52 protein-coding genes and 2 pseudogenes (1 of these 54 only partly in view) are annotated in these 57,671 nt (G+C 57.7%); 21 read left to right on the plus strand and 33 right to left on the minus strand.

Going from position 1 to position 57,671, the window contains the following annotated elements:
• The 8 genes from N8E88_RS01155 to N8E88_RS01190 all read right to left on the minus strand — a co-directional run.
• Positions 1 to 115, minus strand: partial view of a dihydrodipicolinate synthase family protein gene (locus tag N8E88_RS01155; RefSeq protein ID WP_262290351.1) — the beginning only. 815 nt of this gene lie to the left of the window's left edge; only the first 115 of its 930 coding nucleotides appear in the window; it begins with the start codon at positions 113 to 115; the stop codon falls past the left edge of the window.
• 9 nt (positions 116 to 124) lie between these two features.
• Positions 125 to 1,075, minus strand: coding sequence for an ABC transporter ATP-binding protein (locus tag N8E88_RS01160; RefSeq protein WP_262290352.1), 951 nt, complete (start codon positions 1,073 to 1,075; stop codon positions 125 to 127).
• On the minus strand, positions 1,072 to 2,094 hold the full coding sequence (locus N8E88_RS01165) for an ABC transporter ATP-binding protein (RefSeq protein WP_262290353.1): 1,023 nt from the start codon (positions 2,092 to 2,094) through the stop codon (positions 1,072 to 1,074). The genes N8E88_RS01160 and N8E88_RS01165 overlap by 4 nt, the downstream gene beginning before the upstream one ends.
• 8 nt (positions 2,095 to 2,102) lie before the next feature.
• Positions 2,103 to 3,020, minus strand: a complete 918-nt coding sequence (locus tag N8E88_RS01170; RefSeq protein WP_262290354.1) for a dihydrodipicolinate synthase family protein — start codon at positions 3,018 to 3,020, stop codon at positions 2,103 to 2,105.
• Positions 3,021 to 3,038: 18 nt separating this feature from the next.
• Positions 3,039 to 3,914 (minus strand): ABC transporter permease, encoded by an 876-nt coding sequence (locus N8E88_RS01175; protein WP_262290355.1) that lies wholly within the window; start codon positions 3,912 to 3,914, stop codon positions 3,039 to 3,041.
• A 1-nt stretch (position 3,915) separates the two neighbouring features.
• Complete coding sequence (locus N8E88_RS01180) at positions 3,916 to 4,875, minus strand: ABC transporter permease (protein WP_262290626.1); 960 nt, start codon at positions 4,873 to 4,875, stop codon at positions 3,916 to 3,918.
• Between the two features lie 62 nt (positions 4,876 to 4,937).
• Positions 4,938 to 6,518 carry an ABC transporter substrate-binding protein gene (locus N8E88_RS01185; protein WP_262290356.1) on the minus strand — a complete coding sequence of 527 codons (1,581 nt, stop codon included), beginning with the start codon at positions 6,516 to 6,518 and terminating at the stop codon, positions 4,938 to 4,940.
• A complete protein-coding gene (locus N8E88_RS01190) occupies positions 6,515 to 7,246 on the minus strand; it encodes a FadR/GntR family transcriptional regulator (protein ID WP_114430496.1) in 732 nt (243 codons plus the stop codon). Before N8E88_RS01190 ends, N8E88_RS01185 begins: the two co-directional genes overlap by 4 nt.
• Positions 7,247 to 7,472: 226 nt before the next feature.
• On the opposite strand from N8E88_RS01190, the gene N8E88_RS01195 reads away from it, so the two are divergent.
• The 7 genes from N8E88_RS01195 (at position 7,473) to N8E88_RS01225 (ending at position 15,933) form a co-directional block, all read left to right on the plus strand.
• Positions 7,473 to 8,540, plus strand: coding sequence for an ABC transporter ATP-binding protein (locus N8E88_RS01195; protein ID WP_262290357.1), 1,068 nt, complete (start codon positions 7,473 to 7,475; stop codon positions 8,538 to 8,540).
• A 14-nt stretch (positions 8,541 to 8,554) separates the two neighbouring features.
• Entirely contained in the window at positions 8,555 to 9,601 is a 1,047-nt protein-coding gene (locus tag N8E88_RS01200) for an extracellular solute-binding protein (protein ID WP_262290358.1), read from the plus strand.
• 6 nt (positions 9,602 to 9,607) lie between these two features.
• Complete coding sequence (locus N8E88_RS01205; RefSeq protein ID WP_262290359.1) at positions 9,608 to 11,341, plus strand: ABC transporter permease; 1,734 nt, start codon at positions 9,608 to 9,610, stop codon at positions 11,339 to 11,341.
• A gap of 115 nt (positions 11,342 to 11,456) precedes the next feature.
• Positions 11,457 to 12,209: an FCD domain-containing protein gene (locus N8E88_RS01210; RefSeq protein ID WP_262290360.1), complete on the plus strand. Its 753-nt coding sequence runs from the start codon at positions 11,457 to 11,459 to the stop codon at positions 12,207 to 12,209.
• Between the two features lie 119 nt (positions 12,210 to 12,328).
• Positions 12,329 to 13,744 carry an MmgE/PrpD family protein gene (locus N8E88_RS01215; RefSeq protein ID WP_262290361.1) on the plus strand — a complete coding sequence of 472 codons (1,416 nt, stop codon included), beginning with the start codon at positions 12,329 to 12,331 and terminating at the stop codon, positions 13,742 to 13,744.
• 11 nt (positions 13,745 to 13,755) lie between these two features.
• On the plus strand, positions 13,756 to 14,850 hold the full coding sequence (locus N8E88_RS01220; RefSeq protein ID WP_262290362.1) for an AbrB family protein: 1,095 nt from the start codon (positions 13,756 to 13,758) through the stop codon (positions 14,848 to 14,850).
• 12 nt (positions 14,851 to 14,862) lie between these two features.
• Entirely contained in the window at positions 14,863 to 15,933 is a 1,071-nt protein-coding gene (locus N8E88_RS01225) for an isocitrate/isopropylmalate dehydrogenase family protein (protein WP_262290363.1), read from the plus strand.
• 53 nt (positions 15,934 to 15,986) lie between these two features.
• Here the strand turns inward: N8E88_RS01225 and N8E88_RS01230 are convergent, their stop codons facing one another.
• The gene (locus tag N8E88_RS01230) at positions 15,987 to 16,937 is read right to left on the minus strand and encodes an alpha/beta fold hydrolase (protein ID WP_262290364.1); all 951 of its coding nucleotides are present in this window, start codon (positions 16,935 to 16,937) and stop codon (positions 15,987 to 15,989) included.
• 167 nt (positions 16,938 to 17,104) lie between these two features.
• Here N8E88_RS01230 and N8E88_RS01235 point away from each other — a divergent pair, with 167 nt between their 5' ends.
• From N8E88_RS01235 to N8E88_RS01245, 3 genes are read left to right on the plus strand one after another with little or no spacing between them, the layout of a single operon-like run.
• Positions 17,105 to 18,181 carry a tartrate dehydrogenase gene (locus N8E88_RS01235; protein ID WP_262290365.1) on the plus strand — a complete coding sequence of 359 codons (1,077 nt, stop codon included), beginning with the start codon at positions 17,105 to 17,107 and terminating at the stop codon, positions 18,179 to 18,181.
• Between the two features lie 12 nt (positions 18,182 to 18,193).
• On the plus strand, positions 18,194 to 19,297 hold the full coding sequence (locus tag N8E88_RS01240; protein ID WP_262290366.1) for a tartrate dehydrogenase: 1,104 nt from the start codon (positions 18,194 to 18,196) through the stop codon (positions 19,295 to 19,297).
• Positions 19,294 to 20,316: a PdxA family dehydrogenase gene (locus tag N8E88_RS01245; protein WP_262290367.1), complete on the plus strand. Its 1,023-nt coding sequence runs from the start codon at positions 19,294 to 19,296 to the stop codon at positions 20,314 to 20,316. The genes N8E88_RS01240 and N8E88_RS01245 overlap by 4 nt, the downstream gene beginning before the upstream one ends.
• Here N8E88_RS01245 and N8E88_RS01250 read toward each other — a convergent pair.
• The 16 genes from N8E88_RS01250 to N8E88_RS01325 form a co-directional block, all read right to left on the minus strand.
• Positions 20,305 to 20,859: a chromate transporter gene (locus N8E88_RS01250; protein WP_262290368.1), complete on the minus strand. Its 555-nt coding sequence runs from the start codon at positions 20,857 to 20,859 to the stop codon at positions 20,305 to 20,307. The two genes, N8E88_RS01245 and N8E88_RS01250, sit on opposite strands and share 12 nt — an antisense overlap.
• Position 20,860: 1 nt before the next feature.
• Positions 20,861 to 21,340, minus strand: a complete 480-nt coding sequence (locus N8E88_RS01255; RefSeq protein WP_262290369.1) for a chromate transporter — start codon at positions 21,338 to 21,340, stop codon at positions 20,861 to 20,863.
• Between the two features lie 229 nt (positions 21,341 to 21,569).
• Positions 21,570 to 22,334, minus strand: a complete 765-nt coding sequence (locus N8E88_RS01260; protein ID WP_262290370.1) for an SDR family NAD(P)-dependent oxidoreductase — start codon at positions 22,332 to 22,334, stop codon at positions 21,570 to 21,572.
• A complete protein-coding gene (locus N8E88_RS01265; protein WP_262290371.1) occupies positions 22,331 to 23,701 on the minus strand; it encodes an MmgE/PrpD family protein in 1,371 nt (456 codons plus the stop codon). The genes N8E88_RS01260 and N8E88_RS01265 overlap by 4 nt, the downstream gene beginning before the upstream one ends.
• Entirely contained in the window at positions 23,698 to 25,194 is a 1,497-nt protein-coding gene (locus tag N8E88_RS01270) for a tripartite tricarboxylate transporter permease (RefSeq protein WP_262290372.1), read from the minus strand. The genes N8E88_RS01265 and N8E88_RS01270 overlap by 4 nt, the downstream gene beginning before the upstream one ends.
• Positions 25,194 to 25,670, minus strand: a complete 477-nt coding sequence (locus N8E88_RS01275; protein WP_262290373.1) for a tripartite tricarboxylate transporter TctB family protein — start codon at positions 25,668 to 25,670, stop codon at positions 25,194 to 25,196. The genes N8E88_RS01270 and N8E88_RS01275 overlap by 1 nt, the downstream gene beginning before the upstream one ends.
• Before the next feature lie 55 nt (positions 25,671 to 25,725).
• Positions 25,726 to 26,694 (minus strand): tripartite tricarboxylate transporter substrate binding protein, encoded by a 969-nt coding sequence (locus N8E88_RS01280; RefSeq protein WP_262290374.1) that lies wholly within the window; start codon positions 26,692 to 26,694, stop codon positions 25,726 to 25,728.
• 54 nt (positions 26,695 to 26,748) lie between these two features.
• Positions 26,749 to 28,170: an MmgE/PrpD family protein gene (locus N8E88_RS01285; protein WP_262290375.1), complete on the minus strand. Its 1,422-nt coding sequence runs from the start codon at positions 28,168 to 28,170 to the stop codon at positions 26,749 to 26,751.
• 127 nt (positions 28,171 to 28,297) lie between these two features.
• Complete coding sequence (locus N8E88_RS01290) at positions 28,298 to 29,620, minus strand: NAD(P)/FAD-dependent oxidoreductase (protein WP_262290376.1); 1,323 nt, start codon at positions 29,618 to 29,620, stop codon at positions 28,298 to 28,300.
• Positions 29,621 to 29,633: 13 nt separating this feature from the next.
• Positions 29,634 to 30,521 carry an ABC transporter permease gene (locus tag N8E88_RS01295; protein WP_262290377.1) on the minus strand — a complete coding sequence of 296 codons (888 nt, stop codon included), beginning with the start codon at positions 30,519 to 30,521 and terminating at the stop codon, positions 29,634 to 29,636.
• 10 nt (positions 30,522 to 30,531) lie between these two features.
• Positions 30,532 to 31,482, minus strand: a complete 951-nt coding sequence (locus N8E88_RS01300; protein WP_262290378.1) for an ABC transporter permease — start codon at positions 31,480 to 31,482, stop codon at positions 30,532 to 30,534.
• 69 nt (positions 31,483 to 31,551) lie between these two features.
• Positions 31,552 to 33,228, minus strand: coding sequence for a peptide ABC transporter substrate-binding protein (locus N8E88_RS01305; RefSeq protein ID WP_262290379.1), 1,677 nt, complete (start codon positions 33,226 to 33,228; stop codon positions 31,552 to 31,554).
• A 107-nt stretch (positions 33,229 to 33,335) separates the two neighbouring features.
• A complete protein-coding gene (locus tag N8E88_RS01310) occupies positions 33,336 to 34,667 on the minus strand; it encodes an NAD(P)/FAD-dependent oxidoreductase (protein ID WP_262290380.1) in 1,332 nt (443 codons plus the stop codon).
• Positions 34,668 to 35,366, minus strand: coding sequence for an SDR family NAD(P)-dependent oxidoreductase (locus N8E88_RS01315; protein WP_262290381.1), 699 nt, complete (start codon positions 35,364 to 35,366; stop codon positions 34,668 to 34,670).
• 1 nt (position 35,367) lies between these two features.
• Complete coding sequence (locus N8E88_RS01320) at positions 35,368 to 35,859, minus strand: MarR family winged helix-turn-helix transcriptional regulator (RefSeq protein ID WP_262290382.1); 492 nt, start codon at positions 35,857 to 35,859, stop codon at positions 35,368 to 35,370.
• Between the two features lie 221 nt (positions 35,860 to 36,080).
• Positions 36,081 to 37,730 carry an ABC transporter ATP-binding protein gene (locus tag N8E88_RS01325; protein ID WP_262290383.1) on the minus strand — a complete coding sequence of 550 codons (1,650 nt, stop codon included), beginning with the start codon at positions 37,728 to 37,730 and terminating at the stop codon, positions 36,081 to 36,083.
• 273 nt (positions 37,731 to 38,003) lie between these two features.
• On the opposite strand from N8E88_RS01325, the gene N8E88_RS01330 reads away from it, so the two are divergent.
• The 3 genes from N8E88_RS01330 (at position 38,004) to N8E88_RS01340 (ending at position 43,391) form a co-directional block, all read left to right on the plus strand.
• Positions 38,004 to 40,526 (plus strand): EAL domain-containing protein, encoded by a 2,523-nt coding sequence (locus N8E88_RS01330; protein ID WP_262290384.1) that lies wholly within the window; start codon positions 38,004 to 38,006, stop codon positions 40,524 to 40,526.
• Between the two features lie 199 nt (positions 40,527 to 40,725).
• Complete coding sequence (locus N8E88_RS01335; protein ID WP_262290385.1) at positions 40,726 to 42,375, plus strand: FAD-binding dehydrogenase; 1,650 nt, start codon at positions 40,726 to 40,728, stop codon at positions 42,373 to 42,375.
• Positions 42,376 to 42,470: 95 nt separating this feature from the next.
• Positions 42,471 to 43,391, plus strand: coding sequence for a bifunctional helix-turn-helix transcriptional regulator/GNAT family N-acetyltransferase (locus N8E88_RS01340; RefSeq protein WP_262290386.1), 921 nt, complete (start codon positions 42,471 to 42,473; stop codon positions 43,389 to 43,391).
• 36 nt (positions 43,392 to 43,427) lie between these two features.
• Here N8E88_RS01340 and N8E88_RS01345 read toward each other — a convergent pair.
• The 3 genes and pseudogenes from N8E88_RS01345 to N8E88_RS01355 all read right to left on the minus strand — a co-directional run bounded on the left by N8E88_RS01345 (position 43,428) and on the right by N8E88_RS01355 (position 45,845).
• Positions 43,428 to 44,995, minus strand: a pseudogene (locus N8E88_RS01345) (DUF1254 domain-containing protein).
• Entirely contained in the window at positions 44,956 to 45,231 is a 276-nt protein-coding gene (locus N8E88_RS01350; protein WP_262290387.1) for a helix-turn-helix transcriptional regulator, read from the minus strand. Before N8E88_RS01350 ends, N8E88_RS01345 begins: the two are co-directional and overlap by 40 nt.
• 116 nt (positions 45,232 to 45,347) lie before the next feature.
• Positions 45,348 to 45,845, minus strand: a complete 498-nt coding sequence (locus N8E88_RS01355) for an arsenate reductase ArsC (protein WP_262290388.1) — start codon at positions 45,843 to 45,845, stop codon at positions 45,348 to 45,350.
• A gap of 194 nt (positions 45,846 to 46,039) precedes the next feature.
• On the opposite strand from N8E88_RS01355, the gene N8E88_RS01360 reads away from it, so the two are divergent.
• The gene (locus N8E88_RS01360; RefSeq protein ID WP_262290389.1) at positions 46,040 to 46,480 is read left to right on the plus strand and encodes a hypothetical protein; all 441 of its coding nucleotides are present in this window, start codon (positions 46,040 to 46,042) and stop codon (positions 46,478 to 46,480) included.
• Positions 46,481 to 46,563: 83 nt separating this feature from the next.
• Here N8E88_RS01360 and N8E88_RS01365 read toward each other — a convergent pair whose 3' ends face one another.
• The 4 genes and pseudogenes from N8E88_RS01365 to N8E88_RS01380 all read right to left on the minus strand — a co-directional run bounded on the left by N8E88_RS01365 (position 46,564) and on the right by N8E88_RS01380 (position 50,790).
• Entirely contained in the window at positions 46,564 to 48,339 is a 1,776-nt protein-coding gene (locus N8E88_RS01365) for an ABC transporter ATP-binding protein (protein WP_262290627.1), read from the minus strand.
• Between the two features lie 233 nt (positions 48,340 to 48,572).
• The gene (locus tag N8E88_RS01370) at positions 48,573 to 48,935 is read right to left on the minus strand and encodes a DUF6481 family protein (protein WP_114430528.1); all 363 of its coding nucleotides are present in this window, start codon (positions 48,933 to 48,935) and stop codon (positions 48,573 to 48,575) included.
• Between the two features lie 149 nt (positions 48,936 to 49,084).
• Positions 49,085 to 49,294, minus strand: coding sequence for a cold-shock protein (locus N8E88_RS01375; RefSeq protein WP_112528883.1), 210 nt, complete (start codon positions 49,292 to 49,294; stop codon positions 49,085 to 49,087).
• A gap of 217 nt (positions 49,295 to 49,511) precedes the next feature.
• Positions 49,512 to 50,790 (minus strand): annotated as a pseudogene (locus N8E88_RS01380) (DUF763 domain-containing protein).
• Positions 50,791 to 50,905: 115 nt separating this feature from the next.
• On the opposite strand from N8E88_RS01380, the gene N8E88_RS01385 reads away from it, so the two are divergent.
• From N8E88_RS01385 to N8E88_RS01410, 6 genes are all read left to right on the plus strand, one after another.
• Entirely contained in the window at positions 50,906 to 52,072 is a 1,167-nt protein-coding gene (locus tag N8E88_RS01385; protein ID WP_262290390.1) for a diphosphate--fructose-6-phosphate 1-phosphotransferase, read from the plus strand.
• 97 nt (positions 52,073 to 52,169) lie between these two features.
• Positions 52,170 to 52,676 (plus strand): Lrp/AsnC family transcriptional regulator, encoded by a 507-nt coding sequence (locus N8E88_RS01390; RefSeq protein ID WP_114430529.1) that lies wholly within the window; start codon positions 52,170 to 52,172, stop codon positions 52,674 to 52,676.
• Between the two features lie 43 nt (positions 52,677 to 52,719).
• Positions 52,720 to 53,511, plus strand: a complete 792-nt coding sequence (locus N8E88_RS01395; protein ID WP_262290391.1) for an ABC transporter substrate-binding protein — start codon at positions 52,720 to 52,722, stop codon at positions 53,509 to 53,511.
• A 99-nt stretch (positions 53,512 to 53,610) separates the two neighbouring features.
• The gene (locus N8E88_RS01400; protein WP_262290392.1) at positions 53,611 to 54,288 is read left to right on the plus strand and encodes an amino acid ABC transporter permease; all 678 of its coding nucleotides are present in this window, start codon (positions 53,611 to 53,613) and stop codon (positions 54,286 to 54,288) included.
• Positions 54,285 to 54,959 carry an amino acid ABC transporter permease gene (locus N8E88_RS01405; RefSeq protein WP_262290393.1) on the plus strand — a complete coding sequence of 225 codons (675 nt, stop codon included), beginning with the start codon at positions 54,285 to 54,287 and terminating at the stop codon, positions 54,957 to 54,959. The genes N8E88_RS01400 and N8E88_RS01405 overlap by 4 nt, the downstream gene beginning before the upstream one ends.
• A 28-nt stretch (positions 54,960 to 54,987) precedes the next feature.
• Positions 54,988 to 55,716 carry an amino acid ABC transporter ATP-binding protein gene (locus tag N8E88_RS01410; RefSeq protein WP_262290394.1) on the plus strand — a complete coding sequence of 243 codons (729 nt, stop codon included), beginning with the start codon at positions 54,988 to 54,990 and terminating at the stop codon, positions 55,714 to 55,716.
• A 55-nt stretch (positions 55,717 to 55,771) separates the two neighbouring features.
• On the opposite strand, the gene N8E88_RS01415 is transcribed toward N8E88_RS01410, so the two are convergent.
• Positions 55,772 to 56,512, minus strand: coding sequence for an SDR family oxidoreductase (locus N8E88_RS01415; protein WP_262290395.1), 741 nt, complete (start codon positions 56,510 to 56,512; stop codon positions 55,772 to 55,774).
• 173 nt (positions 56,513 to 56,685) lie between these two features.
• Here N8E88_RS01415 and N8E88_RS01420 point away from each other — a divergent pair, with 173 nt between their 5' ends.
• The gene (locus N8E88_RS01420; protein ID WP_262290396.1) at positions 56,686 to 57,585 is read left to right on the plus strand and encodes a LysR family transcriptional regulator; all 900 of its coding nucleotides are present in this window, start codon (positions 56,686 to 56,688) and stop codon (positions 57,583 to 57,585) included.
• Positions 57,586 to 57,671: the final 86 nt, after the last annotated feature.

A 57,671-nucleotide genomic window follows, 5' to 3' on the forward strand; every position in this document is an offset into this window, starting at 1 on the left:
CGATCAGGATATCGATTTCAGCGCCGAGTTTGTTGAACTCGATGCTGTCGTCTGCCTCGATGGGCAGGAGCAAACTGGCCCAATTGCCCCTGATCGCGTGTTCTCCTGATTTCACATTGCGCTCCTAGTTCAAATCATCACGGATGCAGGCCTTGAATTGGCCGGGCGAAACTTCGCGCAATTCCGGTACCGTATGCGCGCAGGCCTCCAGCGCCACCGGGCAACGGGTCCGGAATACACAGCCGCTCGGCGGATTGGCGGGGCTTGGAATATCACCCTTCAGGATTTGCCGGTTGCGGGGCGCATCGGGATCCGGAGAAGGGATCGCGGAAAGCAAAGCGCGCGTATAGGGGTGTTGCGGTCGCGCATAAAGATCAGCGCTTGATGCAATCTCCATGATCCGGCCAAGATAGAGCACGATGACCCGGTCGCAGATATATTCGACGACCGCGAGATCATGCGAGATGAACAGCATGGTCAAGCCGAGCCGTTGCTGCAGATCGCGCAGGAGATTGATCACCTGCGCCTGGATCGACACATCCAGCGCAGAAACAGGCTCGTCGGCGACAATGAATTCCGGTGCAAGCGTCAACGCGCGCGCGATACCGATGCGCTGACGCTGCCCACCAGAAAACTCATGCGCATAGCGGTTGACGGCTTCGGCAGGAAGATCGACCTGCAGGAGGGCGTTTCGTGCCCGGTCCATGCGTTCCTTGCGGGTGCCTATGCCCTGGATCTTCAGGCCTTCGGTCAAAATCTCGCCAATAGTCATGCGCGGCGACAAGCTGGCAAACGGATCCTGGAATATATACTGCATACGGGGTCGCGTCCGCCGCATCTGCGCGGCCGAAAGTGTGGTCAGTTCGGTGCCATCGAATTCTACGCTGCCCGAAGAAGGCTCGACCAAGCGCAGGACCGAACGGCCGATCGTCGTCTTGCCGCTGCCGGATTCACCGACCAGTCCAACCACTTCCCCCTTGGCAATGTCGAAGGAGATGCCCTCCAGAATATTGAGTTTCGTGCCCCGGGAAACATAGTGTTTGCTCAGATCGCGGACGGTCAGGAACGCGCTCATCGGCCCACCTCCTGCCATCGTATACAGCGGCTACGATGCATCGCATTCACCTCGGCGAGCAGAGGCACCGCCGCCCTGCAGGCACCGATTGCATAGCTGCAGCGCGGCGAAAATGCGCATCCATCCGGCATGTCGGCAAGACTGGGGACAACACCCGGAATAGCCGCCAGCTTGTCGCCGGCCTGCTTCATGCGTGTTGCTTCACCAAGCCGGGGCATCGACGCCAGAAGTCCAAGCGTATAGGGATGGCGCGGGTTGCGAAACACTTCGCCGACGGGCCCCTCCTCCACGATGCGCCCGGCATACATGACCGCGACGCGATGGGCGATCTCGGCCACCACACCGAGGTTGTGGGTGACGAAAAGCATGCCCATGCCGCGCTCACGCTGCAGCTTGATCAGAAGATCGAGTATTTGCGCCTGGATGGTCACGTCGAGCGCCGTCGTCGGTTCGTCGGCAATCAGCAATGTCGGATCGCAGGCAAGCGCCATGGCGATCGTCGCGCGCTGCCGCATGCCGCCCGAAAGCTCGTGCGGATACTGTCCTGCCCGGCGTCTCCCATCGGGGATGCCTACCTGATCGAGAAGCCCGACCGCCGAATTCATCGCTGATTTCCGGTCAGCATTGCGATGAATGCGGATCGGCTCGGCTATCTGGTCACCCACCGTGAACACCGGATTGAGACTGGACATCGGCTCCTGGAACACCATGCCGATGTCGTCACCGCGGATTCTCCGCATCTGTTCGTCATCAAGCGTGACGAGGTCACGGACAGCGCCATCCTTGCTCCTGAAGTGGATACTCCCGGCGGCAATCGCCCCGACATTGCGGGTCAACAGGCCCATGACCGACAGGCTGGTCACGGATTTGCCGGAACCGGATTCGCCGACAAGCGCAACGGTTTCGCCGGGAGCGACCGACAGGTCGATACCATCGACTGCGGTAATCTCGCCCCCGCGGGTGCGGAAGATCGTCCGCAGCCCGCGAATGTCGAGAATGGGATCGATGCGCTCGTCCATATCCGCTCTCAGCCGAGTAGCCCGGTCGAGCGCAGGATCGCGTCAATCCTGGCGGATTCTGCAGCATCGAGTGCCTGTCGCGGCCTCGGCATGACGTTCGTATCAATGATGCCAAGACTGCGCATGGCGGTCTTGAAACCACCCACGCCGGACGCGCCGCCGCTGACGCGGCTTTGGGCCACCCAGACGATCTCGAACAGGCGGCAGAGCCGTTCCTGCTCCTTGCGCGCTGCAGCCCAATCGCCGCGCTGGGCCGCATCCCACAGACGGACGTAACCGTGAGGATCCACATTGGCGAGCCCAGGGACCACACCATGCGCGCCCATCGACAGCGCATTGTCGACGACAATCTCGGAACCGGTCATCAGGAAGATATCCTTGTGCTCGGCGAGATCCAGCAAGGCGTAACGGAAATTGCCGTCATCGCCACTTGAATCCTTGAGGCCGATAATGGTGCCTTCCTTGGCCAGGGTAGTCACTGTCGATCGGGCCAGCTTGGCGTGGACGCAGACGGGAATATCGTAGGCGACGAGCGGAACGTCGACGGCATCCTTGATATAGCGGAAATGGTCGATGATCTCGGGCTGGCTGGTGACTGTGTAGTAGGGTGCTGTCACGACGACGGCGGCTGCACCCGCTGCCTTTGCGACCTTGGCGTGGCCGATGACGCTGTCGGTTGTCGCGTCGAGAACGCCGGCAATGACCGGCACGCGGCCATTGACGACCTTGACCGAGTGTTCGAGAATTTCCTGCCTGGTTTTTTCGTTGTGGAACACCACTTCGCTGGTCGATCCGAGCACGAATACGCCGTGGCAGCCCGCGCCTAGCAAATGTTCGAGCACGCGCGTGTAGGACGGGTAGTCTACCGTGAAATCCGGATTGAGAGGTGTTACGACGGGAGGAACAACCCCATGAAATTTGGTCATTTTCGCTTTCTTTCTTTGTCAGTTCAGTTCGGCGCGAGGATCGAAGGCATCCCTTAGACCGTCGCCAATAAAGTTGATTGCAAGGACGGCAAGGACCAGCGCTCCACCGGGGAACAGCCATTGCCAGGGGAATTGTTCGAGAACCGCCGTCGAGCGCGCTGCGTTGAGCATGTTGCCCCAGCTGGCGGCGGGCGGCGCAATACCGAGGCCGAGGAATGACAGTCCGGCCTCAAGAAGGATCGCATTGGCAATCTGCAGCGTGGCATAGACGACAAGGATATCGATGGAGTTCGGCAAGCCATGCCGGAACAGCAGATGTCCGAGCCCTGCTCCCATGCCGCGCGACGCCAGGACGAAGTCCCGCTCCCTCAGTTCAAGCAGCCTCGAGCGGATCATGCGGGACAGGAGTGGCCATGACAGCAGCGAGATGACGAGCACCGTCGGCCAGATGCCCGTGCCAGCGATCGATGCCAGCACCAGCAGGAAGATGACGGGCGGCAGGGTCATGACCAGATCGACGAAGCGCATGGTGACAGCATCGGCCCAGCGACCGGCAAGCGCCGATATCGCACCCACCAGAAACCCGATGATCGCCGAGATGATTGTCGAGGCTACAGCGACCAGCAGGGAAATGCGCCCGCCCTCCAGAACACGCACAAAAACATCGCGGCCAACGCCATCGGTTCCGAACCAATGGTTAGCCGTCGGCCCGCTGTTCATGGCAAGCAGATCGATGTCATTCGGCTTGAATGTCCACCACAAAGGATAGGACAGGATCATCGCGAGCATCGGCACGACGATGCAAACGCCGAACAGCGCGGCCTTGTTGTGGCCGAAGCGGTGTAGTGCACGCGCCATCGGACCTGGACTGTGAGAGGGGGTACGTGCAAGCATCTCAACCGACCTTGATGCGCGGATCGATGACCGCATAGGTGATGTCCGTCAAAAGGTTCACCACAATTACGCAGGCGCCGATGATCAATGTCGCGCCCATGATGACCGGATAATCACGCGTCTCGACGGCATTCACCAGCAAGAGACCCATGCCCGGCCAATTGAACACACTCTCGATGAAAATCGCGCCGCCGATCGCGAGACCGATTGTCGAGCCGATGACCGTCACCACAGGCAGCAAGGCATTGCGCAAGGCATGCTTGGCGATGACCCAGAATTCCTTGACGCCCTTCGCCCGCGCTGTACGCACATAGTCCTGATTGAGAACTTCAAGCAGTGACGAGCGCATGTAGCGCATGATCAGGGCAGCTTGGGCGATTGAAAGAAGCGCCGCGGGCAAGATCAGATGGTGGAGCAGGTCTCCGATGGAAAATTCCGACCCCGGTGTCAGCATGCCGCCTGATGGAGCCCATCCCAGACGAACGGCGAATACATAGAGGCCTATCAAAGCGCTCAGAAATGCCGGGCTCGAAATGCCGACAAGTGCAAGTACCGAGAATGATAGGTCCACCGGCGAGTTCCGCCGCACCGCGCTGATAACACCGGTGACGATCCCCGCGATAATCGCGATAACCAATGCCGATCCCATCAGTAGAACCGTAGGACCGATACGCGACAACACCAGATCCAGCACCGGCTGATCCTGCCGCTTGATCGAAAAGCCGAGGTTCCCCGAGACGGCCTGTTGCAGCCATGCCAGATATTGAACCGGCAAGGGTCTGTCGAGCCCAAGCTGGCTGCGCAGGTCGGCAAGCTGCTCTGGCGACATCGGGATATGCGGATCGATATACGCATCGATCGGATCACCGGGGGTGAGACGCAACAGCAAAAAGATCAGCACGCTCAAGGCGAGGAGCATGCCTACTCCTATCAGCAGACGTCGAAGGCTGTATTGAAGCATTTTCATTCCGTTTTGCCGGGGTGGCCAGCGCCACCCCTCGAACCACGATCAGGCGCGGGCGATTATTCGCCGAGTGACCATTTTTCCGGATGAGCCTGATAGGGACCGCCACCCGGCGCCGGTGTCCAGATGAAATCCTTGACCTTTGACGACACAACCCCGTAGCGGTTCGCCACCCAGAGGGTTGCCCATGGCAGGTCGGAATTCATGACCTTGCAGACATCCTGATAACGGCTGGTGCGCTTGGAGGCATCGGGCTCTGCCAGAGCGGTATCCAGCGCCTTGTTGAGTTCCGGCATACGTGCACGCACCACATTGGGGCCTGCTGGCGGGATCTGCTTTTCATTGAGACCAACATTGATACTACCCGCGTCAGGTCCGTTCTGAAGACCGGCATAGACCAGCTGGAACTGCGCGACATCCGGCTTCGGGTTTAGGACGATGCTGTTATACGTCGGTGTATCGACGGCGCGCGGCACGACATTGATTCCCACCTGCGAAAGCATGGCTTGCACGGCAGCGAGCACGTTTGTCGCGAGAGGCGTGGTGTAGTAGGTCAGAAGGGTTATCGGCTTATCGCCATTGATCTGCGACCATCCGGCTTCATCCAGAAGTTGCTTCGCCTTTTCCGGATCGTAGGCGTAAGGGTCAATACCCTGGGGGACCAGCTGGTCCGCGACATAGGCACAATTTGCCGGCTTGGCAGCACCCGCATAAAGGCTCTTGATGATGGCATCGCGATTGATGGCATACATCACCGCCTTGCGAACGCGCGGATCTTTCCAGATCGGTGACTCATGATTGAACCCAAGGTAGTTGACGACGAAGCTGTCACCTTCGATGACCTTGAAAGCTTCATCGCCCTTGAATGTCGACACATCATTGGAGTCGACATAGGTAAACTGGATTTCACCGGCGCGAAGGGCAGCGATCGCGGCTGCCGGATTGGCGAAGTATCGATTGATCACCCGCTCAAGTGCGGGTTTGCCGCCGCGATAGTCGGTGTTGGCGGCAAGTTCCACATATTGATCGGTGACGTATTTGGTGAACTTGAAAGGGCCTGTCCCGATGGGCGAGGTAGACCACCAGGCATTCTTGGCGAGTTGATCTGCCGGTATCGATGACAATGCATGTTCTGGCAGCATCATTACCTTGGTCATCGTGTCGAGAGTGCTCGCGCTTGGGGCACTCAGCTTGACGACCAAGGTATGATCGTCCGGAGCTTCGACCGACGAGACTGCTTTCAATCTGGCAGCAAGCACCGATCCCGATTTCGCATCCATGGCCAGACCCATGGTGAACTTCGCGTCCTTGGAGGTGAGGGGCTTGCCGTCGTGCCATTTCGCGTCCGCAAGCTTGAACGTATATGTCAGTTGGTCTGCGCTGACTTCGTAGCTGTCCGCCAGCACTCCAATGACCTTTTGCAGTTTCTCGTCATAGGTGACGAGCGGCTCGAAATAGACACTGAGCCAGGTAAATCCCGCTGTGGCCGCAAGCGGGTTGAAGTTGCCCTGGAACCCTCCCGGCCCCACATCGAACCCACCTGACAACGTTGCAGCGTGTGCAGCGACAGGTGCTGACGTTACGCCTCCGATCAGCGCGGCAGACAGTGCCAGCGCCGAAGCCATCATTCGTAGTTTCATGGTATCCTCCCATTGAATGTGTTGGTCTTGTTATGTGCAATCACCCGAGCGATCCCCTCGTAGTGACTGTCGAGGCGGTTGCGGGCGTCTTCGAGATTTCTTGCCTCCACGGCATCGACGATCGCCTCATGATCACGCCATGTCGCCATAGGATCTGTATTCTCCAGATTAACGAAATCAGACGCTTTGTAGAACGCGAGCCAGAACACCTCGATGAGCCGCACGAGCGTCTCGTTTTCCTGGCAGCGGAAAAGCAGCCGATGGAAAAGCCTGTCTTCGTCGACAAATGCTTCATTGCGCTCGGCATGGACGCGCATGCGGGCCACGACCTGCCGCAACTCCTGAATATCTTCGTCAGTGATTTTCTGCAGCGTTTTGGCGATCAGGCCGACTTCAAGAGTCCTGCGAATCTCCAGCACTTCCTCGATCTGTCGCAGCGCCCCGCCTAGGCCATAGGCAAGATTATCGAGCAGCGGTTCGAACGAAAATGCCTTGACGAAAACGCCGACACCACGTCGCGACTCCAGAACACCAACCGACTCCAATGCCTTGATGCCTTCGCGCAACGAATTCCGGCTGACGCCGAGCTGACTGGCCAGTTCGCCTTCGGGCGGCATCGGCGCCCCCGCCTCCAGGCCATTTTCGTTGATGTAAGCCCGCAAGCTTTCTTGCACGGACACATGCAGCAAAGGCGCGCGGTGCAGAGGCTTGAGGGATTTGAACGCCATTATGTGGATTCCAATCTCGGGAAGTGGTGCAGGTTCATCTAGATAACCACTTGTAGGATATCTGTCAACAGGACATGACCACGGTTCTTTCGGTGCCATAACAACTCAATGTGAGAAGATGAAAATAGTAATCTGTTGACAGTCTTCAATTTGCTCCGTACGTTTCGATGAAGCCAATATCAGCGGAAAACCGACCTGTCGGTTCCGTGAACACTCGGGAGGTGGAATGGCATTCCTGGAATTAGACGGCCTGACCAAGAGCTATGGTTCGCTTACGGTTGTCAAAGGCGTCAATCTATCCGTCGACAAAGGCAAACTCGTCTGTCTTCTCGGTCCCTCTGGCTGCGGCAAGACAACAACGCTCAGGCTTATTGCAGGCTTCGTTCCAGCCAATGCGGGCGAGATACGAGTCGGTGGGAAGACCATATCTTCAGCTCATTCGACCGTTCCGCCCGAGGGGCGCAACATGTCGATGATCTTCCAGAGCTATGCGCTATGGCCGCATATGACGGTCTTCGAGAATGTGGCTTATGGCCTGAAGCTGCGGCGTCTTCCACAATCGGAAGTGACCAAAAGCGTGCGGACTATCCTGTCAGCCACGCAGCTGCTTCCATTGGAAAATCGCTATCCGGGTGAACTCTCCGGCGGCCAGCAGCAGCGCGTATCGCTGGCGCGAGCACTGGTCATCAAGCCTGAAATCCTTTTGCTTGATGAGCCACTTTCCAACCTCGACGCCAATCTGCGCGAGGAAATGCGCTTTGAGATCCGCCGGCTTCACGACGAATTTCGCTACACGACAGTTTATGTGACGCATGATCAGGCGGAAGCGATGACTACGGCCGACATGATCGTCGTCATGAATGACGGCCGTATCGAGCAAGCGGGTTCGCCGGAAGACATCTACGAACGTCCGGAAACTGAATTTGTCGCCCGCTTCATTGGCGGTACCAATATTCTCAGCGGCACCCGCGGCGATAAAGATAGCGTCGTTGGCGAAGGCGGGCTTGTGCTCCGATGCGGCAGCGGCAGCACCGCGGCTTCCGGAAAAACAGCAGTTTCAGTTCGGCACCATGACATCGAGCTGTCATCGGCCAAGCCCAAGAGCGCGGACACGAATGTCACTGTCGGTACGGTCACCCGGCAAATCTATCTCGGTTCGCACCGGGACTATCTCGTTTCAATCGCTGGTGGAGAAACGGTGCGCACAGTCGCGCCAGTCAATGTTGCGATCCCGGTTGGCCAAGAAGTATGGCTGCATTTCCCACCAGAGAAATGCCGGGCGCTCGCACAATAAGGGAGGAACTATGCATGTGGAAGAAAGCTCTATCTGCCGCACTCTTGGCTACGGGAATGGCGGCTTCGACCGCCGCCTGGGCTGAAGCACCGGCACCCTATCAGATTACCCCGGAACTCGTGGCCGCCGCCAAGGCTGAAGGCAAGGTGGTATTCTATACTGCTACCGACGTCGCGGTCGCCGAAAAGCTCGCCGAACACTTCAAATCCAAGTACCCGGGCATCGCGGTACAGGTAGAACGCGCCGGATCCGAACGGGTCTTCCAGCGCATCGGCCAGGAATACTCGACCGGCATCTATAATGCAGACGTGATCGAGACTTCCGATGCAGTGCATTTCGAATATTTCAAGCGCCAGGGCTGGCTCGAACCCATGGTGCCGCAAGAAGTTGCGGACAAGTGGCCGGCCGATGAGCGCGATCCCGACGGTAACTTCGCCGCCTACCGCGCGCATCTATCGGTCATCGCGTACCGTACGGATCTGATGAAGGATGCCGACGCTCCGAAAACGTGGGAAGATCTGCTTGATCCCCGTTTCAAGGACAAGATGGTCAAAGCGCACCCGGGCTATAGCGGTACGGTAATGACCTCGACATTCGTGCTGAGCCAGCTTCTTGGCTGGGATTATTTCGAAAAGCTCGGCAAGCAAAACATAATGCAGGTGCAATCTTCGACCGAGCCTCCGAAGAAGTTGGCTCAAGGCGAACGGGCGCTCGAAGTCGATGGCAATGAATACAATGTCTTCCGCCTCATCGACGAGGGAAAACCCATCAAGATCGTTTACCCGGACGAAGGCACACCGCTTGCCGTCGGCAATGCTGCGGTCCTGAAACAGGCTCCCAACCCGAATGCTGCCAAACTGTTCTACGCATTTCTCTTTTCGCTTGATGCGCAGCAGCTCAACAGTGATTTCGGCGGGCTGAGATCATTCCACCCGGACGTCAAGGAAAAGGCGGATCGCACGCCTTTGGCGAAGATCAAGATTCTGCATTCGGATCCTGAGAAACTCGAGCCCGAGATTCCCACCATCAAAGCCAACTATGAAAAGTATTTCGGGACATAATTGATCATGACCAGTGACATTCAGGTTCAAGCTTTGCCGGTTCAGGGTCGGCGCCGCAGTATCGATTTTTCATGGCCGACCTTCGCTCTGTTGACGCTTGTCCTGAGTGTCCTGGTTCTCCTGCCATTATTCTGGCTCGTCTATTACAGCTTTCGCAGCGACACCGGCGCGGGCGCGACCTTTGACAACTACATTGCCCTCGTCGCCGACCCGACCCTTCTTCGCGCTTACGGCCTTGCGATTGGAATGGCGTTGGCCGTCGGCGTCCTTGCCTGCCTTATCGCAACGCCGATGGCATGGCTTGTTGCGCGGACGGACTTACCCGGCAGACGGACAATCCGCATGCTGGTGACAGCGTCGTTCGTCACGCCACCTTTCCTTGGTGCCATCGCCTACGAGATATTGGCGGCGCCAAACAGCGGTATTGTCAATATTATGTACAGGAGTGTCTTCGGGCTCGAAGCATCCGAATATCTGGTGAACATCTATACGTTCAGTGGCCTCGTCTTTGCCATCGCCTGCTTCACCTTCCCCTATGTCTTTACGCTTGTGGCGAACGCGCTCGACAAGGTTCCATCCGATCTTGAGGATGCTTCTTCAATTCTCGGCGGCAAATCCATGACGACATTGCGGAAGGTGACGATTCCGCTGGTACTTCCGGCCATGCTGGCAGGAACTTTGATTGCCATTCTGCAAGCCCTGACGATGTTTGGCTCCCCGGCGATCCTTGCGCTCCCTGCCGGGTTTCACGTGATCACGACGAAAATCTGGAGCCTGTTTCAATTTCCGCCGCGTCTCGGGCTGGCAGCGGCGGCTGCGCTTCCCTTGCTGATCATTACCGTAATCCTTCTGCGCGCGCAGAAGTCGATCCTCGGACGAAAAGGTTACACCGTTCTCGGCGGCAAGAGCGGTACACCAAGGATTACCGAGCTCGGCCCGTGGAAATGGGTAGCCATCGCCTTCGTTTTCTGTGTCCTCAGTCTGACGATCATCCTGCCCTATCTCGCGATCCTGAAGACGGCTTTCACCGGTACTGTTGGCGATCCGATCAATCTGAGCACGTTGACACTGAGTCATTGGCGGTTCGTGCTATTTGAATTCTCAGCGACGCAGCTCGCACTTCGCAACACGTTCCTCCTCGGCTTTCTCACCGCGACCGCAGTTACGGCGATTGCATTAATCGTGTCCTACCTGGTGACCCGAAGGTCGGTTCCGGGCTCCGGTTTCCTCGGCGTGCTTGCTACGGCTCCGGTTGCAATTCCAGGTATCGTCCTCGGCGTTGGCCTGTTTCTCAGCTATGCCAATCCGACATTCCAACTTTATGGAACGATCTGGATCCTCCTCATCGCTTTCATGACAATCGAGCTCCCGGCGGGTTATCAACAGATGTCCTCGGCCTTTTCCGGTGTCCATCCGGAACTGGAGGAAGCCGGCCGTATCGTGGGCGCTTCACGCTTGAGAACGCTCTGGGACATCACAGCTCCGTTGTTGCGGACAAGTGTCGTCGCGGCCTGGTGCTTCGTTTTCGTCGGCACGATCCGCGAACTCTCCGCAACAATTCTGCTGACAACCGCTAATACCAAGCTCGTCTCGGTCATCATCTACGATCTCAACGAGAGTGGCGATCTCGGAGCGATCTGTGTTCTCGGTATAATTCTCCTTGCCGCTTCTTTCGCCGTCGTGTTCGTCGCCAACCGGGTTCCGGTACTTGGCGGTTCGCAAATGAATACGCGAGGCTAGAGCCCTGCCTTTCGGCAGGGTCGCCAATCGCTGGAATTGCTGCTAAACGAGGCTGGAGGAGTAATCCGTAAGGTTCTTGCTCCGCTCATACTGGAACCTTCATGATGGCTTGCGCATGTCAGAGATAACGAACGCCCCGCATAATTTATCCGCGATCGATTTCCTTCGCACCCGTTCGCTCGCGAACGTTGTACAGGCCGAGATCGAGCGGATGATCATCGATGGCGAGCTCAAGCCTAACGAACGGGTGAACGAAAACGGTCTTTCCCAGCGCCTGGGCGTGAGTCGCGGACCAATCCGCGAGGCCTGCAGCGCGTTGGCGGCCATGGGACTTATCGAGATCATCCCCAACCGCGGCTTCTTTATACGGGCGCTTACCAATGACGAAGCCCAGGACCTTTCGGAAGCCCGGGCGGGCGTCTTCGGCTGCATGGCCATGATGCTGGCCGAGCGGGTGACTGACGCCCAGATCGCCATCCTTCGAGCGCTGTTGCAGCGCATGGATGAAATTGTCGAGCTCGGTGACGTGCATATCTACTACCCGGTCAATCTCGAGTTTCATAAGCAGATCACGCATATGGCCGGAAACAATCGCCTCGAACTCATCTATCAGAGCTTTGTGCGCGAATTGCATATACAGCGCTACCGCGCCCTCTCCAGCCACGATGTGCTCCACATCTCCAACGAAGAACATCGTGCCATTGTCGATGCGCTCGAAGCGCGCGACCCTGTCCGCAGTCTCATTGCCGCGCGCACCCATATCCTCAATGGCATCGTACGCACCCGTCAGGCTGGTCAGCCTGGACCAGTTGATCAGCTCGAAAAACAATCGCGCAAATCCGCCGACGAGAAATCCAGCGAAGTCTGAAGCCTGAGCACGACCCTTCGACGTTTTTGCAAACACAAAACTGTTGACAATTAACAATCCTCCCAGCACAGTCGATTTGAGAATTTACTCAAGACAGACGTGACATAAGAGGATTTGGGATGAATCAGAACAAGGCAGTCGATATCGAGCTGACGAAATATGTGGCCGAATTCGTGGTCGAAACAACGTTTGCTGATCTTTCAGCGGAAGTTATCGAACTAGGCAAGAAATCGATACTCGATGGCTTCGGCCTTGCCCTTTCGGGTTCTGTTGCCAAGAGCGGCGAACTGGTTCGCCAGCATCTTGGAGATCTTGGTCTTGCCGATGGTGCCGCGACCGTCATCGGCGGCGGTCGCAAGGTAGCGCCTCGGTTTGCCGCATTTGCCAACGGCGTCGGTATCCACGCGGATGACTATGACGACACACAATTGGCCGTCGCCAGAGACCGCGTCTATGGTCTGCTCACACATCCGACGGCGCCAGCTTTGCCCGCTGCCTTTGCGATTGGCGAACTTGTCAAGTCTTCCGGCCAGGACTTCATGCTGGCATATCACCTTGGCGTCGAGGTCGAGTGCAAGATCGCCGAAGCAATCGCGCCGCGTCACTACCAGACCGGCTTTCACGCAACAGCTACATGTGGAACATTTGCCGCCGCCGCAGCGAGCGCCAGACTGATGGGCTTCGATGTCGCGACCACGCAGCGTGCGCTGTCGATTGCGGGTAGCCAGTCCGCAGGTTTGCGCGAGAATTTCGGCACGATGACAAAACCATTCCATGCCGGGCGATCCTCGGAAAGCGGCGTAGCGGCGGCACAGTTCGCGTCCTATGGCTGGACCGCCACACCTCGGATACTCGAGGCACCGCGCGGGTTCTTTGCCGCAGCCGGCGGCGGCTATGATCAGAGCGCCATCTTCGACAAGTTGGGCGCCCCCTGGACTTTCGCCAATCCTGGCATCTCCATCAAACCGCATCCGTCGGGCTCCCTCACCCATCCCGGAATGACCGAAATGCTGCGATTGATAAAAGAGTATGGCATCCGCGCCGAGGACGTGAAGCATGTACGCGTCGGCACCAACTCCAATATGCCGAATGCCTTGATCCATCATCGTCCCAAGGATGAACTCCAAGCGAAATTCTCCATGGAATTCTGCATGGCGATCCTGCTGCTCGAAGGCCGCGCCGGCCTCAATGAGTTCACAGATGCTGCGGTCGAACGCGAGGACGTCAAGGCGATGATCGAGAAGGTGGATTTCGTTATAGACGACGAGGCCGAAGCGGCGGGTTATCATCTCATGACAACGCTGATCGATATCGAACTCAAGGATGGCCGCAAGATTTCCGGACGCGCCGATTTTGGCAAGGGCAGCCCGGCATTTCCCATGAGCTATGACGAGGTAGCAGGCAAGTTCCGTGAGAACGCCGAGTTCGCAGGGATGTCCCGCAGCAAGGCGGATGAGATAGTCGAACTGGTGCGCGGCCTGGAAAACCTTAGCACTCTGGACGATCTGTCAACGCGTCTTATCTCTGTCGCCTGACGAAATTCATCATGCCAGACTCGGGAACATTGGGTGGCGGTCCGCGTGTCTTCGACCGCACCCTCGCGAGGATGGGTCTGGCATTGCTGATCGGCATCGCAGGGGCTGTGGTTGCTAGAAGCATCTCGATGCCGCTACCGTATCTTCTGGGGCCACTTCTGGCGTGCGGCAGCGCCTCCATCATGGGTGCTCCGCTCGCTGCATTGCCTTATGGCCGGGAGCTTGGCCAGGTGGCGGTCGGCTTGGCTATCGGCTTGCGCTTTGTTCCGGTGGTGGTGATTGCAATCGTAAAACTGTTGCCGCTCATGTTGCTTGCGACCGTCTTGACGATCGTTGCGACAATGATTGCCGCGTTGCTATTGCAGAGGCTTGCCGGAACGGATCGCAAGACCGCTTTCTTCGCTACGGCCGCTGCCGGCCTTGCGGAAATGGCCGTCGTCGCCCATCAGAAGAACGCGGATAGCGATACTGTCGCGGTGGTTCATCTGATCCGCGTTACGTCGATCGTAACGATCGTTCCGTTCCTGGTAACGATCTTCGGCGAGGATGGCGGCATCCATCTCACACCAATACCGTTTCGGGGCGAAGCAACACCGCTCATCGCCCTGTTCGTCGTGGGAGCTGCCGCTGCATTTCTGGTGCGGCGATTCAAACTGCCCAATACATGGCTGCTGGTTCCGGCGGCGATAGGTGCCCTCGTTTCCGGCTTCGGCTTTGGACCGTTTGCGGTTCCGTCCATTGTCCTGACGGTGGCGCAAGTCGTCATCGGGGTCTGGCTCGGTTGCCGCTTCAGGCGATCGCTCCTCGGCAGGCTGTGGCGTGTGACGTCTTCGGCACTCGTGACCACGGCGTTCCTGCTCGCCGTTGCCATGGGAATAGCCTTGGCGCTCTCGGCGGCGACCGGTCTTTCCTTCGTCACGAGCCTGCTCGCCGTAGCGCCAGCCGGGGTCACCGAAATGGCGCTCACCGCTACGGGGATGCATCTTGATGCAACAACCGTGACCGCTTTCCAGATCACCCGGATTGCTGTGGTGATGACGACAATCCTCTTCACGTTTCGGATATTTGAAACCTTTTCGCGTCGCCTCGACGCATCCTCTGATTGAAAGGATTGTTCCATGACCAGCCATCTCGTGATCGGCATTCTAAACGGCGATGATATCGGCCATGAAATCGTGCCGGCAGCCGTCGAAGTGACACGTGCAGCGGCCGCTAAGACAGGTCTGCAAATCGATTGGCGGCCGATGCCGATCGGCCGTGCTGCTCTCGACACACATGGCTCGACTTTTCCCGAAGGCACGATGGAGACGCTCGCCAAGATGGATGGTTTCATCCTTGGCCCTATCGGACATCAGGCCTATCCAAAGGTTCCCGGTGCGATCAATCCGCATCCCATCATGCGCAAAGGCTTCAACCTGTTTGCCAATGTCCGTCCCACAAAGTCCTTTCCTGGACTTGGGGCGATTCACGAGGGTATCGATCTCGTCATCGTGCGAGAGAACAATGAGGGGTTCCAGCCCGACCGCAATGTCGTTGCCGGCTCTGGTGAATTCCGGCCGACGGAAGATGTGACGATATCGGTGCGCGTCATTACGCGCGTGGGCTCATCCCGCGTGGCGCGCGCAGCTTTCGAGATCGCACAGCAACGCAAAAAACGACTGACGCTTGTACACAAGAACACCGTGTTCAAGCTAGGCTGCGGCATGTTCGTCGAAGAGTGCCACCGGGTCGCCAAGGAATTTCCCGAGGTGACTGTCGACGAGGTGATCGTCGACACCATGGCGATGCGGCTCATTCGGGATCCGCAGAGTTTTGACGTCATCGTCACCACCAACATGTTCGGGGATATATTGACGGACGAAGCGGCGGGGCTCGTCGGTGGTCTTGGCATGGCACCCGGCCTGTGCATCGGCGAGGGCAACCTGGCGATGGCGCAGGCCACACACGGCTCCGCTCCGGATATCGCCGGCAAGGGCATAGCCAACCCATTCGCCATGATCGAATCCGCCCGGATGATGATCGAGTGGCTGGGCCATAACCGCAAGATAGCGCAGGCTGTAGACGCAGCTACCATCATGGAGAAAGCAATCGCAACGGCGCTTGGCAGCCCGGCCACCCGCACCCGCGATATCAGGGGGACTGCTGACACTGCCGGAATGACAAAGGGAATTATTGCGGCAATTGGCTAGTCCGTGGATTTCGCCCTCGGCCATTTATATGTCCGAGGGGCAATCATTTACGATCAGGTCTGCGCCTTCGGCTCCTGGCCGTTGAAGAACTTCCAAAACGCGTCATAGACTAGATCGGGACGTTGTTCGGCCGGATAATGACCGGTTGGCATCGCCCAGCCTCGCATGTCGGGAGCCCAGGGCCGCCATGCCTCGAGTGGAGCGAAATGACGCCCACAATGGCTATTGGAACCCCACAGAACCAGCACCGGACAGTTGATCGTGCGCTTGCCGAAGTCTGCCGTATCCATGGCGAGATCGACGCTGACGGTTGCCCGGTAGTCTTCACATACCGCATGGATCTGCTCAGGCGTGGTACAGCGCTTGTACTCAGCCATCGCTTCCGGGCTGAATATCTCAAGGCCGACGCCTTTCTTGTTGAGTTTGTAGTCGATGTAGTAGTCAAGGTCAGCTGTCAGCAGCTTTTCAGGAAATGGTGCCTTCTGTGCCATGAAAAACCAATGATAGGCCTCGAGACCCCAGCCAAGAGTAACGTTGGTAAGGGCATGATATGTCGGCACGATATCAAGCGAAGCCAGCCGCTCGACGCGATCGGGAAAATCAAGCGCCATGCGGAAAGCAGCGCGCGCACCGCGATCATGCCCGGCAACCTGAAACTTCTCGAAGCCAAAATGCGACATGACTTCGGCGTTGTCCTGCGCCATGGCACGGAACGAATAGGCAGAATGATCGTCTCCTCCATCAGGCTTCGAACTGTCGCCATAGCCGCGCAGATCCGGGGCAACAACAGTAAAACTTTTGGCGAGCGCCGGCGAGATCCTATGCCAGCTTACATGGGTCAGCGGATTACCATGCAACAACAGAAGCGGCGGCCCCTCACCGCCGATCGCTACATTGATCTCGGCGCCCGAAGTTCGTATCCGCTCATAGCGGAAACCGTGCATCAGCTTTCCCTTTTCTTCAAAGAATGGGCGCATCTCGGACATCGACTCTGTCAGCGACATCGCATTTCTCCTTCTCGCTTGCTATCAATTCGGCAGGGATATCCTGGAGATCACGTCATGCCCATTTCTGTAAATTGTCAACAATTTATAATTGACAATCGCGAAAAAAATCGGCATCCGAGTATATGGATGCGGATTTTCGTCACCCGCCCTCAAGGAGCCACTCAATGAAGACGTACGCGATAGCAGCCATTCCCGGTGATGGTATCGGCAAGGAAGTCGTTGCCGCCGGTCTCCGTGTTCTTGAGGCGTGCGCAAAGCGGGATGGAAATTTCGGTTTCGACGTTAAGGGCTTCCCTTGGGGATCGGATTTCTACAAGGCGAATGGCGTCCTGATGCCCGAGGGTGGCATTGATGAATTGAAAGCCTTCGACGCTATCTATTTCGGTGCGGTGGGTGCGCCAGACGTTCCTGATCACTTGACGCTATGGGGTCTGCGCCTCGCCATTTGCCAGCCTTTCGATCAATACGCCAATGTTCGTCCGACCCGCATTCTGCCGGGTATCGAAAGCCCGCTTCGGGGTGTTACCGCCGAAGATCTCGATTGGGTCATCGTCCGCGAGAATTCCGAGGGGGAATATGCCGGCCAAGGTGGCCGCTCGCACCGGGGCCTGCCGGAAGAGGTGGCGACGGAAGTCTCGATCTTCACGCGCGCCGGCGTGTCCCGCATCATGCGCTTTGCTTTCCAGCTGGCGCAATCGCGGCCGCGCAAGCTCCTGACCGTCGTCACCAAATCGAACGCCCAGCGCCATGGCATGGTATTGTGGGATGAGATCGCCAGAGAGGTGGCGAGTGATTTTCCCGATGTTACCTGGGACAAGATGCTGGTCGACGCGATGACCGTACGCATGACGCTCAATCCGCGATCGCTCGATACCATCGTCGCAACAAATCTTCATGCCGATATTCTCTCTGACCTGGCTGCCGCGCTCGCCGGATCGATCGGCATTGCGCCAACCGCTAACCTCAATCCCGAGGGGCACTTTCCATCCATGTTCGAGCCGATCCACGGCTCTGCCTTCGATATCACTGGCAAAGGCATCGCCAACCCGGTGGGGACGTTCTGGTCGGCAGTGATGATGCTGGAACACCTCGGGGAACCCACGGCCGCGGCAAGGCTCATGCGCGCCATCGAACGGGTCACCGCTGACCCCACACTTCACACACCGGACCTTCGCGGCAATGCCACGACGGACATGGTCACCGACGCGGTCTGTGCAGCCATCCTCGGCGACAACGAATAGGAAGGAAACAAGATGCCAGCCAACAGCCTCAAGATTGCGGTGATTGCCGGCGACGGCATCGGAAAAGAGGTAGTCCCTGAAGGGCTGCGTGTTCTCGAAACGGCGGCGGCCGAATTCGACCTCGATTTGAAGTTCGACACGTTCGACTTTGCCTCATGCGACTATTACGCGAAGCACGGCCGCATGATGCCCGAGGACTGGAAAGCGCAGATCGGCGGCCATGACGCGATCTTTTTCGGCGCCGTTGGCTGGCCGGAGACCGTTCCGGATCATATCTCTCTGTGGGGCTCGCTCCTGCAATTCCGGCGCGAATTCGACCAATATGTGAACCTGCGTCCCGTGCGACTTATGCCAGGGGTGCCGTCACCCTTGGCAGGCCGCAAGCCGGGCGATATCGATTTCTTTGTCGTCCGCGAGAACACCGAGGGCGAATACTCTTCGATTGGTGGCAAGATGTATCCCGGAACGGAGCGGGAGATCGTCATTCAGGAGACGGTGATGAGCCGCACAGGCGTCGACCGCATTCTCCGTTTCGCCTTCGAACTTGCCCAGAGTCGCGGCAAGAAACACCTGACGTCGGCGACAAAATCCAACGGGATTTCCATCACCATGCCTTATTGGGATGAGCGGGTAGAAGAGATGGCAAAGTCCTACGCCGACGTGCGCTGGGACAAGTATCACATCGATATTCTTTGCGCGCACTTCGTACTCAACCCCGATCGTTTCGACGTCGTCGTGGCATCCAACCTTTTCGGCGATATCCTCTCGGACCTTGGCCCTGCCTGCACGGGAACCATCGGCATCGCGCCTTCCGGCAACATTAACCCGGAGCGCAATTTTCCGTCGCTGTTCGAGCCGGTTCATGGTTCGGCACCGGATATCGCCGGCAAGGGCATCGCCAACCCGATCGGGCAAATCTGGGCGGGAGCCATGATGCTGGAACATCTTGGCCACCCGCAGGCGGCAGCAGCTATCATAGACGCAATCGAGGCCGTCCTCGCCGATCCCTCTTCACGGACCGGCGATCTAGGCGGCACCGCGAACACGATCACCTGCGGAAGAGCGGTCGCCGAAGCGCTTTCATCGTCCAATTCAAGCGCGTCGAGGGCATCATGAGTACAGAACTGCCCATCATTGCCCTGACACCCGGCGACTGCACCGGGATTGGTCCGGAGCAAACCGCGCGGATTTTGCACGACGGGCGGATGTCGGGCACCGCCCGCATTGTCGTGGTTGGCGATGCCCGGGTGATAGATCTCGGGATGCGCCAGGCAAGCGTATCATTCTCCCATAAGCGCTATACGTCCCCTGCCGCGATTGACTGGTCCGATGGCACTGTGCCGATCATCGATCTCGCCAATACCGATCCAGCGCTCTATGCACCCGGGGTCGGCAGCGCGGAATCCGGTCGCGTAACTGGTGAGACATTGTCCCGGGCAATCGATTTCGCCAAGGCTGGTGAAGTCGACGCGGTTTCCTTCGCACCGCTTAACAAACGCGCCATGTATGATGGCGGATGGAAATTCCCCGACGAGCACAAGATGTTCGCCCATCTGCTTGGCCACAAGGGCTATTTCAGCGAGATGAATGTGCTCGACAATCAATGGATGTCGCGTGTCACATCGCACGTTTCGCTCAGACAGGCCGTCGAGCAGATCAACGGCCCGGCAATCGAAGATGCAATTGTTCTGGCGACGACGATGATGAAGAAGGCCGGGATCGAGTCTCCACGGCTTGCCGTTGCCGCGCTCAATCCACACAGTGGCGAAGGCGGTCTGTTCGGAACCGAGGAAATCGAGATCATTCGCCCGGCTGTCCAAGCCATGGCGGCGAAGGGCATCAACTGCGAGGGTCCCTTCCCGTCCGACACGGTCTATCTCAAGGCTTTCGCCGGAGATTATGACGGCGTTCTTTCCATGTATCACGACCAGGGCCAGATCGCGACGAAGATGCGCGGATTCAATCGGGGCGTGACGGTGACCGCGGGTCTCGATACCGTTTTCACAACGCCCGCGCACGGGACAGCGTTTGATATCGTCGGCAAAGGCGTGGCTGATACCGGGGCGTTTGAAAACGCGATCAGCCTGGCAAGCAGGCTGGTCCAGTTCAAACGGCTCAAGGCGTTACAGGCTTGAAACCCAGGTACTCAATGTCGATGCCAACATAGCGCCAAGGCCGCCAAGCGCCAGCACACCCAAGACCGGAAACCTTGGCGCAAAATAGAGAATTACCCCAGAAAGGCCGGCGATTACAAAAGCTGTGACCCCTCCATCTGCCAGCCGGAACAATGACAACACGCCGGCGATGATCAGACCGATACCGACCGGCGCTAGACCCTCCCGCATGGCGCGATGCCATTTCTTGTCGCGATGGTGGTTCGTCAGCTTGAAGACGGAATAGCATAGCAGCGATGAGGGAACGAAGAGGGCGAGCGTGGCGACGAACGCGCCGAGCCAGCCAGCGACCTTCCAGCCAATCACTGTAGCAAGCATCATTCCAGGCCCGGGAGCGGCGCGTGACACTGCGAAGAGGTCGAGGAATTCGCGAGAATTCACCCAGGCATGAACAGCGACAGTTTCATGCTGGATACCCGCGACAATCGCTGCGCCGCCGCCGATCGAGGTGAGCGAAAAAGGGATGAACACCAGGGCGATTGCGACGAGGGTATCGAAACGCACTTCAGATTCTCCGCCAGGCCAGAGCGACGCTGACCGGGGCGATGACGCAGGCAACAGGGATGAGGGGAAAGCGGAAAATCCCGACAAGTATCGCCGTCACCGCAATGGTAATGATGGAAGGAGGAAATCGCATCGCCCTGCGAACACCATGGACGCACATGATGATGAGGAGGCCCATTGCAGCAAAGGCCACACCGTCCGAAATCACCGGCAGCAAGGGATAGCCGGCAAGGGCATCGAACAACTGGCAAAGACCGACGACCGCAAAAAACGGACCGACGAGAAACCCGATAACGCAGGTCAAGGCACCGACAGGTCCGCGCAGCTGCTCACCCATACAGATGACCAGATTGACCACATTCGCACCGGGCAGCATTTGCGAGATCGCCAGACTGCTCGAGAAATCCTCTTCGTCGATCCAGCGCTTGCCGAGAACGAACTCCCTGTAGAGCCAGCCGCTGAGGCCTCCACCGAAACTCAAGATACCGATCTTGAAACAGAGGAGAAAGAGAGAACGAAGGCGTGGTGTTTCTAGCGGAGAGGCAGGGACTGGAGAAGTCAAGGGCTGTGTCCGTTGCTTGGCTGAACGACTCTAACTTGATACGCGCTAGGAATTTGCTCTGGTCCCCTCTTGGGTCTCCCGCTGGCGTTAGTCAACCGGCAATTTCACGTGTTCAGCACATATTGTCGTGACCATTCCACGCTGCGCTTCAGGGCAGGAAAGCTCCTCCGTTCACATGCATTGTTTGTCCCGTTATGAAGCGGCCTGCCGGGCCGGCAAGATAGAGCACCGCAGCCGCAACTTCTTCCGGCGTTCCACGCCGGCCGACCAGTGTCCGCGTCGTATTGTGGTGCGCCGGCTCGCCTCCGGATGAGGTATGGGCGCGATTTGTATCGATCATTCCGGGCGAGACCAGGTTCACAGTGACGCCGCGCGGACCAAGCTCGTGCGCCAAGGCCTTGGTGAATCCATCGAGCCCGGCCTTGGCCGAAATGACATGGGCGCGGTTCATCGCCCCGGTATAGGCGGTGAGACCACCGATATTGACGATTGCTCCCCTCTCGCCTGCGATTAGATGGGGGATTGCCGCGCGGCTCATCAGAAACGCTCCATCCAGCGTCACACCCATGACTTCGCGCCAATCGGCGAAGGACAGCTTCTCGACTGGAGCCTCCCTCCGGATAGCTGCGTTGTTGACGAGAAGATCGAGACCGCCGAGGGCGTCCACCGCCTGTCCGACGAGCCGCGCCGCATCAGCCTCTTGTGCCACGTCACCGAGAAGTACAATTGCCCGGCTACCGTGTGCTTCGACTTCGCGCGCTACGGATTCAGCCGCTGCTTGATCCGACCTTGCAACAATGGCGATCGAAGCGCCTGCTTCGGCTAGCGCAAGCGCGATAGCGCGTCCGATATTGCGCGATGCACCCGTTACCAGTGCGACACGGCCCTTGAGTTCATGATTGTCCTTGCTCATGCCCGCGCCGCCTCCAAACCGACTTTGCCGCCCTCTGCTATCTGATTGAGCGAACTGCGCAATGCTGCGATCTTGCCGCTGTCAAAGCCGCCGAAACGCAAATTGGCCTCGAACTTGGCAGCCAGTTCGGCATCCGGCAATGGTTCCTGTGCGCCACCGCGCATATATGGCTGCCTGAATTCGTGCACGGTTCCATCCTTCAGGGTTGCCTTGAGGTGGCCGGTGAAGTTTTTGGGATAAGGATCGTTAGGATCGATCTCGTAGGAGATCTTCGCGGCAAGTGCCAGCACCTTTGGGTCCTTGACGCGTTCATCGGTAAACTGTCCGAGACCTGCCTCACCATCGAGAAAACCAACCGCCATACAGAATGGTGTCGAGAATTTGCCGGCATAGCCATTGGGCGGCCGATGCTTTTCAGCGAGTGGTTCCCATAGACGATGAACAGTGCCCTCGCCTACCTTGCAAGTGATGGAAACAATATCCCCTGGCAGCACGCCCGCGGCTGCCAGCTTTTTCGCACAATCGATAAATGGCTGTGTCATGGTTCCGCACGCGTAGGGTTTAAAAGCCAGCGTCTCCAGGATCCAGGTTTGGCCAAGTCCATCGAGCAGCGGTGCGAAATCTGGCGTCTTCGATGGAGCAAACGCCTTGTAGAACCCATGCGAACCGTCGAACACGGTAATCGGTCCGGTAAACCCGCCTTCTGCAAGAAGAGCGGCACGCAGTCCGGCCTGTGCCGCAGCCCCGGCATGCAGGCGCTTGGTGGAGCTTCCATCGGCGAGATATTCGATGATGCCGGACGCGAGACTGCCCGAAATGCCGAGTGCTCTGCCAATTGTTGCAGCATCGAGACCGAGCGCGGCGCCAACCGCGGCGGCAGCGGCGGGAGCACCAAATATCGCCGTGGGGTGGAAGCCGGCCTTGTGGGTCGCCTGCGGTGCAACAAGGCTCATCCGGCACATCAATTCGGAACCAACCGCAATGCCGCGCATCACCGCCGTGCCATCAAGATTGCGTTTTTCGGCGATGGCCAGAACAGCCGAGACGATCACCGCGCCGGCGTGGATGGGTCCGCCTTCAAAAGTGTCGTCATAGTCCTCCCCGTGGGCGGCCGTGCCATTGACGAGCGCGGCATCGTAAAGCCCGAGGCCGCGATCATGACCATAAGCCGTGCACGACCCCTCATCCACTGCACTGGCAAGCGCGTCGCGGACATAGTCCGTGTGTCTTGCGGCAATGGAAAGACCGATAATATCGAATATCAGGCGACGGCAGACATCAGCGACCGCAGATGGTGGCGCGGCCTCCTCGGCAAAGGCTGCTAGTTTAACCGCCACTGGCGTCGATGTCGGGACGGAATGGTTCATGACTGCGCTTCCTCGATTTTGGTCTTGCGGGCGTCGCGGAATTCGCGGCTAAGCGAAAAGACGACGAAGATGAGAGCGATCGACAGCAGGCAAACGGCGATCGTATCCTGAAGGAATATCATGTGATCGCCGCCTGACAGTACGAGCGACCGGCGATAGCTCGATTCCACCATGTGGCCGAGCACGACACCAAGGATCATCGGCAGCACGGGGAAACCGGCGATCCTCATGAGATAGCCAACCAAGCCGAGTGCAAGTGCAATGCCGAGATCGAACAGACTGTTATTCAGGGTGAAGATGCCTGACAGGATCAACGCAAAGATAAATCCGGCGCGGTAAGCCCGTGGTCTGTTAACAAGCCAGATGCAGGCGGGCAGGATGATCATGCCGACGCCGATCTGCGCGATGATAGCGATGAACGAGCCGACATAGATACTGTCGATGACCTGCGCGCTCTGCTCGAAGAGGCGCGGGCCAGGGATGAGCCCGTGCATCAGCAAACCGCCAAGCAGGACGGCTGTAGAATTGGAGCTTGGGATGCCGAAGCTGAGTAGCGGGATCAGCGCTGTACTTGCCACTGTGTTATTGGCAGCTTCCGGCGCTGCGACGCCTTCTTCTGAACCTTTGCCGAAAAGCTGCGGTGTTTTCGACCAGCGCTTGGCTTCGTTGTAGGACATGAACGCGGCGATGGATCCCCCGCCTCCCGGGGTCAATCCTTCGAACAATCCAAGAATGCAACCGATGGTTTGCGAGCGCTTGAGCTTGTTCATCATCGACCGGCTTGGCAGCTTGATCCTGATTGTCTCGTTCAATTGCAGGACGGTTGACGAGCCGGATTGGCTCATGAGCTCGGTAAGTGCGAACAGACCAACCATCACCAGTACGGGTTCGATCCCGCCGAGGAGATCGGGGATATCGAAGGTGAAGCGGGTAACGCCGGATATTGGATCCGTGCCAACGGTCGCGATCATCAATCCGACGGTCGCGGCTGCGAGGCCCTTGATCAATGACCCGCCGCTCATGGAGGCGATCACGCTGAGGCCGAGGATCCCAAGGCCGAAATAGGATGGCGGGGTGAATGCCAGCGCCAGCCAGGATAGGGGTTCGGTCAGCAAAATCAGCATTGCGAGGCCAAAGAGGCTTCCAACGACGCCCGACATCAGCGAGATGCCGAGTGCCTCGCCGGCACGCCCCTGCCGGTTCATCTCATAGCCATCGATAACCGTGGCAGCAGAGGAGTTGGTTCCAGGCGTCCTTATGAGAATGGCCGGGATCGAGCCGCCATATTCAGCACCGATGTAGACGCATGCCAGCAGCGCAATCGCTTGAGCCGGGTCCATGGTGTAGGTGAAGGGCAAAACGAGCGCCATGGTAATGGACGCGGATATGCCCGGCAGAGCACCACCAAGAATGCCCCAGGAAAGCCCGCCAATGGCAACGAAGAAGAGTGGGGTCTCGGTCAGCAGGTGGATGATGTCCCATAATGTGGTCATCAGAACATTCCTTGAAAAAGCGAGCCTGCCGGCTGATGGACGCCAAGCAGTTTGACGAAAATTGCCCAGTAGAACACCGCACCGCCGACCGCCGCTGCCAACACCACCCAGTTGCGCGGCGCCCCCTCATAGAGCGCAACCGCGCCGATCAACAGAGCAGTGCCCGCGACGTAGCCGATAAACGGAAGGACAAAAACGTAAACCGCACCCAGAAGGAGAAAGCCGATCGCGCGCGGCAAGCCGGCGTCACCCTCGTCGGCGTCCGCCGACGCGGTCGCTGTTCGAGCTCGTCTGAAGAGCATGGCACGTGCAATCAAAAGGACAGCAAGAATGGCAAGGATGATGGACAGCACATGCGGCAAGCCCGTGGCACCCACTTCATCGGACAAGGTGCTGTCGGCGATTTGACTGGACCAGGCATAATACGTCCCTGAGACGGCAAGAAGAACAACGCCGCTGATAAGATCTTTGTTCATTGGGTGGCCCTCATCCGACATAGGGGACCGGTTGATGGCCGATCCCCTCGCGTTATTATTTGATGGCGCCTGTCGACTTCAGAAACGCTTCCGTTGTCGATCCGAAATTATCGATGAAAGCCGGATAGTCCTTGTGCCCGATGAACTGAGGCACGAGCACTTCAGCAGTATAGGCCTTCTTGTAGTCCGGGTCCTCGAGGAGCTTCTTGACGGCTTCATCCCAAATAGCGGTTGTGGAGTCCGGAATACCCTTGGGACCGGCGAGGCCACGGAACTTGACCAGACTGACGTCAAAACCCGATTCTTTCACAGTTGGCACATCCGGCTTCTCGGTAATGCGTTCAGGATTGAATGTGGCAAGCAAAGTGATCTTGCCGGCATCGAGCTGCGAGCGCAATTCCTGGATTTCGCCAATGCCGATATCGAGCGTGCCATTGAGAACATTCAGCATCATATCGCCACCGCCCTCGTGGGTGACAATTGCAGGCGTGACGCCTGCCGCCTTCTTCAGTTGCTCGGCTGCCTGACGTTCCAGCGATGCGGGATTAGCCGCGCCCCAGCGCCCTCGCTCTTTCTTTGCATGATCGATCACGTCTTTCAGCGACTTGAAAGGCCCATCAGTCCGTGTGTAAATCACTTCACTATCGGCGAAGATATTTACCAGCGGATCCATGTCCTTGTAAGTATTCTGCGGTTTGCTCATCAGCGACGTGTAGATATAGGTCGGCGTTGTCGCATAAAAGACGCTTCCGTCGGCTGGCGCTGTCGCAACGCGTGCCATGGCCTTTGCGCCACTGCCGCCCTGGACATTTTCCACGATAAAGGCAGCGCCGATATACTTGCCCAAGTACTTCGTCATTTCGCGCAGGAATACGTCACTACCGCCGCCAGGGCTGGAATGGGTCACCAGCGTCACAACTTTATTGGGATAAGGCAGCGGATCGGCTTTAGCCGCTGCGCTGGATAAGATAGCGGCAGTGGCAAGGCCGACCGCTGTCCTCCCGATCAATTTCATAAAATGCATTGTCTCTCTCCCTTCAAGTACCGTTTCTTCAGAACGGTTTTCTACTTTCTCAGATCATTTTGCCGCGAGTTCCCGTTCGCCGCTGATGAGTGCAACAAGTCTTCCGACATCAGCACCTTTATCTATACTCTGCACCAATGCCAGCAGTTCATCCTGGCAAGGGGCGTCAATGACGCCCTCCGCGCACATGCGGAACTTATCCTGAAGTCCAGCATCGCTGATCGGATTGGAAGGCCCGCCGCGGTAGCGCTCATCGGCCCACTGTATCAACGTACGCCCGTCCTTGGTGATCACCTCGATACGCGAGCGGATCTTGTCATAGCCGAGCGCATCGATCTCGAGATCGTTGATGACATCCGTACGCGCTTGCAGGTCCTGCATGGCATCTCCGGCTACAAACGCGTCCTCGAATTCATGGTGACTGGCGCGGCGGCACAACACGATCATCGCAAGCAGAGCGGGCATCGAGAATTTGGCCTGGAGATGATTCTGCGCTATCGGATAGCGAATAGGCTCGATGATATTTTTGCCGGCAAAGAAGCGGATGCGTTCGACTTCTTGAGGTTTCAGATCGTGATCCAGGACCAGCTTCAGCATTGCGTCCATCGATTGATGGGTGAGAATACCCGACGGGTATGGCTTGATGCTGACGCCGGGCTCGATAATGGTCAAAGGAGCGCCAAAACCGGCCACGGCTTTGTCCTCGTCAAAGCCCTCGCCCATGACGGAAAAGAAGCCCCAGGGGCCGTCGAGTGCGGCCGGATCGGCTTCGAAACCAGCGGCGGCGAGACGTGCCGCAGTGACACCGTTTTCGCAGGCACGTCCGACATGAAGGGGCTTGGTCATGGTGCCGAAATTCACCCGAATTCCAGCGGCAAAACTCGCCGCCAAACCGAGTGCATGGGCAAGCTTGTCTCCCGTCAGTCCTAGAAGCTTGGCAGCAGCGACAGCCGCGCCAAATGTGCCGACCGTACCGCTTGTATGATGTCCGCGGCGATAGTGGCGCGGCTTCATCCATTCGGCAATCTTGCATTCGACTTCAAATCCGAGCTGGAAGGCGAGCATGAGATCCCGACCATCCACATTGCCTTTTTCACTGGCAATGATCAGCGCAGCAGTAAGCGGTGGAACGGAGGGGTGGGTCAGCAGACCATAGATGTGAGCCGGATCATGGGAGACTTGTGTGTCATCCCAATCGTGAGCATGTCCGGCAGTCCCCCATACGCGGGCGGCCAGTGATGCCGGGACTTTCGCCGATCCGTTGCCCGGCAAGGGCGCATCTTCACGTCCTCCCTGAGCAAGCGCGTCTTCGATGAGAATCCGCACCGAGGCTTCGCGACTACCGGCGAGATAGAGGCCGACGGTGTCAACCATGCAGCGACGGCCGACAACAAGTGCTTCTTCCGGCAGGTCCTCATAGGTCGTGCGTTCGATGAAACGTACGGCCTTTGCCGTGATGTCGGAAGATAAATTCACGCGTCTTGTCTCCTGATGGATATGCAAAGTTCGGTCGGATATTGGGCCGTCAGGAAACTAGGGTGTAGAATGTAAATTGTCAACAATCATTGTAAATTGTTGACAATTAAGGGCGGGAGCGGATGTGTCAGGCGTGCGGTGGCAGTACGGCTCGATCCCGCTTCGCGGTGAGCCAATCCCTGACGCGGTAATAGCGTAGCGTCAGTTGCGGTCCAAAATTCATGTAAAACGGCGCCGCCGTCAGCGGCTCAAGCTTGAGCGCCAAATCCCTGTCAGGCACGCCTAGGGCCCATTCCGACAAAATGCCGCCTAGCATGCTCCCGGTCGGCACGCCGCGCCCGGACAGTCCGGTCAGCGCGACGACACCCGGAGCCAGATCGTACAGGCGCGGAACCGTACGGTATTGCATGTCGAGTTCGCCAAACCAGAAATACTCCCAGCGGATGTCTTGGTCGATTTGCGGATGAAGCCATTTGAGCCGGTCAGCCATCACCTTTTTAGTATATGCCAAATCCTTGCCTCGTCGTCCCATCGGGAACATCGACGCAACGATGCGGCCTTCGGCGTTGTATTTGTAGACAAAGATGTCGCCGCGCCCGTCATGGATTGTGGTGTTCTGCGGTAATACGGTGTGGCGTGCGTCTTCGCTCAGTGGCTGTGTCGCGGCCACGAACACGCGTTGAATTTTGAACGTCTTGTCCAGGCCGGGCCAGCCATCGACCGTATAGGCGCCGGTACCAAAGATGACCTTGTCTGCGATGACGCGGCCTCCGGGCGTTTTAACCGCCCATCCTCCGCCCTCGCGCTCAACCTTTGCCACAGCCGAATGTGTATGGATCACGCCGCCTTCAGAGATCACGGCGCGTGCCAATCCGCGCGCATATCCAAGTGCATTGAGATGCCCGGCTTCGGAATGAAACCAACCGCCGTGGAATCGCGGGCTGCCGGTGACTGCCTCGACTTCGCTCTTGTCCAGAACGCGTGTCTTCGCACCCACTGCGTTATAGTCCCGCGCTTTTTCTGCGATGGTCGCAATGGCACTCGGCGTATGCGCCCCCATGACATACCCGTTCTGCTGCCATTCGCAGTCGATGCCATAACGCGAGATCATCTCCGCCACGCGATCGTTCGCCCGAGTCTGTCGCTGTATAAGCCGCTCCGCCCAGGGCTCGCCCAGCATCTTGCGCAGTTCCGGCAAACTATAATGCGTGAACGTCGGGGTGCAGTGTCCGGCATTCCGGCCGGAGCCGCCAAATCCGATCTCCTGTGCTTCAAGAAGTACTACCTTCACACCCGAGCGCGCGAGTTCCAACGCGGTCGTCAAGCCCGTGTAACCCCCGCCGACGATGCAGACATCAGCCTTGGTCGTGCCTTCCAACGTAGATGTTTCCGGTGCAGGTGCCGCCGTTGCGTACCAGAGCGTCGCTTCTAAGGGAGAGAATTTCGGCACTATCCACCCTCCCCTAATTCAAGTCACTGCGGGCGTCGAGCGCGTCGCGCAGGCCATCGCCGATGAAATTGAAACTGGTGACTGCAAGTGTAATCGCCACACCCGGGATGATTGCCAGCCAGGGGGCGGACTGCAGATACTGCTGCGCTCCGTTGAGCATATTGCCCCAACTAGGAAGCGGCGGCTGAATGCCATAGCCGAGGAAACTCACATAGGCTTCCAGGAGTATGGCTCTGGCTACGGTCAGCGTAGCGGCGACGATGATCGGTCCCATAGCGTTCGGTAGCAGCTCGCGAAACATGATCCAGCGATTGCTGAGGCCGAGCATCCGTGCTGCCATGATGAAATCGCGCTCACGCAGCGAGCGCACTTCCGCCTCGACGATGCGTGCAACTTCCATCCAGCTGGTGATCGCGATGATTACGGTGATCATGATCGGACTGGGCTTGATGAACGCAGCCAGCGCCAAAAGCAGAAAGATGCTGGGAAAAGACAGGACCGCATCAACGAACCGCATCAGGACGGTGCCGATTCGTCCGCCGTAATACCCTGCGACGACGCCGATCGTTGCGCCGATCATTGTGCTCAGGATCATGGCGGCAAAACCGACAAGCATCGAGATCCTGCCCGCCATCAGAAGGCGCGCCGCTATGTCACGACCAAGCGGGTCTGTGCCGAAAAAATGATAGCCGGTCAGCGGCGGAGAGAAACGCGCACGAAGATCGATATAAAGGTCATTGTATGGAAGAAGATATGGTCCGATGACACAGGCCAGCGTCAACAAGATCACCATTACGACACCAAGTGCCGCGAGCCGGTGCCGAACGAACCGCCGGAAGGTTCGGCTGTTCCACCAGCCGGACTTTATGGGGCGATTGATGGGCGTTGAGGAAACAGACATCGCGATCTCCTTATGTCAGCCGAATGCGCGGATCGACGAATGCCGTAAGCAAATCTGCCGCGAGGTTACTCAGAAGAACGAGAATCGCCGAGAACATCAGCAGACCCATCACCACCGGGTAATCCTGATAGCCGAGACTATCGAGAAACAGGCGTCCCATCCCCGGCCAGGTAAACACCGTCTCGGTGACGAGCGCTCCACCAAGAAGCGTTGGCACCTGCAATCCCGCAAGGGTTATCATCGGCAACAGAGCGTTGCCGACGACGTGCTTCATCAATACGCGCCGCGGTGTCATGCCTTTGGCGCGCGCCGTCCGGACGAAATCCTGATTGATCACATCGAGCGTCGCGGTGCGCATGTAGCGGCTCCACACCGCCACGTCGACCAACGCCAAAACCATGGCTGGCATGATCAGATGAACGGCATAATCCAGAAAGGAACCGTTGCCGATCGTGTACATGTTGCCCGCCGGCAACCAACCGAGCTTCAATGAGAAAATGTAAATAGCGACGAGACCGAACCAGAACGTCGGGATGGACAAAGCCACCATCGCGCCAACTGTTGCTGTGTAGTCGAAGATCGAGTAGCGCTTCGTCGCTCCCTTGATACCGACCCAGGTTCCGATCGTGACCGAAATCACCGTTGCAGTTCCCATCAGCAGTAAGGTAGCGCCGAAATGCCCGCCGATGACATCGAGAACAGGGCGGCTGTCTCTGAATGACCTGCCCCAGTCGCCGCGTAACAGGCGCCAGAACCAATCCGCATATTGTACGATCAGCGGCCGATCAAGCCCCATCTGGGCGGAAATGCGGTCAAGGTCCGCCTGTGTCATGCCAGGCGTCAGCGCGAATTGCGACAGCGGACCGCCCGGTGCCAGATTCAGTACCGCGAAGCCGATCATGGATACCAGCACGAGCAGCACGAGACTCTGCCCAAGCCGGTTCAATATGTAGCGTGTCATTGCGTCGATCTCCGATAACGGTTCGAAGGCAGGACAGGGCCAGGGATCGTCACCCTGGCCCTGCAGATCCTATGCCTGTTCCCAGTACCAGGTCCCGACGTTCCAGGAGTCGATGCGATTGTTCACGTTTGGCGTGAAACCGGTCATGCCTTTCTTGCGGCCTCGGACCGTGGCGTACTGGAAGATCGGCAAGAGAGGCAGATCATTGCGAATGATCTCCTGGATCTTGAGGTAGGTCTTCTTGCGTTCTTCCGGCACGAAAACCTGCCCGCCTTCACCCAGCAGCTTGTCGACTTCCGGACTGGCATATTGCGAGGTGTTCTGGCCTGCACCACCTTTGGCGTTGATGGATGTCGAAAGGAAATAATCCGACGAATCGGGATCTGCCCCGGTAAGGAAATTAATGCCGACGACCACGGAATCGAACTTCGACTGCATCCAGTATTCGCCCCACATAACCGCCGGGGGAAGGTTGGAGATGGTCATCTCGACGCCAATATCCTTGAGGGATTGCTGCATGAACTGCTGCACCTGTTCACGGATATGATTACCGGCCGTGGTCGAATTGGAAAACGATAGCCGGACTCCGTCCTTGGCACGGATACCGTCTTCGCCCGGTTTCCAGCCAGCATCGTCAAGTATCTTCTTGGCTTTCTCGATATCAAATTCATGCTTCGGCAGGTCCGGATTGAAGTAGACGGACTGCTGCGGCATGTAGGTCTCGGTCGGCGACGGCAAGCCATAATAAAGCGCATCGATGATCGTCGTCTTGTCCAGAGCGTAATAAAGTGCCTGGCGCACCGCGAGGTCCTTGAACTGCGGCTTCTCCATATTGAACGTGACTGACTCCACCGTGGCGCCTGGAACGACCTGAACCTCCTTGCCTTCCAGCGCCTTTGCCTCTTCGTAGTGGTCAGGCGTGATCCACTGCAAACCGGTCACATCGATATCGCCCGTCTTGAACTGGGTGTAGAGGACAGTGAGATCCGGAATGTATTTGTATATGACCCGTTCGAGATAAGGACCATCGCCATAATAATCCGTGTTGGCAGCGAGCTCGATATGATCGCCTGCGACGCGTTCGACCCATTTGAATGGTCCTGTCCCGACGGGTGCGTTGTTGAACGGTGCAGTATTTCTGTCTTTTTCCGGCTCCAGTATATGTTTGGGCACGATAAACGTCGCAGCGAGGATGGAAGCATAAGGCGCGTAAGGCTTTTCCATTCGCCAGGTGATTTCCGTTGGCGAAACAACCTTGATGTCACGTACCTGGTCGTGTCCGGCGCGCCGCGCGCTACGGAAATCCTTGTCGACGACGAGGTCGAGTGTGAACTTCACATCGTCTGCGGTGAAGGGCTTGCCATCATGCCACTTCACACCGTCGCGGAGTTTCACCTTCCAGTTGAGGCCGTCGGCGGAGATGCCGCCATTCTCGACTGTCGGAACTTCAACCGCCAGGGCGGGCGTGAACTTCCCTTCCGGGTCGACGTTGAAGAGCGGATCGAAGACGCTGAAATGGATACCCTCATCGACTTCGATATGCAGCATATGCGGATTGAAAACGGTAGGTTCCTGCGAGAAGCCGATGATCACCTGTCCCTTGGGCGCCGAGGGCGGAGCGGCATAGGCTTTATCTCTTCCAAGAATCCCCGGCATGACCAAGCCAGTTGCACCAACCATGCCCATCATGGCGAGTGCCTGACGCCGGTTGGGGTGGAGAATTGCATTTCGATGCTTATCAGACATTGTCGTTTCCCTTCTTTATTGGTTTGTGTTCAATGTTCCAGTTTGCATTCTATCTGCCAGTCGGCAGAGCATTCTCGACACGGCGTGGCTCCTCAACCACGCCGATCTTAGAAACCGCTGAGTGGCTGCACCTTCGACCCATCGCTGAAGCGGGAAAAACGGAAGTCCGTGGGATCGACGACCGGCGTGCGGCCAGTGACGATATCGGCCATCAGTCGACCTGCCGCCGGACCAATGCCAAAACCATGGCCCGAAAACCCGGTGGCTATGTGAAAGCCGGGGATCTCATCTACTGCGGAAATCACAGGAATTGCATCCGGCGTCACGTCGATGTAGCCCGCCCAACGCTGAGCAATCTCCGCCTTGTTGAAGACCGGGAAGGCGGCTTTCAGATTGTTGAAAGCCTTGTTCGACATGTCCAATGAAGGCTTCGGATCCAGGACGCGATTATATTCGAAAGGGCTGGCCTCATCCATCTTCCAGCGCGTCGGGAGCCGCGCCTCGTCGAAGAAACGGCCACCGAAGCGAAACGACAACGATCCCCATTCCATCTTCAGCGCCGGAAGGAATTTGAATGCATAGCGAAAAGATTTCGGCACGATGTCGACAATGTTTTCGTGGCCGGAGGCAATCGTATAACCGCCATCCTGACGTTTGCGTAGGGCAAAATACTTGGACCAAAGCGCGGATTCCGGCCCGCCTTCCAGCGGCTTCGTGCGCATGACGGTATTCATCACCTTCAGCTGCGGCAGGTCGATCCCGTAAAGCCCGCAGAAGAGATTGGACCAGGCGCCGCCGGCAAGCACGACAGCATCGCAGGCGATGCGTCCGCGCTCGGTGACAACACCCGAAACCTTGCCGCCGGTCGTCTCGATGCCGCGCACGGCACACTCCGTAAGGATTGCCGCGCCTTTGTCGCGCGCGGCTTCAGCAACTGCGGGTGCGGCCTTTTGCGGTTCGGCGCGACCATCGGCGGGCGTATAGAGAGCGCCCTTGAGTTTCATGCTGCCGCCCGGCAAAAGGTCTTCGAGTTCCTTGCCGCTCACCATTCGGCTCGGCAGCTGATAGCCCTCGAGATTGTGGCCCCATCGCTCGTGCTCCTCATAGGACTTGTCGTCCGGGCAGGCGAATATGATGCCGGCGCGTTTATAGCCTGTGTCACGGCCGAGCCTTTTGTCGAAGCCTGACCAGATGCGCAGCGCCTCGGCCATCAGCGGTACTTCGCGCGGGTCACGGCGGGAGATACGCACCCAGCCCCAGTTGCGGCTCGACTGTTCCTGACCGATGCCGCCTTTTTCGCACAAAGCAACCTTGTGACCGCGCTCGGCAAGTTCCAGCGCCGTTGACGTTCCGATAATGCCGCCGCCGATAACAACCACATCGACTTTTTCGGGCAGGTTTTCATCGCCGTGCACGCTCACGACATAGGGACCGGGCATTTAATAGGATTCCTCTAACTGGCAGTTGATGGTAAATTCGGCGACGCTCGCCTCATTTGGAAGATCGAGCAGCATTGCCGTGATCCGGGCGATGTCGCCGGGATCGGTCAGCAGATTGTCAGCACGGTTGGTCAGAGCTCGCGCCATGTCGGTTGCGACAAATCCAGGACAAAGAGCGGTTGCGCGTATACCGAGGTCCCAACCCGTATGGCGAATGCCATGAGCCAGGGCCACCGCGGCAAACTTGGAGATTGAATAGAGGCTGGCGGTCGAAGATTTCACACGCTTGCCGGAGAGCGAGCCAAGAATGATAACGCGTCCTCGCCCGCTTTTGCCAAGCGCGTCCCAAGCCGCCGCTGCGAGCCGGCGCGGCGCCTTCACATTGATCGCAAGCATGGCATCGAGATCAGCATCATCTGCCTCAATCACGTTCTTCGGAATCATGATGCCGGCATTCGCGATGATCGCGTCGATCCGGCCGAACCTCGCTAGTGCTTGCTCGGTCCATGCGGCTTCTGCCAATGGATCGCTTGCATCGTAGGCAACGACCTGGACACGATCCGAGTCAGCCCAGTCAGGCAATTGCGGGCTGCGCATGCCCAGTGACAACCGCCATCCTGCAGCACCTAGAAAGCGCGCAATCGCCTCCCCTATCCCTCTGTTTGCCCCCGAAATCAGGCCGACGCGTTCTTCCGTCATATCACCGTTTCTCCCCAGTCATGCCGACCATCTTCCGGTACGCCCGGCGCAAGATATCCATCACCTGCGCCTGCTCTTCTTCCGCAATGAACGAGAAAAAATCTTTTGACTGCTTCGTGACAATTGGCCGGATCTTGGCCGCAAGCTCAGCACCTTTCTGAGTGACGTAGAGCTCCTGCGCGCGCCGTTCACTGGCAGAGGTTTGCCGTCTGAGAAGATCATGTTCAATCATCTGCTCTATGAGGCGACCCATCGCCGAGCGGTCTTTCATAATGATCTGGGCGATAACCGACGGGCGGATTCCAGGGTGACTGTCCACAAGCAGCAGCGTTGTAATCTTGCCGGTTCCGCGCGCCACTTCGTATCCATCGAGACGAGCATCAAGATCGCGGGAAACCGCAATGTTCATGGTGCGGATGTAGAAGCTCAACGTATCTTCGAGCACGTCGAGATCGACATGTTCAATGGTGGTTGGCTTCGATATCTTCGGCATTCGGCGCAAATTCCTTCCGCTCCCGACATGATGCATTGCATTGCATCCGGGATTCCAAGGCTTCTGAATTTGTTATGCAGCTTTCAATTATGCATGCTTCGGCAAATAGTGGACAAATGCAACTATTTTTTTATGTGAGGTTGCAGGAATACCAAGCAAACAAAGAAATTGCCCGTTTGGCGAGCCAAACGGGCATCGAAAAAGCACCCCCAGCCCAAAAATCAGGCAGCAGGTTCCCACTGGCTGCCTGGAATTGCCGAGACCAGCCGTTGAGTATACGCGTGCGCCGGACTGCGGAAGATTTGCGAGGGCGGTCCGAATTCTACGATCTCGCCGCGATACATGACTGCGATGTCGTCGCAGATCTGGCTGGCAACCCGCAGATCATGGGTGATGAATATCATCGCCACGTGCAGGAGTTTTTGAATTTTCGTCAGCAGTTCCAGAATTTGCGCCTGAATGGAAACATCGAGCGCCGACACTGCCTCATCAGCGACCAGAAGCACTGGATCGAACATCAGCGCGCGGGCAATGCCGATGCGTTGTCTCTGCCCGCCTGAAAACTCATGCGGGTAGCGATCGTAAGCGCCCTCATCCAGGCCAACAAGGTCAAGGAGCCGCACCGCCTTCGCTCTTGCATCTGCGGCGCCAACACCGTGCGCCATTGGTCCGACGACCAATATTTGTCCAATGGTGTGGCGGGGATTGAGTGACGCAAAGGGGTCCTGGAATATCATCTGGATATAGGGGCGCATCGATCGGAATTCCTTGGCGTCCAGCGGGGCGATGTCCCGACCATTGAACAGTATCTTGCCGCCATCGGCTTCCATCAGCTTGAGCAGTACTCGCCCAAGAGAGGATTTTCCAGAACCGGACTCTCCGACGACGCCGAGCGTGCGGCCCTTGCGGATCGTGAAACTCACATCGTTGACTGCGTGCACCCTGCGGCCCTTCGTAAAGAAGCTTCCGCCGCTCGTGTATACTTTGTTGAGTTTTTGCACGTCGAGCACGACCGGGGTCTCTGCATCACTCGCCCTGTCCTTGTCGCGCATGCGCGGCACGGCTGCTGTAAGCCGCTGCGTATAGGGATGCGATGGATGGTTGAGTACGTCGTCGGCTTTGCCCTGCTCGACTATCTTGCCCTTTTCCATGACGACGACGCGATCGGCAATCTCGGCCACGACACCGAAGTCGTGCGTGATGAACATGACGCTCATATGCTTGTCGCGCTGGATCTTGCGGATCAATTCCAGAATCTGCGCCTGCGTTGTCACATCGAGTGCCGTCGTCGGTTCATCGGCAATCAGCACGTCCGGACCGAGAGCCAGGGCGATCGCGATCATGACACGCTGTCGCTGTCCACCAGACAGCCGAAAAGGATATTGGTGCTGCATAAGCAGCGGGTCTGGCAGGCCTACCTCATCAAGCAGATCGAGCACGGCCTTTGCTCGCGTTTCGGGAGTGCCGACATTGTGCACCTCCATGACCTCGGCGATCTGCGCGCCGACCGTCATCAAGGGATTGAGCGCAGAGAGAGGATCCTGGAAGATGATCGAAACAGCACGCCCGCGCAGCCCGCGCACATATTCGTCCTTGGCCACGAGGATATTGACGCCTTTGAAGCGGATCGCGCCTTTGCTGGCTCGGATGGATGATGGTAGCAGGCCCATGATTGCGTTTGCGGTGACGGACTTTCCCGATCCAGACTCGCCGATGATGCAAAGAATTTCACCAGGGCGCAGCTCAAAAGAAATATCTTCCACTGCGTAGCGCCGCTCCATGCCCAGCGGCAGGTCCACCGTCAGATTTTCAACCGAGAGAATTGCATCTCCATTGGCTATTGTGCTTCCTTTTTCAACTGCGCTTGTCATAACACCAGCGATCCTTCCGGCTTTGAAACATCAATTCAGTCATCTTTCCATTCGATGTCTGCAATGACAAGCAAGCAATTTCGATGCCAGCTCAACTTGAGACACTTGCCTTAAGCGACGGATCGCGAATATCCGAATATTGGTGGGTACATCTTTTTACTGGCTGTAACATTGGAGCTGAAGCCGATAATTGCCTCCAATGACGAACACTTCGGGCCGTATTCCTGCGAACACATTAACTGTATTTTTCTGCTTTTCATGCTAGCTTCAGGCATGACAGACGTTCGGAATATGCGCCTGCACTCAAGACCTTCCCTGACGCCCGCCGATGCCGAGGCCAACCGGTGGAGCTTCGCGCTTGAATCCGCCGGCCTCGGTGTTTGGGATTCCAATCTTGTCACCGGACAGTGCTATTATTCAGCTACGTGGAAGAAAATGCTGGGCTACCGCGAAGATGAGCTCGGCGATAGCAGCGATCTTTGGCTGACACTCATACATCCTGATGACAAGCAGCGTGCCATCGAAAGTGGCGAACGGCATATCTCGGGTGAGACGTCGCAGATCGAGACCGAGTTCAGACTGCGCCACAAGGATGGTCACTGGGTGTGGGTTCTCGACCGAGGACGTGTTGTCGAATGGGACAAGAATGGCCGCCCATCGAGGATGATCGGTGTCCAGACGGACATCACCGATCAGAAGAATGCCGAACTGGAACTGACCCTGCTGAACGAGCGCATTCAACTCGCACTCGACGCCGGCCAGGTCGGGTTATGGCATTTCAACAGCGAGACCGAGATCGTATTGTGGGATCGCCGCATGCGCGAGATCTTCGGTATAGGCCCGGGCCCTGATGAAGTACCCCGCGCCACGTGGCACAATCTTTTGCATCCGGACGACGCAGCCAGAGCCGAGCGTGAGATAGAATCCACGTTTGAGACCGGCGAGCCCATGAAGACGAGCTACCGGATCATCAAGCCTGATGGTGAAATCCGCCATGTGTTCGCCCTGGCGCGACGCGTCCGTTACGAAACGATGCCTGACATGTTGATGGGTAGCATCTGGGATATAACGGAAGAGGTGCTGAACGCGGAGGCGCTAGCCCGCGAAAAGGACCTCTATCGCATTACACTTCAGTCCATTGGTGACGCGGTTCTTACTACTGATGTCGAAAACTATATTACGTTTGCCAATCCCGCCGCGGAACGATTACTGTTGCTTAATGCCCAGGAACTCATCGGTTCACGGTTGGAGGATGTGCTCAATCTCATCGACGAAGGAACGGGCACGACCCTTGTCTCTACGACCAGCCGCGCAATGCAGATCGGCCAGACCGTGGAAAGCGCTGAAAATGTTCTCTTTGTCCGGTCGGATGGAGGACGGCGTTCTCTGAGGGATATCGCCTCCCCGCTTTTTGATCTGACAGGCGCGATAACCGGATCGGTGCTCGTGATCCAGGATGTCACGAGCGCTCGAAACCTGCAAAGAGAGCTTTCCCACGCGGCAACCCATGATGCTTTGACGGGGCTTTTGAACCGCACGGCATTCGAATCGGCGGTATCGGCATTGATCGAAAAAAGCGGCAATGGGGCTCCATATGCATTGCTTTATATAGACCTGGACCGCTTCAAGATGGTCAATGACACGCTTGGTCATGCGGCCGGCGATGCTTTGCTCAAAATGGCAACATCGAGCATGAACAATGCTTTGCCCGACTCCGCTATCATAGGACGGCTGGGAGGCGACGAATTCGCGGTTCTCCTTCCGATCAGCAGATTTGAGGAGGCAGAAGAGGCCGCCGAGCGCTTGATAAGCGAGATCAGAACCATCCGGCTGCCTTGGGACGGGAAAATCCAGAACATTGGGGCCAGCATTGGAATAGCGGCACTCGATGAACCGGGCGTCACCCTCGCCGAGGCGATCGCCCGCGCCGATGCGGCCTGTTATGCGGCCAAGGCCGAAGGCCGCAATCGCAGCGCCATCTACAACATCGACACTGGGGCGGCGCGCCAGAATCTCGCAAGTATTCAGGCTGCTTCTGGAATTCTGGAGGCGTTGTCCGAAGGAAGACTACAAGTTTACGGCCAGGAGATCAGAGCAATTTCGAATACAGACGATCACAGCATCTGTATCGAGATACTATCGAGGATGACCGGAGCAAACGGAGAAATTATCGCACCCGCCGAGTTTATCCCCGCTGCAGAACGCTTCGGCCTCATGGGAATAGTCGATCGCTGGATTATCCAGCACACGCTCGAGACCTATGGCCCGAAATTGATGCAGATGAAGAACGTTTCGCTCGCAATAAATCTGTCGGCGAATACAATAAGCGATCCCACACTCTGGCCATTTCTAAAGTCGACGATTGAAAAAACCAAAGTTTCTCCGTCTCGCTTGATATTCGAGATTACGGAAACGACGGCCGTCAATAATTACGAGGCAGCAGAACACTTCGTTACAGAAGCTCGCGCAGCCGGATGCCGTATAAGTCTCGACGATTTTGGCACCGGCCTCAGTTCGTTCGGATACTTACATCATTTCAAGGTGGACAGTATCAAGATAGACGGGGCATTTATCGAGAAATTGTCCAAAAGCCGGCTCGATCAAGCGGTCGTTGCTTCCATCAACGGTATCGCGCGCGAACTTGGTGTCGATGTTATTGCCGAACATATCGAGGATATGCAGGCGGTCGACATCCTTAAATCGCTTGGTATCGGCTATGGTCAAGGCTTTCTGTTTCATCGTCCTCAACCGCTTCAAGCCCTGTTACAGAGTTTGGAAAAGATGGAAGTCCGATAGCTCGACCAACTAAAACAACCACCTACACGTAATTTTCAATCTACAGTAGATAAAACCATCCCGGAATCGACAGCTCTTGTGTAGGAATCGAAGGTTCTTGCGCCCAGGTCTGCCGCTTTTCGTCCAAAACTCTTCCGCAATGACAATTTAGCTTTCCCGTTTTTTCTGCTACGCGGATACGTGGGGAGGAAAATCGGCAATGGGTTACGATGCGGATGCGATCATCATTGGCGCGGGTCTCGCCGGGCTCGTCGCGGCAACGGAACTCACCGATGCCCGCAAGAAGGTGATCATCCTCGATCAGGAACCGGAGCAGACACTCGGGGGCCAGGCCTGGCGATCCTTTGGCGGATTGTTCTTCATCAACTCCCCCGAGCAGCGCCGTCTGCGCATCAAGGATTCGCGTGAACTCGCATTGCAGGACTGGATGGGCTCGGCGGGTTTCGACCGGCCCGAAGATCACTGGCCGCGCAAATGGGCGGAAGCCTATATCGATTTTGCGTCAGGTGAGAAACGCGCATGGCTGCACGCCCAAGGCATGCGCTGGTTTCCTGTCGTCGGCTGGGCCGAACGCGGCGGATCGCTTGCCACCGGCCACGGCAATTCCGTTCCGCGCTTTCATATCACCTGGGGCACGGGTCTCGGCGTGGTTGAGCCGTTTATTCGCCGGGCCCGCGAAGCCGAGCAAAAAGGTCTCCTCACTTTTCGCTTCCGGCACCGCGTAACAGCGCTGGTCAAAAGCGCCGGGATCATCGAAGCGGTCGAAGGCGAAATCCTCCAGCCGAGCGAGGTCAGGCGCAGTGAACCGAGTTCGCGTATTGCCACCGGCTCGTTCGCCCTGAAGGCGCAGGCGATCATTGTCTGCAGCGGCGGTATCGGCGGCAATCATGATCTGGTACGCAAGAACTGGCCGGCGCGGCTAGGAACGCCGAAGCACCTCATTAGCGGTGTGCCGGACCATGTCGACGGGTTGATGCTGGGCGTTGCTGAGAAAGCCGGAGCCCATCTCATCAACGAAGACCGCATGTGGCACTATGTCGAGGGCGTCAACAATTGGGACCCGATCTGGTCCAAGCACGCCATTCGCATTCTGCCCGGGCCGTCGTCGCTGTGGTTCGACGCGCGCGGCGACCGCTTGCCCCCGCCATGCCTGCCCGGTTTCGATACGCTCTCGACGCTCAGCCATATCATGAAGAGCGGCTATGATTATTCCTGGTTCGTGCTGAACCAGACGATCGCCAAGAAAGAAATTACGCTTTCCGGCTCGGAACAGAATCCGGACTTCACCTCGAAGAGCTGGCGGCAGGTGCTGAAGCGCGCGCTGGGCGGCGTACCAGCTCCCGTGCAGGCCTTCCTCGACAATGGCGAGGATTTCATCGTCGAAAGGGACCTCTCCGCACTCGTCCGCCGCATGAACGCGCTGACCGGCGACAATCTGATCCATGAAGACAAGCTGCAGGCGCAGATCATGGCCCGCGACCGCGAGGTGGACAACCCCTATACCAAGGATGCGCAGATCACGGCGATCCGCGGCGCTCGCAACTATATCGGTGATCGCCTGGTACGCGTGGTACCGCCGCACAGGATACTCGATCCGAAACATGGCCCCCTGATCGCGGTGCGCCTGAGCATCCTTACACGGAAATCGCTCGGCGGCATCGAGACGGATTTGAATGCGCGTGTCTTGAAGGCTGACGGCGAACCACTGGCAGGGGTCTATGCAGCCGGCGAGGCAGCCGGCTTCGGTGGCGGCGGTATGCATGGCTATAATTCGCTCGAAGGAACCTTCCTCGGCGGCTCTATCTTCTCGGGCCGGACAGCCGGCAGGGCAGCTGCGAAGGCCACCTAGTCCTCTTTCCCATTCGTCGATCGTCATTATATTCCATCTTGCGATCCGGAATGAAATGCATAAGATGTTGTCACTGACAACATAGAGCGGATAACATGAACGCAGTTGACGAATTTCGTAGTTTCAATCGCTTTTTTACGAGGGAAATCGGACTGCTCGACAAGCACCTGCTTGCCAGCGACTACACCTTGGCAGAGGGCCGCGTATTATACGAACTTGCGAACAATGGCGAACAGACGGCCGCCGATATCGGTCGCAGTCTGCACATGGACAAGGCCCATCTCAGCCGGATCGTCTCACGCTTCGAAAAACGCAAGCTGGTGCGCGTTCGTGCCAGCACAACGCATGGACGGCAGCGTCTCATAACGCTGACCCCGGCGGGCCAAGAGGTCTTTTCCGGTCTTAACCGGCGCTCGCAGCTTCAGATGGAGCAAATCCTTGCACCGCTCGACGACGATGCGCGCAAACGGCTGATATCGTCCATGCGTCAGATCAGAAACCTTATCGACGCCGACAACCATGTGCCGGACGAGGTGACATATCGCGGCCTCCAGCCCGGCGATCTTGGCTGGGTCATCCACCGGCAGGCAGTGCTTTACTATCAGGAATATGGTCTGGACTGGTCCTATGAGGCGCTGGTCGCTGAAATCCTGTCGAAATTCGTCACCAATTTCAATCCGGAACGCGAAGCAGCGTGGATCGCCGAATATGCTGGTTCGATCGCGGGGTCGATATTCCTCGTCCAGAGCGAGGATCCTGAAGTCGCGAAGCTGCGCCTTCTCTATGTCGAACCGAGAGCGCGTGGCCTTGGCATCGGTCGAACGCTCGTTGCAACCTGTGTCGCGCGCGCGAGGGAAGTCGGCTACCGGCAGATCAAACTCTGGACAAACGACGTCCTCGTCTCGGCACGCCGCATATACGAGGCGGCCGGATTTCGTCTGGTCGATCAAGAAAAGCATCATTCCTTCGGCCAGGATCTGGTGGGGCAAACATGGGTGCTTGATCTTCAGGCATAGCCCCCGGCGGGCACAATCACACGCAACTTCTGCCGATCACTTCTTCACCTGCTCGACATCCGACAGGACCCAGGTTTTATCGAACAACGCTTTGGTCGGGGCGTAGAGACGGAACATGAGCTCGAAATCCCGCTTCGAATCCGTCGGAATCCAGTTGGTGTCCTTGCCCTTCGGCGCCCTGGGCCCGACGAATATGTCGACAGAACCGTCCGCATTCTTCTGCAAGTCGGGAATTTGCGATGAACGGCTTGCGCGAGGCATATTGCGGATCAGCGCGTGGGTTTCGCGTCATAGGCGGTCAGCGACCAGTATTGCTCGACAGGCACGTTGGCGGGGACACTGAGGCGATACGTCTTGGAGCCGTCGAAGGCATGGCCGTCCTTGTCCTTTATCGAGATCAGGTAGAACTGCCCTGCCCCGAGGCGCTTGATGCCAACATAGGCGTAGCTATAGGTCAGGCCGCGGATGTCGACGGGATATGCATCTGGCTCGTCAAATGACGCCTGCGCCGCCTTGACCAGTTCAGGGTCTGCAGGGAAGTTCCATCGCCCGTTCTCGTAGAAGGGCTTCAATCCGCTATTGTATCGAGCTTCAAGCCATTCATGCGCTTCGTGAATTCCGGCTTCAAGCTGCTTGCTCGTTGCCGCGTCCGGCTTGAACGCCTTGCCCTTTTCAATGCCCAGCGACTTCAGCTGATCGATCATCACCCGATCGCGTAGCAACCAGGGTTCGTCCTGGATGATCCGGTCAAGAGACTTGAAGAAGCTCGCGTCATACCGGATGGTGGAATCGAAGAGAACGTCCCTGGCGTCGGTGAAGGTCGTTTCCGGCGGATTGGCGGCCTGCGACAACGGATATACCTTCAACCGCTTGGCATAAGCGACCGATTTTTCGATATCGGCATCACTGTGACTGACAAGGTTGGAGCGGAGCAGCGCATACCCGCCATAGGTATCCGATCTGAGCGGAATGTAGCCGTCCGGAACCTTCTCTGTGTAACCCGGCGGCAGAATGAGGTATTTGCCGCCTTTGCCCTCGTCCGCCCCGGATGTTCCCGCATCTTCAAGCGGCATCTGCCATGCGTTAACGATGTTACCATTGATCGATCCGCCTTCAGCTGGAGGCACCTCGATCACAACCGGTCCGACATCCTTCGTGTTGGTGAAGGTCATGAGATAGATCGCATCGGGATTTGGCGTCAGCGTCTGATTGTGCCAATCGAGTGGGCGCGACCAGTACACGATCTGGTTGACCTTGCCTTTGGTCTTGGTCAGCATCTCCTGCAACATCAGATCGTAGTTGACGGCCGGAATCCCCCAGATGACGGCCTCCACGGCTCGACGCTCGATGGTACGCTGTGCCAATTCCTTGGGTGAGAAGGCATGAGCGGCCGATGATATCGCCCCCAAAGCAAACACCACAAACAAGAGTTTTCGCATGCCGGTCTCCATCTTCTGGACCGGCATGGTTCTACAATGATACGTGGTGCGGAAGTACGTTACAGTTAAATGCCGTCGTACACGCCCTCGCCAATTGCCACCAATTGGCGAGGACAGAACGCCGTCTAGGCCGATGCCTGAAAAGTCTCCTGATAGCGCAGCCATTTTGACTGCAGCACAAACCAGAGCTCGGGCATGATGCCAAGTGTTTTGTCGATGCGTGTTGCAATGTCGAGTGTGATCGGATGCTGGCCGGCAATGATGGCGTCGATGATTGCCACGGGCATCTCGACCCGCCGCGCAAAATCCTCGGTCGAAAGACCGTTACATTCGATGCACTGACGCAAATGCTCGCCAGGATGGATCGCCCAGTGCGGCGTCCAGCGATTTGCTGTGTTCATCTGCTTTACCGATCAGGTTTGATTCGTGTACCCGAAAAATAACCGGCGGCCATGTCAGACGGATGAAAAATTCATGGCGCAAAAGCGGCGGCAGCTTTCCGCAAGTCACGTTGTGGTTACGTGGACTTGCCGATTTCATCGACGTGATGCTGGATGCTCATGCGATCGAGGGATTTGAGCGGAAGGTTGATGAAAATCTTCAACCGGCGATCCAGTTCCATCATCGTGCGGGAAAACGCCTGCTTGCGCTCCCATGGCTCACCGGTTGCCAGGACAGGATCGGACGACTCCCAATGAGCCGTGACCGGAACGCCTGGCCATTCGGGCATGGGCTCCCCTGCGGCGTCATCATTCAACGTGAAAACGAAATCGAGGTCACGCGCGCCTTCAAGGCCGAACTCGCGGTAATGTTTGGGGTGCAGGCCATCCACCGGAAAGCCGGTCTGCTCGAGCAATTCCTTCGTTTCAGGATCGATCGCGTCCGCGGGCTCCGTGCCGGCGCTATAGGCAACGAAGTGGGGCTTTCCGATGCGATTGAGAACCGCCTCGGCCATCATGCTCCTTGCAGAATTGCGATGCGAGAGAAACAGGACGTGGAAGACTTTATCGTTCACGGCGGCATCTCCTTGTTCTGGCTAGAGGCAGAGATATTCCAACACAGTATGATTCAAAAATGTGACACCAACTCGACGAAAGGCGTTAAACGCTGTGCTAAAGCATGGCCTGAGCTGGTTAAATGGCCGGATTCGTGTATGATTCGCCAAGTTGTCAAAGCGTACCTGCGTCATGTGAACCATGGGGAGACAGGATGCCCGACAGACACGAATTTCATAGAGTAGAAATTTGCGGCCGTATCTTCACAGGATCCATTTCTGCCGAGGGTCCGTGTCTGAAAATGCTTGAGAACCGCACCTATGGTCGCGGTGTTCCCTTGGGCGCGGCACTCTCGATCTCCAAGGGTGCCGGCAGGACCTATTATGCGATCTGCAAATACAACGAACCGTATATCCTATTGCCGCGCTTTACCGATGAAGACGTCGAAATTGTCGCCCGGGAATTCGGTATCCCGATTTCGGGAAGGATCCGTCCGCGGTCATTCACGGAAAGTCCCGCCTGGGTCGCTTTGAGAAAATGGGCGAAAGAACATCCCGGGATTGCCCGAGCCTGCTCCCACACCGACAGCTATATTCCAGGGTGGTACCGGATGGTTGCCAAGGAAAACAGCGCAGGCTTGCTGCAGCGCGTTTAGAGGCTAGAGCAAAACTTGCTCTAGCCTTTGTTTTTACGCAATTCCGATTGGGAAAACCGGAGCCCGCTTTTCCTGGAATTGCTCTAGCGGTAGCCTGCGGCCTGCAACTCGAAAAGCTCGGCATAGCGGCCGGCCTGCGCGACGAGTTCCTCATGCGTGCCGGCAGCTTCAACCTTGCCATCGGCGAGAACGAGAATACGGTCGGCCATGCGCACGCTGGAAAATCGATGGGAAATGAGGATTGCCGTCTTGCCTTCGCTGAGTTCCTTGAAACGCCGGAACACCTCGAACTCGGAGCGGGCATCGAGCGCCGCCGTCGGCTCATCGAGGATCAGTACCTCGGCCTCGCGCATATAGGCTCTGGCGATGGCAATCTTCTGCCATTCGCCGCCGGATAGCTCAACGCCGTTCTTGAAACGCTTGCCGATCATCTGCTCGTACTGGCCGGGAAGCCTGGCGATGACGCCATCGGCCTGGCTGCGCGACGCGGCTTGCGCGATGCGGGGATGATCGTCCCGATAGGCGATCCTGCCAACCGCAATATTATCGGAAGCACTGAGATTATAGCGCACGAAATCCTGGAAGATGACGCCCATATTGCCGCGCAATGCCTCGAGATCATATTCGCGCAGATCATGGCCATCGAGCAGGATACGGCCTTCATCCGGATCGTAAAGCCGGGTGAGAAGCTTCACCAAGGTCGTCTTGCCGGCGCCATTTTCACCGACAAGCGCCACCACTTCGCCGGCATGCAAGGTGAAGCTGAGATGGCGGACCGCCCAGCGCTCGGCGCCGGGATAGATGAATCCGACATCGTCGAACACGAAGCCCTGACGGATTGGGTGCGGGAAAGGACGTGGATTTTCCGGCGAGAGGATCTCCGGCTTGACCTCGAAGAAGGCGAACAGGTCATCGAGATAGAGCGCCTGTCCCGCCGTGCTTGAAAAGCTCGTCAGCAGCCCTTCGAGCAGGGTGCGCAGACGCCGGAACGAGCCTGCGAGAAAGGTCAGATCACCAATGGAAAACTCCCCGCCCAGCGTACGCAGGACGATATAGGCATATGCCAGATAATAGCCGACGGTACCCATCGCGGTGAAGAGGCCGCCCCAGCTGGCACGGCGCAGCGCGAGCACGCGATTGGCGGCATAGAAATCGGTAGCGAGACGCACGTAGCGGTCAATCAGGAAACTGTGCAGCCCGAAGATCTTGACTTCCTTGGCGGTCTCGACGCTGGCTGCGGTCTGCCGCACATAGTCGAGTTCGCGCCGCTCCGGCGTGCGGACAAAATCGAGCGAATAGCTTTGGGCGTTGAAATGCGCTTCCCCCAGAAAGGCCGGAACCAGAGCCAGAAACAACAGGACGATGAGCCAGGGTGCATACACGATCAGGCCCGCGGCGAAGCTCGCGACCGTCACCATGTCCTGTGCCTGGCTGAGCAATTGCCCCATCAGCGTCATGCGCCCGCTCGACTGGCGACGGGCCCGCTCCAGCTGATCCTGAAACTCGGCGTCCTCGAAATCCTCCAGATCAAGCGTTGCCGCATGCTGCATCAGGCGAACGCTCGAGGTGTTGGACACGCGTTCCGATAGCAGGCTGTCGATCAGGGACACGACGCGTCCAAGAATATCCGACAAAACAGCAAGCGCGAATTCGGCAAGAAGCAGCAGACCCAGCCAGTTCAGGAGGCCGCTGTTCAGCCACTCCAACACAGTTTGCGGCTTGTTTGGCGTTTGCACCAGCAAAACCACATCATCGATGATAAGCTTGCCAACAAACAGCGTTATCACGGGCAGGAGTGCCCGGCCCAGACGCAGGACGAGCGATGTCGCAGTTAGATGCGGGCTTGTACGCCATACCATCAACAGGAATGGCCAGAGATTCTTCAGAGCCCCAAAACGTTCCCGGAGGGTGTGGACCTCTGGCAAGGGCGGCCCTCCCAGGGCTCGCCCGGGTGGCCCCCGCGGAACCCGTCCGCCACTGCTATAAGTCCTCGGCATGCGAGATAATCCTGTTTTCCGGCGGCTGTTGTCAATCGCGCGAAATTGGGGAGCAAACGGCCAGGGAACCTAGAGGTCTGAAAATTAGTCGCGGCTTAGCGCTGCTTGGCCTTGCGGGCAGCATAACGCCGGTCGCGCTCCGCCTTGCGTTCAGCTTCATCGGCAAGGACACGCGCGACATGTCTGTTTGCTTCGACCTTGGCGGCTTCCGCTTCGGCCAGGGCGGCCTCGGCCAACGCATCGGCTTCTGCCTGCTTGCGGGCCAGTTCTTCTTGCGCCAACCGCTCTTTTTCCGCACGCCGCGCTTCACGCGCCGCTGCGATTGCCTCCCGCTCGGCACGTTTTGCCTGCATCTCGGGGTCAGTCGGCTTGGGTGCACTATCGAACTTCTTGAGAAGCAGTTTCTTCGCCTCGGCTGCAGCAGTGCGGCGCTCAGCCAATTCCTTGAGATTTTTCAACCGGTGGTCATCCTTGTTCGTATATTGAGCGAGCTGTTTGAGCTCGCGAGGTCAAATTCCATTGAAAAGGCCAGGCATCGGCCTGGCCTCCGTCATAATTTCAGTTTACGCCATGGTCACCTTCTTGGCGACCACAAACTGAACGCTGATCAGGCAGCGCTCAATTGATCGGCTGACATCTTGCCCGACTTCTTGTCGCGCACCAGCTCGTAATTGATCTTCTGGCCATCATTGAGGCTGCGCAATCCAGCGCGCTCAACAGCAGAGATATGCACGAACACATCCGCACCGCCGTCCTCAGGTTGAATAAAACCAAAACCTTTTGTGGAATTGAACCATTTAACTGTGCCTGTGGCCATATTAAGCCCTCCCTGCCAACTTCAACCTGGATATCGTACACATGCACGATATCCGTTTCTATCGAGTTTTGAAGGAGAAGGTAGAAGCGCTTGCACGCGAAAAACTTCGACAATCAAAAATTCAACGCAGCTTTTATAGAATTGAATTGGAATTGATTCAACTCGCTTCGCGCAAAACAATGACAACAAGGGATAATTTGCGACGGGCTAGGTAATACTACCTAGTTTTCACCTCCCGATCGGAAGATTCGTCCTCCGTCGCCGCCTCCCAGCCGAAGACGCTGCGACCCCCGAACGAGGCAGATTGATCAAACTCGCCGGCAATTATCTCCTTGAAATCAAGCCCGGTTACATAGCGTTCCAATTGCCGGGATTGATTGTCGAGACGATGGAGCGCTTGCAATTCTTCCTCGCGCCCGAGCTTGCCTTTCTGGACTGCCGATTTCAAAACATTGATCGTCTCGTCATAGACCTTCAAGGGAACAGGAAACGGATGCCGGTCCTTGCCGCCATGCGCCAGCGAAAAGCGCGCGGGATCGGAGAAACGGCACGGCGCGCCATGCACGACCTCTGCAACCATGGCGAGTGCTTTGACCGTTCGCGCGCCGACCCGGTACCAAAAGCAGATCCTCGAAGTCGGCCGGGCCGCGCTCGGCCGCCGCGGCCAGATTTCCGTGCAGTCGCCGCATGATGACATCGCTTTCGCGCACGTCGTGGTGCGCCGGCATGATCAGATGGGGCAGCATGGGCTGCGCGGGCTCTTCGACCGGCTTGGGTGGCGCATGATCCAATTCGAGCGCCGCAACCTCACGTACGATCCTGTCCGGCCCTAAATTACTGAGCAAATCGAGTTGTCCACGCCGCGAGGCCATGGCACGCCTGTCGGCAAGGTTGATGATTTCGCCTTGCCCCCGCCCCTCGATGGCGGCATGCGGCGAATCGACAAAGCTCGTCAGCCCCTCCGAGAGCCAGTGATAACGCCGCGCCTGGCGGCTATCACCGTTCATGCCCTGCTGAACGACCACCCAGTTGCCGTCATCCGTGACAATAAATCCGTGGAGATAAAGATCGAACCCGTCCTGCACCGCGGCACTGTCTACCTTGGCGACCAGCCGGCTCGCCTTGGCAAGTGCCAACCCGTCGATTCCGACGCGGTTGCCGATGGCGGCAAGCTCATCGGGTGTCTTGCGGGAGTGTGTTCCACGCCCGCCGCACACATGCACGCCGAGTTCCCCCGACAAAGGAGCCAATCCGCGCTTCAAGGCGCCAATCACGCTGGTCGTGATGCCCGACGAATGCCAGTCCATGCCCATGACCGCGCCGAAGGATTGAAACCAGAAGGGGTGCGACAGACGCCGCAGCAGTTCATCTCGCCCATAATGGTGGATGATTGCTTCGCACATGACCGCGCCGAGCCGGGTCATGCGGTCGCCGAGCCATTTCGGCACGCGGCCATTGTGCAATGGAAGATCGGCGCTGCCTGCGCGTTGTGCCATGGAATCCGTTCAACTCCTTCAAGGCTCAGTATATAGTGCATGCGGCCAAATATTGTTATCATCCGTCCTAACCGGCCATCTGGCTTCCGGAAACACGCAAACCGAAAGAATTGATATGACCGAGACGTTCGTAATTGCGCAGGGCGGCGGGCCGACTGCCGTCATAAACCAGACACTGGCTGGCGCCGCGATCGAGATTCGCAAGCGTCACAAGGATGCGCGCGTTCTTGGCGCACTACACGGCGTGCGCGGTATACGCGACGGGAATTTCGTCGATCTTTCCGCGTTGAGCGAACAGGAGCTCCGCCGTATCGCCGCAACCCCAAGCGCCGCCCTTGGAAGTACGCGCGACAAACCTGATGCAGCCTACTGCGAGGTCATCCTCGAAGGCTTGCAAAAGGCCGGAGCCACCGCGTTCATTTATATTGGCGGTAACGATACGGCCGGGACGCAGCAAATTCTGGCCGACGCGGCCGGCAAGGATATCGCTTTTGTTCACGCCCCGAAGACGATCGACAATGACCTTGTCGAAAACGACCATACGCCCGGATTCATCTCCGCAGCCGAGTTGGTTGCAGGCGCCTTTTTGAGCGTCGATCTCGATTTTCGCGCCTTGCCGGGAATCTATGTCGGCATCGTTATGGGCAGACATGCCGGCTTTCTCACTACAGCGGCAGCCGCATGGCAGCTGGACGAAGAGAGTGGACCGCACCTTCTCTACGTTCCGGAGAGGGCGTTCTCCCCGGAACGGTTCATCGACGACGTGCGCGAAGCCACCTCACGCCATGGACGCTGCATCGTAGCAATGTCGGAGGGTGTGACGGCCGAAGACGGACGATCCGTCGTTGAAACCCTCATTCCGCCTGATCGGCTCGAGCGTGATGCGCATGGCAATGTCCGCCTTTCTGGCGGCGATCTCGGAATGACAATCGAGGAGTTGATCCGAACCGGGCTGCCCGGGGCCCGTGCCCGCGTCGATACATTCGGCTACCTGCCGCGCGGTAATATAGCGACCATCAATGAAACGGACGCTCGCGAAGCTTTTGAAGCTGGAGCCTTCGCTGTGGAAGCAGCCGCCCGTGGCGGTGGATCGGTAGCCCTGCAATATGAAAATGGAAAGACCAGCCCGCAACTGGTATCGCTCGCCAATGTCGCCGGGAAGACACAGCATCTGGCAGCGGACTACATGCTGCCTGACATAAACCAGATTTCAACAAAAGGCCGGGCCTATCTGGAAAGATTGCTTCCTCGCAAGTTCGACCCGGCAAAGCCATTTGTTTGAGTTTCAAAACCCTTGTGTTCTGCAAAAGTACCGCATAGGATGTTCCATATCGGTAAAAATTATCGCTGAATTTTCTCTTTTGTGAAAGTCTAGCCGCTTGCGGGAACATCTGGATCAGACGGACAGGCGGCTTGTCAAACAGCTTTCGCAGGATGCGCAGCCCGGGTTGACGCGTCTTGCTGAGACGATGGCGATGTCTGTGCCGACGGTACGCACGCGCCTTCGCAACTTGCTGGACCGAAACCTCCTGAAGATCGTCGGACTGCTCAACCTGACGGAACGTCCCGAACTGATCTCGGCCATTGTCGGTGTCAATACACAGGGGCGCGGCCGTGTACGCGAGATCGCGGAACGGATTGCAGCGCTCCCCTTCGTCACATCGGCATGTGTGGTAACCGGGCGGTTCGACATCATCGTCGATGTGGTCATCGCAGGCGACATTGCCGATCTTTACCGGGTCACCAGCGAGTTGATACCCGGGGTCGGCGACCTCGGAGAGATCGTACGAAGCGAGACCTTTGTGGTCATGGCATCGTGCAACAAATGGGTGAGCTTGCCAGAGGGATGCTGGACTGATCCGGCGACAGCACCAAAAACAAATTAAAGAGCCCAATAAAGGGCGGGGAACACCAACGGAGAACACCAGAATGAAAATGACTCGACTATTCGTCGCAGGGATTGCCCTGCTCGGCATGACTGTTGCAGCAAATGCCGGAACACTAGACGACATCACCAAGCGCGGCGAACTGCGCGTCGCGGTTCAGACGCAGGGCCCACCCTTTTCCATGGTCGATGCGGCTGGCAAGCGCACGGGCAGCTCGGTCGAGCTTGCCGAACTGATGGCCAAGGAAATGGGCGTAAAAATCACGTTCCAGGACTATGACTGGGATGGTCTGATCCCGGCGCTGCTTTCGGGCAAGGCCGATCTGCTGGTTGCAGATATGACCCCGACACTGGCGCGGGCGATGAAAGTCGCGTTCACCAAGCCTTTCATGTACACGGGCAGCGCTGTTTTTGCCAAGACTGACAGCAAATTCGGAACCATCGATGCTTGCAAGGCCAAGGGCACGAAGATCGCCGTGCTCCTCGGAGCAACGGGCGAAAAAGTGGCAAAGGAGACTTTTCCCGATGCCGAAATCAAGAGCTACAAGGGCGGCGGCCCGCTCCTGCTCGATGCTGTCAATAACGGCCAGGCCGATTGCGGCGTAAACGATGTCTCGGCGGTCAAGGGTCAGCAGGCCGCTTATCCGGCCGGAAGCTTCACAATCATGCCGGAAGTCCTGTCGAAAGAGCCGCTGGCTTTCGCCACACGCTATGACGAGCAGGACCTTCTCGTCTGGATGAACCTCTTTCTCGATCAGGTCGCTCTCGATGGACGTCTGCAGAAGAACCTGGATTACTGGGTTAATTCGGAAGACTGGAAGAAAGACCATCAATAGCAGGTCCCGAACGGCATGCGTGGAGCCAGTTCGCTTCACGCACGCCGTCCGGCCGCTTTTTGATCGCGCCCGTTCCGCCGCCTGAGGGATCTTCCCGGCATGCTTGAAAACTTCAGCTTTCGCACCATCGTCGAATATCTGCCCCTGTTCGGGCAGGGATTTGCTGCGACGCTGTGGTTGTCGATCGTCTCGTTCGCCGGCGCGCTTGCCGTGGGCATCATCCTGTGTGCGATGAACCTGCAGCGCTCGCGGCTTTTGCAACTTCCGGCAAAGATATACATCGACGCGATCCGTGCGACACCACTGCTGGCACAGCTCTATTTCCTTTATTTTGGGCTGCCGCGGCTCGGGATTGTTTTGCCGGAGCTTTTCGTCGGCATCCTCGCTTTGGCTTTGAACAGTGGCGCCTACATCGCCGAGATCATCCGCGCCGGCATCCTGTCGATTTCACGTGGGCAGGTGGAAGCCGGCATTGCGTCCGGGATGACCTATGCCCAGCGCATGCGTCTGGTAATCCTGCCGCAGGCTATCCGGGTAACCATTCCACCGCTGCTCGGCCAAGCCATCGTTCTGGTAAAGGACTCGGCGTTGCTGTCGTTGATTTCCGTCGCCGAACTGACGCGGGCGGGCCAATTGCTGGCGTCGGACAGGTTCATGCCCGCTGAAGGCTTCATCACAACTGCCGCGTGCTATCTCGTCCTCTATTACGGATTGAAGTCACTGGCAGCATTCTCGGCGCGCTGGCTCGGCGTGCGCCCGATCGGGAGCCGCACATGATCTGGTTTCAGCTCCAAAGCCTGATGGGCAGCTATCCACTGGCATTGCGCGGGCTCGGCATGACCATTGCCCTGTCCGGAATAAGCCTGGTGCTCGGTACCATCCTTGGCTTTGCGTTCGGTGTCTTGCGCACGAGCGGTAGCCGCCTGCTGGATTCTGCAATCGGCTTGTGGGTCGATCTGATCCGCGGGACGCCATTCCTCGTACAGATTTTCCTGATCTTTTTTATCCTGCCGGAACTTGGTGTCGAACTCGATGCGTTCACCGCCGGCATCATCGCACTGACCAACCTCGCAGCCTGCTTCATCTGCGAGATCGTTGCCGCGGGTATTCGTTCTGTGCCGACCGGGCAGGTCGAGGCGGCGCTCGCGTCCGGCTTGTCGCAGTGGCAGCGGATGCGTCAGGTGGTGCTGCCGCAAGCGATGCGTGTCTCCCTGCCGCCGCTTGTTGGCCAATATGTGCTTCTCATCAAGGATTCGTCCGTCGTTTCCGCCATCGGCCTGACCGATCTTACCCGGGTTGGCTGGCTGGTGGTTCAGCGGGTACCCAATGGGTTGCTCGTGTTCGCCATTGTCGGCATCGGTTATTTTGTCGTGTGCTATCCGCTCATCCTGCTTGCCCGCCGGCTGGAGAGACGCATGAGCGCTGCCCATGGCGAGGTGCAGTTGTGACGCGCTCAATCAACAAAGGCAGCCAGATATGATCGAATTTCGCGGCGTCAACAAATGGTTCGGCGCGCTCCATGTTCTCAAGGATATCACGCTGAGTGTCGAGCCGCGCGAAGTCGTCGTCGTCTGCGGCCCCAGCGGCTCGGGCAAGAGCACGCTGATCCGTTGCATCAATGGCCTCGAGACGATCAAGGACGGCGATCTTGTCGTCGATGGACAGCGCCTCGGCGACCGCGCCACCAACATGACCGAACTGCGTACCGAGATCGGCTTCGTCTTCCAGGCTTTCAATCTCTATCCGCACAAGACGGCGCTCGAAAACGTCACGCTTGCACCTATTCATGTGCGGAAAATCGCTCGCGCTGAGGCCGAGTCGTCGGGCCGCGAGATGCTGGCGAAAGTCGGGCTCGCCGATAAGTTCAATGCCTATCCGTCCGAGCTTTCCGGCGGCCAGCAGCAACGCGTCGCCATTGCGCGTTGCCTGTGCATGCGCCCGAAGATCATGCTTTTCGATGAGCCCACTTCTGCCCTAGATCCCGAGATGATCAGCGAGGTCCTGGACGTGATGGTTGGCGTCGCCGAAGAGGGCATGACCATGATGGTGGTGACGCATGAGATGGGTTTTGCCCGCAAAGTGGCACAGCGGGTCGTGTTCATGGATGCGGGCGCCGTCGTTGAAACCGGCACGCCCGAAGAGTTTTTCTCCGATCCAAAGACCGATCGAAGCCGCGCCTTCCTGAGCAAGATTCTGCGGCATTGAGCCTGCCGATGCGCGATAAGAGCCGAGGGATCAACCCCCGGCCTTGTCACGGAAATCAGGCGACGCCGCCATTGGCGCGCAGGATCTGGCCATTGACCCAGCCGCCGTCAGGGCCAACGAGGAACGAGACCACGCCGACGATATCACTGGGCTGACCAAGGCGTTCGAGCGGCGGCGCCTTGGCAGCCAGCGCAATCACTTCCTCGCTTTTGCCCCTGAGGTAGAGGTCGGTGGCGATCGGTCCGGGAGCCACCGCGTTGACCGTGATAGTCCTGCCGCGCAGCTCTTTTGAAAACACATGCGTGAAGGCTTCGACCGCTGCTTTGGTGGCATTGTACAAAGCATAGCCTGGCATCTTGAGACCAAGGCTCGTCGACGAAAAGTTGACGATCCGTCCCCCATCCCTCAAACGCTTGCCAGCTTCACGTAACGTGTTGAAAGTACCCTTGGTGTTGATGGCGAAGTGGCGATCGAATTCTTCGTCGCTCGTATCAGCGAGCGGGATCGTCTTCAGGACGCCGGCATTGTTGATGAGGATGTCTACGCCGCCGAACGCTGCTTCAGCGGAATCGAACATGCGCCGCACTGCTGCCGCATCAGCGACATTCGCCTGTGCGGTGATCGCCTTGCCACCGCTGGCTTCTATCTTGTCAACCAGATCCTGAGCCTCTTTGGCGCTGCCCGCATAATTTACGACCACGGTAAAGCCATCACTGGCCAGCCGTTCTGCAATTGCCGCGCCGATACCGCGCGATGCTCCGGTGACGATTGCAACCTTGTTTGTCTGTTGTGTCATGATCTTGATCCTCGTGATGGACAGTTCAATGACAAGACAATGCATCATTGCAAAACGCGGATAATCACCCATTTCTTGACATCACTATTCGAAAAACTCGAACAATAATCTTGCCAAGCCAACACCGGCATTTGATGATGCGATCACCCCTTGATCCAATCGGAACTTGCCAAATGGACAGATTTGAAGCGATGCGCGTCTTCGTCCGGGTGGTCGAACGGCGCAGTTTCACGCTCGCCGCCAACGATCTTGGCCTGCCGCGCTCGACGGTGACCGATGCGGTGAAACAGCTCGAAGCACGGCTCGGTGTTCGGCTGCTGGAACGGACCACACGGCAAGTCAGTCCGACCCTTGACGGCGAGGCCCACCACCGGCGATGCGTCTCGATCATCGCCGATCTCGAGGATGCGGAAGGGGCGTTCGGCGCGGCAAGGCCCAAGGGTTTGCTGCGTGTCGAGGTACAAGGAACACTGGCGCGGCATTTCCTGTTGCCGGGTCTGCCGACCTTTTTCGAGAAATATCCCGATATTGAAATCAGCATGAGCGAAGGCGAACGGTGGATCGACCTTATCCGCGAGGGCGTAGACTGCGTGCTGCGGTTCGGTATCCTGCCGGACAGCGACATGATTGCGCGGCGTGTTGCGACGCTGGAGCGGCTGACATGCGCCACGCCCGCCTATCTCGACCGTTTCGGTATGCCGGCGAGTTGGGATGTGCTGGACGGCCATCGCATGATCGGTCTCAGGTCGCTCACGACGGGTGCAGTGCGGCCACTGGATTTCATGATCGGCGAGCGATTGGAAAATGTGACGCTACCGACGACGATTTCCGTGACTGGCACAGAGAGCTATCTTGCAACTGCACGACTGGGGCTCGGTCTCGTTCAGGTGCCCCGCTTCCATGCCGCTGACGATCTTGCACGAGGCGTGCTCATCCAGCTTCTGACCGATTGTCCGCCACGCCCGATGCCGGTCTCCCTGCTCTATCCCCGGAATCGGCAACTCTCTCCACGCGTGCGGGTGTTTCTCGATTGGGTGGCGCAGGAGGTCGCATCGAAAAATGCCATGACTTGAAGCCCCGACACGACCAAATGTCCTGCATGCGTTGAGAATCATAATAATTTCGTGTCAATAGGTATGGCGTCCAGCAACGCGTCAAC

Source organism: Phyllobacterium zundukense, assembly GCF_025452195.1.
GTDB lineage: Bacteria > Pseudomonadota > Alphaproteobacteria > Rhizobiales > Rhizobiaceae > Phyllobacterium > Phyllobacterium zundukense_A.

Excerpts from the sequence above, each read along its gene's own strand:
- N8E88_RS01160 (WP_262290352.1), bottom strand. The coding sequence starts at position 1,075 with ATGAGCGCGTTCCTGACCGTCCGCGATCTGAGCAAACACTATGTTTCC.
- N8E88_RS01165 (WP_262290353.1), bottom strand. The coding sequence starts at position 2,094 with ATGGACGAGCGCATCGATCCCATTCTCGACATTCGCGGGCTGCGGACG.
- N8E88_RS01170 (WP_262290354.1), bottom strand. The coding sequence starts at position 3,020 with ATGACCAAATTTCATGGGGTTGTTCCTCCCGTCGTAACACCTCTCAAT.
- N8E88_RS01175 (WP_262290355.1), bottom strand. The coding sequence starts at position 3,914 with ATGCTTGCACGTACCCCCTCTCACAGTCCAGGTCCGATGGCGCGTGCA.
- N8E88_RS01180 (WP_262290626.1), bottom strand. The coding sequence starts at position 4,875 with ATGCTTCAATACAGCCTTCGACGTCTGCTGATAGGAGTAGGCATGCTC.
- N8E88_RS01185 (WP_262290356.1), bottom strand. The coding sequence starts at position 6,518 with ATGAAACTACGAATGATGGCTTCGGCGCTGGCACTGTCTGCCGCGCTG.
- N8E88_RS01190 (WP_114430496.1), bottom strand. The coding sequence starts at position 7,246 with ATGGCGTTCAAATCCCTCAAGCCTCTGCACCGCGCGCCTTTGCTGCAT.
- N8E88_RS01195 (WP_262290357.1), top strand. The coding sequence starts at position 7,473 with ATGGCATTCCTGGAATTAGACGGCCTGACCAAGAGCTATGGTTCGCTT.
- N8E88_RS01200 (WP_262290358.1), top strand. The coding sequence starts at position 8,555 with ATGTGGAAGAAAGCTCTATCTGCCGCACTCTTGGCTACGGGAATGGCG.
- N8E88_RS01205 (WP_262290359.1), top strand. The coding sequence starts at position 9,608 with ATGACCAGTGACATTCAGGTTCAAGCTTTGCCGGTTCAGGGTCGGCGC.
- N8E88_RS01210 (WP_262290360.1), top strand. The coding sequence starts at position 11,457 with ATGTCAGAGATAACGAACGCCCCGCATAATTTATCCGCGATCGATTTC.
- N8E88_RS01215 (WP_262290361.1), top strand. The coding sequence starts at position 12,329 with ATGAATCAGAACAAGGCAGTCGATATCGAGCTGACGAAATATGTGGCC.
- N8E88_RS01220 (WP_262290362.1), top strand. The coding sequence starts at position 13,756 with ATGCCAGACTCGGGAACATTGGGTGGCGGTCCGCGTGTCTTCGACCGC.
- N8E88_RS01225 (WP_262290363.1), top strand. The coding sequence starts at position 14,863 with ATGACCAGCCATCTCGTGATCGGCATTCTAAACGGCGATGATATCGGC.
- N8E88_RS01230 (WP_262290364.1), bottom strand. The coding sequence starts at position 16,937 with ATGTCGCTGACAGAGTCGATGTCCGAGATGCGCCCATTCTTTGAAGAA.
- N8E88_RS01235 (WP_262290365.1), top strand. The coding sequence starts at position 17,105 with ATGAAGACGTACGCGATAGCAGCCATTCCCGGTGATGGTATCGGCAAG.
- N8E88_RS01240 (WP_262290366.1), top strand. The coding sequence starts at position 18,194 with ATGCCAGCCAACAGCCTCAAGATTGCGGTGATTGCCGGCGACGGCATC.
- N8E88_RS01245 (WP_262290367.1), top strand. The coding sequence starts at position 19,294 with ATGAGTACAGAACTGCCCATCATTGCCCTGACACCCGGCGACTGCACC.
- N8E88_RS01260 (WP_262290370.1), bottom strand. The coding sequence starts at position 22,334 with ATGAGCAAGGACAATCATGAACTCAAGGGCCGTGTCGCACTGGTAACG.
- N8E88_RS01265 (WP_262290371.1), bottom strand. The coding sequence starts at position 23,701 with ATGAACCATTCCGTCCCGACATCGACGCCAGTGGCGGTTAAACTAGCA.
- N8E88_RS01270 (WP_262290372.1), bottom strand. The coding sequence starts at position 25,194 with ATGACCACATTATGGGACATCATCCACCTGCTGACCGAGACCCCACTC.
- N8E88_RS01275 (WP_262290373.1), bottom strand. The coding sequence starts at position 25,670 with ATGAACAAAGATCTTATCAGCGGCGTTGTTCTTCTTGCCGTCTCAGGG.
- N8E88_RS01280 (WP_262290374.1), bottom strand. The coding sequence starts at position 26,694 with ATGCATTTTATGAAATTGATCGGGAGGACAGCGGTCGGCCTTGCCACT.
- N8E88_RS01295 (WP_262290377.1), bottom strand. The coding sequence starts at position 30,521 with ATGTCTGTTTCCTCAACGCCCATCAATCGCCCCATAAAGTCCGGCTGG.
- N8E88_RS01300 (WP_262290378.1), bottom strand. The coding sequence starts at position 31,482 with ATGACACGCTACATATTGAACCGGCTTGGGCAGAGTCTCGTGCTGCTC.
- N8E88_RS01305 (WP_262290379.1), bottom strand. The coding sequence starts at position 33,228 with ATGTCTGATAAGCATCGAAATGCAATTCTCCACCCCAACCGGCGTCAG.
- N8E88_RS01310 (WP_262290380.1), bottom strand. The coding sequence starts at position 34,667 with ATGCCCGGTCCCTATGTCGTGAGCGTGCACGGCGATGAAAACCTGCCC.
- N8E88_RS01315 (WP_262290381.1), bottom strand. The coding sequence starts at position 35,366 with ATGACGGAAGAACGCGTCGGCCTGATTTCGGGGGCAAACAGAGGGATA.
- N8E88_RS01320 (WP_262290382.1), bottom strand. The coding sequence starts at position 35,859 with ATGCCGAAGATATCGAAGCCAACCACCATTGAACATGTCGATCTCGAC.
- N8E88_RS01325 (WP_262290383.1), bottom strand. The coding sequence starts at position 37,730 with ATGACAAGCGCAGTTGAAAAAGGAAGCACAATAGCCAATGGAGATGCA.
- N8E88_RS01330 (WP_262290384.1), top strand. The coding sequence starts at position 38,004 with ATGACAGACGTTCGGAATATGCGCCTGCACTCAAGACCTTCCCTGACG.
- N8E88_RS01335 (WP_262290385.1), top strand. The coding sequence starts at position 40,726 with ATGGGTTACGATGCGGATGCGATCATCATTGGCGCGGGTCTCGCCGGG.
- N8E88_RS01340 (WP_262290386.1), top strand. The coding sequence starts at position 42,471 with ATGAACGCAGTTGACGAATTTCGTAGTTTCAATCGCTTTTTTACGAGG.
- N8E88_RS01350 (WP_262290387.1), bottom strand. The coding sequence starts at position 45,231 with ATGAACACAGCAAATCGCTGGACGCCGCACTGGGCGATCCATCCTGGC.
- N8E88_RS01360 (WP_262290389.1), top strand. The coding sequence starts at position 46,040 with ATGCCCGACAGACACGAATTTCATAGAGTAGAAATTTGCGGCCGTATC.
- N8E88_RS01365 (WP_262290627.1), bottom strand. The coding sequence starts at position 48,339 with ATGGTATGGCGTACAAGCCCGCATCTAACTGCGACATCGCTCGTCCTG.
- N8E88_RS01375 (WP_112528883.1), bottom strand. The coding sequence starts at position 49,294 with ATGGCCACAGGCACAGTTAAATGGTTCAATTCCACAAAAGGTTTTGGT.
- N8E88_RS01385 (WP_262290390.1), top strand. The coding sequence starts at position 50,906 with ATGACCGAGACGTTCGTAATTGCGCAGGGCGGCGGGCCGACTGCCGTC.
- N8E88_RS01395 (WP_262290391.1), top strand. The coding sequence starts at position 52,720 with ATGAAAATGACTCGACTATTCGTCGCAGGGATTGCCCTGCTCGGCATG.
- N8E88_RS01400 (WP_262290392.1), top strand. The coding sequence starts at position 53,611 with ATGCTTGAAAACTTCAGCTTTCGCACCATCGTCGAATATCTGCCCCTG.
- N8E88_RS01405 (WP_262290393.1), top strand. The coding sequence starts at position 54,285 with ATGATCTGGTTTCAGCTCCAAAGCCTGATGGGCAGCTATCCACTGGCA.
- N8E88_RS01410 (WP_262290394.1), top strand. The coding sequence starts at position 54,988 with ATGATCGAATTTCGCGGCGTCAACAAATGGTTCGGCGCGCTCCATGTT.
- N8E88_RS01415 (WP_262290395.1), bottom strand. The coding sequence starts at position 56,512 with ATGACACAACAGACAAACAAGGTTGCAATCGTCACCGGAGCATCGCGC.
- N8E88_RS01420 (WP_262290396.1), top strand. The coding sequence starts at position 56,686 with ATGGACAGATTTGAAGCGATGCGCGTCTTCGTCCGGGTGGTCGAACGG.